This is a genomic window from Flexivirga sp. B27 (genome assembly GCF_052905685.1).
In genome coordinates this window covers 1,074,909-1,131,827 of the sequence record NZ_JBPYUM010000001.1, presented here as the reverse complement: position 1 = coordinate 1,131,827, position 56,919 = coordinate 1,074,909, and the positions used below count along the sequence as shown (strand labels likewise).

Below are 56,919 nucleotides of genomic sequence, written 5' to 3'. Positions count from 1 at the left end.
CGCTGCTCGCGTGAGTTGCCCGCGATCTCAAGGGCTTTCATTGATCCGGCGACAACCGAGGGAGCGACGGCGTTGGAGAAGAGGTAGGGCCGGGAGCGCTGCCGCAGCAGGTCGACGATCTCCTGGTGCGCGGCGACGTAGCCGCCGGACGCGCCGCCCAGTGCCTTGCCCAGCGTGCCGGTGACGATATCGACCCGGTCGACGACGCCGCAGTGCTCCGGTGTGCCGCCGCCGTGCTCGCCGATGAAGCCGACCGCATGCGAGTCATCGACCATCACCAGGGCGCCGAACTCCTCTGCCAGATCACAGATCTCGGCCAGCGGGGCGAAGTAGCCGTCCATCGAGAAGACGCCGTCCGTCACGATCACCGTATGCCGCGCGTCGGCCGCCTTCGCTGCCTCCAGCTGGGCGCGCAGGTCGGTCATGTCGGCGTTCTTGTAGCGGAACCGCTTCGCTTTCGACAGGCGTATGCCGTCGATCAGCGACGCGTGGTTCAGCTCGTCGGAGATGATCGCGTCGTCCGCGCCGAAGAGCACCTCGAAGATGCCGCCGTTGGCGTCGAAGCACGAGGAGTAGAGGATCGCGTCCTGTGTCCCGACGAAGTCCGCGATCGCGTGCTCGAGGTCGCGGTGCTGCGTCTGCGTGCCGCAGATGAAGCGCACGCTCGCCATACCGAATCCCCACTGGTCCAACGCGTCTCGCGCGGCGGAGACGACGTCGGGATGGTCGGCCAGCCCGAGGTAGTTGTTGGCGCAGAAGTTCAGCGCCTCGGCGCCACCGGTCTGCACCCTCGCCGCCTGCGGGCCGGACAGCTCGCGCTCGTGTTTGGTCAGGCCGGCATCGTCGATCTCCTGCAGTGTGGCGACGAGCGCTTCCTTGTTGGCATACATGACGGTCAGCTCCAATCCATGACGACTTTGCCGCACTCACCCGAGCGTGCCGCATTGAACGCGTCCTGCCACTGCTCGGCGGGGAAGCGGTGCGTGATGACCGAGTGCACCGCGTTCGCGAGAGCGGGTGACGACTGCAGCATGGCGCTCATGGCATACCAGGTGTCGTACATCTCCCGGCCGTAGATGCCCTTGATCGTCAGCATGTGGGTGATGACCCGGCCCCAGTCGATCGCGTACGCGTCGCCGGGCAGGCCGAGCATTGCGATGCGCCCGCCGTGGTTCATGTTGTCAATGAGTTCGCTGACCGCAGAAGGGTTTCCGGACATCTCGAGAGCGATGTCGAATCCTTCGCGCATGCCCAGGTCGTGCTGAGCGTCGGCGATGCGTTCCTTCGCGACGTTGACGACGCGGTCGGCACCGGCGGCTTTGGCCAGTTCCAGTCGGTAGTCGCTGACGTCGGTGACCACGACGTAGCGGGCACCGACGTGCTTGGCGATGGCCGCACCCATGACACCGATGGGTCCGGCGCCGGTCACCAGCACGTCCTCGCCGGCGATCGGGAAGGACAACGCGGTGTGGGTGGCGTTGCCGAAAGGGTCGAAGACGGCACCCACATCGGGGTCCATGTCTTCCGGCTGCACCCAGACGTTCGAGGCGGGTATGACGACGTAGTCGGCGAAGGCACCGTTGCGGTTGACGCCGACCGAGCTGGTCCGGATGCACAGGTGCCGTCGGCCGGCGCGGCAGTTGCGGCACTCACCGCACACGACGTGCCCCTCGCCGGAGACGCGTTGACCGACCTCGACACTGGTCACGCCCGGGCCGATGTCGACGACCTCACCGAAGAATTCGTGACCGATGATCAGCGGCGGGCGGACGGTGGCCGCGGCCCAGTCGTCCCAACCCTCCAGGTGCAGGTCGGTGCCGCAGAGCCCCGCCCGCCATACCTTGATCTTGACCTCGCCCGGCCCTGCGGTCGGCTCCGGAGCGTCGATCAGCTCCAGGCCCGGCTGGGCACCTGTCTTCGCCAGTGCACGCACGTCGGACAGTCTGCTACGCGAACGTGTCCAGCATGTGGGCGGGGTCGCAGGCAACTGAAAAGCTCCGAACCGCAGTGCGATCCGGAGCTTCGGAAGTTGACTGTAAACAAAAACAGGAGGTTCGATTCGCGTCTGTGTTGCCAGGAGCTTGCTCCTTGCAACACAGACGCAGATCCAACCTCAGAGTGCGCCATCAGGGACTCGAACCCCGAACCCGCTGATTAAGAGTCAGCTGCTCTGCCAATTGAGCTAATGGCGCGCTGTGCAGGAGGCGTGAGCGCCTCGGTGCGTGGAAAAACATAGCAGGCTGGCGCGGCAGAAATGAAATCGAGGTTCGCGCCCTACGCTGCGGTGCCGTGTCCCGGGGCGTTCCCCGGCGGGCACTGCGCTAGGTTGCGAAGTCGAGCCTGCATGTGACCCCGACCCGAAGGGCCCCCTCCGATGTCGATGCTGCTGTTGGATGAGGAAGAAGTCGAACGTCCGAGAGACACCCCGGACACCTACGCCAAGAACGACTGGAAGGTCGCGCTGAAGCGCGCGGTCGGCAAGTTCGGCGCGGATGGGTGCACGGACCTGGCCGCGGCGCTGACCTACCGGTCGATGCAGTCGCTCTTCCCCGGGCTCATCGCGGTGCTGTCGCTGCTGAACATCTTCGGCAACGGCAAGGAGACCGCCGGGGACGTCGTCGACAAGCTGGCGGCGATCGTCGGGAAGGACCCGGGCGACAAGTCGCTGGACACCATCAAGACGTTCATCGAGAACATCACGACCCAAGGTGGCGGCGCTATCGCGTTCGTCGTCGGCATCCTGCTCGCCCTGAACTCCGCGTCCGGGTATGTCGCGGCGTTCAGCAAGGCCACGAACAGGATGTACGACATCCGCGAGGGCCGCTCCACGATCAGCCTCAAGTTGTCGCTGATCGCGGTGACCGCCGTCGAGGTCGTGCTGATGCTGGTGGTGATCTTCGCGATCGTCACGACCGGCTCCGTCGCCAAGGAGCTCGGCGACTCGGTCGGTCTCGGTCAGACCGCGGTGACCGTGTGGGACTGGGCGAAGTGGCCGTTCGTCATCTTCATCGTCGTGCTGATCATCGGGATGCTCTATTGGGCGGCCCCCAACGTGCAGAAGACGAAGAAGGACATCTTCACCTGGGGCGCGCTGATCGGCTTCGTCGTGTGGCTGCTCGCGTCGATCGCCCTCGGGGTCTACATCACCCTCAGCCACGGAGCGAGCTACCAGAAGACCTACGGTCTGTTCGCGAACGCGATCATCTTCCTGCTGTGGCTGTGGATCACCAACCTTGCCGTGCTCTTCGGCGCGGAGGTCGATGCAGAGCTGCTGCGCACCCGGCAGCTGAAGTCCGGGTTGCCGGCCGAGGAGATGATCCTGCTGCCGCCCAAGAGCGACGCGAAGTTCGCCAAGCTGGACCTCAAGGCGGCCCAGGAGTATGACGCCGCGCACGAGTTGCGCCTGAGCGCGATGAGGGAGGCGGCCGGTGATCCCCACGTCTACGGGCGGGCCGGCCTGGCTGCCGGCCAGGCGGCGCAGATCGTCGGCGAGTCGAGCATGTCGCAGCGATCGGGTAAGACTGGTCTGGTGGGTCCTCGCGACGCGACCGCGCCGCGAGCCGAGACGATGAGTGACGACGAGGTGGGCATGGTGGCCGTGGGTCCCGAGGAGATGGCTGCGATCGAGGAGGCCCGACTGCGGCGACGCGACTCCTTCCTGGTGCAGTCGCAGAAGGCCCGGTTGGTGAGGGACCGCCTGGACCGCCAGCGCGCCAAGGCCGAGAAGAAGGCCAAGGAGCGCCGGGCGAAGGCCGAGAAGGAACTCAAGATCAAGGAGTCCTACGTCACCCGCGAGCAGCGATGGGAGTCGGTGGCGAAGGTGCGCGCGGAGTTCGATCCGCCGCAGACCCCGGACCGGGAGCACGTGCGCGCCGAGCGGGACGCGCGGCGAGCGGCATACGATGTGGAGCAGGCGGAGAAGCAGGCCGAGCGCGCGCAGCAGCCGCCCAAACCGAAGAAGCCCGAGAAGTCGAAGGAGCCGGCGCACGAGGAGCCGGAGCCGCCGTCGGTGCTGCGTTCGGAGATCGAGCAGGAGCAGCAGAGCCGACGCGACGAGTGGTTCGCCGCGCACCCGAAGCGCACCGCCCGCTGATACTCGTCGGTCACTACCCCTTTTTGCCTCGCGCTTCGTGGGGTAGACAGGACGTAGCGATGCTGACGGGCATCGTCGCGAGCTCTGCTCGCCAGCACACGGCCCGCACGGGCCGATGAGATTCGCAGGAGGACGCATGACTGATTCCACGCAGGATCCTTACGGCCAGGAAGGCCCCGCTGACGGTGGTGCCGCGGGTACGCCGGGTGTGCAGGACGGTGGAGCCGATGGCGGTGCGGGCCAGGAGGGCCCGGCTGACGGTGGTGCCGCGGGTACGCCGGGTGGGCAGGACGGTGGCGCCGACGGTGGTGCGGGCCAGGAGGGCCCGGCGGACGGTGGTGCCGCGGGTACGCCGGGTGTGCAGGACGGTGGAGCCGACGGTGGTGCGGGCCAGGAGGGCCCGGCCGACGGTGGTGCCGCGGGTACGCCGGGTGTGCAGGACGGTGGAGCCGACGGTGGGGCGGGCCAGGCGGGCCCGGCCGACGGTGGTGCCGCGGGTCCGCCGGGTGTGCAGGACGGGGGAGCCGATGGCGGTGCGGGCCAGGAGGGCCCGGCTGACGGGGGTGCCGCGGGTCCGCCGGGTGTGCAGGACGGTGGAGCCGACGGTGGGGCGGGCCAGGCGGGCCCGGCCGACGGTGGTGCCGCGGGTACGCCGGGTGGGCAGGACGGTGGCGCCGACGGTGGTGCGGGCCAGGAGGGCCCGGCCGCCGGTGGTGCCGCGGGTACGCCGGGTGTGCAGGACGGTGGAGCCGATGGCGGTGCGGGCCAGGAGGGCCCGGCTGACGGTGGTGCCGCGGGTACGCCGGGTGTGCAGGACGGTGGAGCCGATGGCGGTGCAGGCCAGGAGGGCCCGGCTGACGGGGGTGCCGCGGGTACGCCGGGTGTGCAGGCCGGTGGAGCCGATGGCGGTGCGGGACCGGAGGGCCCGGCTGACGGTGGTGCCGCGGGTTCGCCGGGTGTGCAGGACGGTGGAGCCGAGGGCGGTGCGGGCCAGGAGGGCCCGGCCGCCGGTGGTGCCGCGGGTACGCCGGGTGTGCAGGACGGTGGAGCCGACGGCGGAGCGGGCTACAACAATTGAGTGCATTTCACGCTGAGCCGGGTGGCCCCGACACCGTTCGCGGTGCCGGGGCCGCCTCGGCGCGGCTGCTCGACCGACCGTGGGACGAGTTCGGCGAACGCTTCTGGGCCAAGCGCGCGCTGCTGACCCGCGGTGCCGGCGACTACTCGGACCTCTTCTCGTCCGCAGCCGTCGACGAGTTGCTCTCCCGTCGCGGCCTGCGCACGCCCTTTCTGCGTATGGCGAAGAACGGCGCCACACTCCCGAGCGGCAGTTTCACGGCGCCCGCGGGGGTCGGCGCCGAGATCGGCGACCAGCTGAACGACACCACCGTCTGGCGGCAGTTCGCCGACGGGGCCACGATCGTGCTGCAGGCGTTGCATCGCACCTGGGACCCGATCGGCACCTTCACGTCGGCGCTGGCCGCCGAGCTCGGCCACCCGGTCCAGGCCAACGCCTACATCACGCCGCGCGCCAACCGCGGTTTCGACGACCACTACGACGTCCATGACGTCTTCGTGTTGCAGATCGAGGGCAGCAAGCGCTGGATCATTCACGAGCCGGTGCACCCGGCGCCGTTGCGGTCCCAGCCGTGGACCGACCGTCGTGCCGAGGTCGCCGCAGAGGCGCGCCGCGAGCCGGTGATCGACACGGTGCTGCAGCCGGGCGACTGCCTCTACCTACCGCGCGGCTGGCTGCACGCCGCGCAGGCGCAGGACGAGCTGTCGATCCACCTCACGCTGGGCGTGCACGTGTGGACCCGATACGCCGTCGCCGAACAACTCATGCAGGACGCGCTGGACCGGTTGCGGCAGGACCCGCAGGCCCGGCAGTCCCTCCCACTCGGAGTGGACGGACCCGACGACGTCGTCGAGGAGGTCCGCGAGCAGCTGCTCAAGGCACTCGACCTGGCCGACCCGACGCCCACCTTCCGGCGCCTGCGCAACAGCCAGAGCCGTCCCGCCCCACTCGGGCCGCTGGCGCAACAGGCCGCGCTCGACGGACTGGACGAACGATCAGCACTCGGGCTGCGTGACGGGTTGCAGGCTCGCCTCGACGGCCGTCGGCTGCACTCGCGTGTCGGCTGGCTCGACTTCGCGGCGGACGAGCTTCCCGTCATACAACGGTTCATCGACGAGAAGCACTGTGCCGCAGGAGATCTCGGTGTCGAGATGGCCCGGAGGTTGCTGCGGGCGGGGGTCGCAGTTCCCGCCGAGTCGTGAGCCGCCCGGCAGCGTTCCGGTGCGCCACGGAGGCCAGGAGCCGGGACGATCAACTGGCGGGCACAGCCTCCCGCGCGCACGGCTGGGTGGTCATCGAGCACCCGGGGCCGTGGCCCTTCGCCGGGTTCGCGGAGCTCTACCTCGCCGACGACCTCAAGCATGCCGTTCGGCAGGCCGCGCTCACCGCCGGGATGCGGATCCTGTTGATTCGCAGGCATGGTCGCCAGCCACGGCGGGCGTCGCGATCCTGGGGTGTGCTGCGGTATGACGCCCGGGGCGACCACCGGCAGGAGTGGGGCACCTGGTCGCAGGAGTCGGACCTGGCGGAGATCATCGCCGCCATCGACCGCCCCGGCGAGACCGGGCACCCGCCCCTCTACTTGGCGTGCACGCACGGCATACACGACGCATGCTGCGCCATCCGCGGCCGTCCGATTGCCGGTGCGCTGAGTCAGCATTGGCCCGAAAACACCTGGGAATGCAGCCATGTCGGCGGCGACCGCTACGCCGGGAACCTGCTGGTCGTCCCGGACGGCATCTATTTCGGCGACGTCGCCGCGCCGACCGCGGTGACGGTGGTCCAGCAGTTGCGGGAGGGACTGGTGGCGGCCGATCATCTGCGCGGCTACGCCGATCTGCAGCCGGCGCAGCAGTATGCCGTCGCCGAGGTGTTGCGCCGCTTCGGCCCGGCCGGACGGCACGCGATCCGGGTGGTGGCGACCAAGCGGAGCGGTGACGCGTGGTCGGTCTCCCTGGCGTGCGATGCGCCGCTGCCCTCGCGGGTGCACGTGCAACTGAAGGTGGTTGCGTTGCCGGCGGCGCGGTTGACCTGCTTGGCACCGGCCGAGACACGTGCGATCGAGCACCAGACGCTGGAGTTCGTCGCCGAGACCTGATCATCGCGAATTCTCTTGCTGGCGTTGCAGTTTCGCGATCTCCTTGCGCAACGCACGGATCTCGAGCAGCAGGGTGTCGTCCTCGCCGCGCTTGACTTGCTCGGTGATCCAGGACGCCAGCGTCGCGGTCACCGTGCCGAGCAGCGCGATCCCGGAGACCATCAGTGCGGCACCGATGAAGCGCCCCTCGGTGGTGACCGGATAGTGGTCGCCATACCCGACGGTCGTCATCGTGGCGATCGTCCACCACGCCGCGTCGCCGAAGGTGTGGATGTTGCTGCCCGGTGCGTTGCGTTCGACATCCAGGCAGGTGAGTGCGGCGGTGCAGCCGACCAGGAACGTCGCAGCCACGATGTATGCCGCCACCCGCCCGCGCAGCGACGCCACCGTCATCCGGTTGAGCACGCGCAGCATCGGCACGATCCGCAACAGTCGCAACGGGTGCAGCATCGCGAGGAGCAGCGCCACGAAGTCGACGACGTGCCGGACCAGCCACCTGGGCTTGTTGCTCGACTTGCGGAACTCGACCACGTAGTCGGCGACGAACATGCCCCAGGTGATCCAGTCGATGCCGTTGCACAGGGCCCGCGCCGAAGGCGACAGGCCGGTGTCCAGGATCGGCATCGCGTAGGCGGTCAGGAACGCCGCAGCCGCCACGAGGAGTGCGAGCTCCCATCGAGACATCGATCGCATCCGCTCATCGTGTGGGGGAGCGCTGGGTGTTTGCCCGGGGCTGTCCGACAGCACGCTGGGAGAGGTCTGGGGTGAGCGCGGGGCGTGCATAACCCTCAACGGTCGCGGGTCGCGTGCGGGATGTGGGGTGCGGCGCGTGAATAGGCCTCAACGGTCGCGGGTTGTGCGCGCCGCGCCATACCGCCGGCCGAGGACAAGAGAAACCCCCGGTCAACCGTGACCGGGGGCTCTCATCGAGTGGGGTGAGTGACGGGACTTGAACCCGCGACATTCGCGACCACAACGCGACGCTCTACCAGCTGAGCTACACCCACCATGACTGTCTCCATCGGATCTCTACCGGAGGCAGCGCGGACCATCGTACCTGCTCCGAAGGGGTGCTCCTAACCGGGTTGTTCGACGGCCAACTCGCGCGTCAACGCGCCGGTCAACCCGGGGATCACCAGGAGGTCAACTCTGCTGGCCGAACTGCGCCGCGACCTTCTTGGCGGTGTTGCTGTCCGGGCCGGGCTGCGGCACGAAAACGGCCTCCCGGTAGTAGCGCAGCTCGTTGATCGAGTCGCGTATGTCGGCAAGCGCCCGGTGCCCGCCGTTCTTCGCGGGCGCGTTGAAGTAGACCCGCGGGTACCACCGGCGGGACAACTCCTTGACCGACGACACGTCGATGATCCGGTAGTGCAGGTGCGACTCGAGCGTCGGCATGTCGCGGGCGAGGAAGCCGCGGTCGGTGCTGACGGTGTTGCCACCCAGCGGCCACTTACCCTCTTCGGGAGCGAACTCGCGCACGTAGTCCATGACCTGTTGCTCGGCCTGGTCCATCGTCAGCCCCTCGGCGAGCTCGTCGAGCAGTCCGCTGCGGGTGTGCATGTCCCGGACGAAGTCGTTCATCTGGTCCAGGGCTTCCTGCGACGGCTTGATCAGCACGTCGACGCCGTCACCGAGCTGGTTCAGCTCGAAGTCGGTGACCAGCACGGCCACCTCGATCAGCGCGTCGTCGGTCAGGCTCAAGCCGGTCATCTCGCAGTCGATCCAGACGATGCGGTCAGTGCGTGCCTTGTCTTCGCTCACCCGATCACTGTAGGGATCACAAGCGCGTATCGGTGCGTGAGGTTCGGTTGGTCTGCCGCGCAGCGGCGTCATACTCTGCCCGGGTGCTGCCGCCGCCCCGTCCCGATCGGCGCCCCACGCTCCGCAGGTGGTTGCTGGTCGCGTTGACCACCATCGCGTTCACGCTCGGTGGGCTGAGCATGCTGGTGCTGATCGACAATCAGTCCGGCCTGGTCGCCACCGTGGTGGGATTCGTCCTGTCGCTGGTGGTCATCGGTGTCGTCGTGCCGGTCTTCCTGTGGCTGGACCGTTTCGAGCGCGAGCCGACCTGGATGCTGGTCTTCGCCCTGCTGTGGGGCGCATGCATCGCGACGTTCAGCGCCTCGGTGCTGAACAACCTGGGCACGGTGCTGCTCGATCCGGTGCACGGCGCCAACGACCCGCCCGCGGTGTGGCTCGCCCCGGTCATCGAGGAGACGATGAAGGGCCTCGGCCCGCTGCTGTTGCTGATCTTCCGGCGCCGGGAGATCGACGGTGTGCTGGACGGCATCGTGTATGCCGGTCTCGCCGCCGCAGGCTTCGCCGCGGTCGAGGACATCGTCTATCTGGCGGCCGGATATGCGAACGCTGGTGATCAGGGGCTGTTCTCGACCTTCCTCGTGCGCGTGGTGATGAGCCCCTTCGCGCATCCGATGTTCACGGTCTGCACCGGCATCGGGCTCGGCATCGCCGCGACGAGCCCGCACCGGTGGCAGCGCGTGACCGCACCGCTGACCGGATGGTGTTGCGCGGTGGCACTGCACTGCTTGTGGAATGTCGGCGCCGTGCTGTCCGACGACGGATGGCTGATGTTCTACCTGCTGCTGCAGCTGCCGCTCTTCGTGGCGTTCCTGACGCTGATCGTGCTGGCCCACCGACACGAGGCGAAGCTGATATCCCGCAAGCTCGGCGGTTATGTGAGCGCCGGGACGCTGTCGACCCCCGAGGTCGTGATGCTGTCCTCGATCAAGGAGCGCCGCTATGCGCTGGCGTGGGCCGAGCGGCACGGCGGTGCCGAAGCGGTCGCGGAGATGCGCGAGTTGCAGGACGCCGCGAGCGAGCTGGCGATGGTGCGTGCTCGGCTGGATCGTGGCGACTCCGGACCGCAGACCGTGCACGCCGAGCAGCATCTGCTGGAGATCGTGCGGCAGCTGCGCGTGCGCTTCCTCGACTCCGCGCTCTACCGTTATTACGACGACCGGAAGATGACGATCGGGTAGCTGAGGTGCGGTCATGGGCGGCGTGAGCGGACGATCGCGGTATGCCGACCGTGCCGACGCCGGTGCAGCCCTCGCCGCGGCATTGGAGAGGTATGCCGGGCGGCGCGACGTGATCGCGCTCGGCCTGCCGCGTGGCGGGGTGCCCGTCGCTGCAGTGATCGCCGACCGGCTGCGGGTGCCGCTGGACGCCTTCGTGGTCCGCAAGCTCGGTTTACCCCGTCACCCGGAGGTCGCGATGGGCGCGGTGGCCGGCGCAGCCGGTGGGATCGCCACCGTGCGCAACGAGTCCGTGATCGCCTCCGCACATGTCCGCGGGGCCGATTTCGCACGGGTCCTCGAGCGTGAGACCGCCGAGCTGCGGCGTCGGGAGCGGCTCTATCGGGGCGGCCGGGTTGCTGTCGACGTGCGCGATCGCGTGGTGTTGGTGATCGATGACGGCCTCGCGACGGGCGCGTCGATGCGGGTGGCCCTGAGCGTCATACAGGAGCAGCGGCCGGCACGGATTGTCGTGGCGGCACCGGTCGGGCCGCCGGACGTCTGCGCGGCGCTTGCCGAGCAGGTCGATGAGGTGGTCGTCCCGTGGCAACCGGCGGAGTTCGTCGCCGTCGGTGCGGCATACCGCGACTTCGACCCGACCTCAAGCGACGAGGTGCGCGAGTTGCTCCGTGGGCGCAGGATGTGACCGAGGCGTCCGGTAACCTGCCAACTCTTGCCCCCGTAGCTCAGCTGGATAGAGCAAGAGCCTTCTAATCTCTAGGTCGCAGGTTCGAGTCCTGCCGGGGGTGCAAACAGACGGCTTGCTGGTTGTTTACGGCGGGCCAAGTTGAGTCGCGGCGGTCGACCCTGGATCATGTCGGTGTGTCGGACGACGTCGATGGTGCGCGATTGCTGGCCGCGATGCAGTCTTTGCGGCGAGGCGTCGAGGCGACGACATACCCACTGCAGTTGACCGACGTCGACGAGGCACGGCGCGAGCGCGGCGAGCTGCTCGCGCAACTGGACGACTACATCCTGCCGCGCGTCGAGTCGCTGGATGCTCCGCTGCTCGCGGTCGTCGGCGGGTCGACGGGTGCGGGGAAGTCGACGCTGGTCAATTCGCTGGTCGGCGAGCCGGTCACCAAGAGCGGCGTGCTGCGGCCGACGACACGTGCGTCCACGTTGATCCACCATCCGGCCGACGCCGAGTGGTTCACTGGCGATCGGGTGTTGCCCGGGCTCGCGCGGCTGACCGGCGGCGAGCAGGAGGACAGCGATCCCGGCACGCTGCGACTGGTCGCGGGCAACGTGCCGCAGGGGCTCGCGCTGCTCGACGCACCCGACATCGACTCGGTCGTGTCCGCCAACCGTGACCTGGCGCGGCAGTTGCTGTCCGCGGCGGACCTGTGGATCTTCGTCACCACTGCCATGCGGTATGCCGATGCCGTGCCGTGGAACCTCTTGCAACAGGCGATCGAGCGCGGCACCTCGGTGGCCGTCGTGCTCGACCGGGTGCCGCTGGACGCCATGGAGGAGGTCCGCGCCGACTTCTCGACCATGCTGATGGAGCAGGGCCTGGGCCAGTCGCCGGTCTTCGCGATCGCCGAGTCCGAGTTGGACGCCACCGGTCTGCTGCCCGGCGTCGAGGTCGAGCGGATCAACGGCTGGTTGGCTTCGCTGGCGGCCGATCAGCACGCGCGCAGCATCGTCATCCGGCGCACGCTGCAGGGCGCGATCGACTCGCTGGACGGGCGGGCCCAGATGCTGCAGTCGGCCCTGGAGCAGCAGGACGCAGCGCGCACGGAGCTGACCACGATCGCCGCCGAGGCGTATGCCGCGGCGTTGGACGGAGTCACCGAGGGCATGCGAGACGGCACGTTGCTGCGCGGTGAGGTGCTGGCCCGTTGGCAGGAGTTCGTCGGCACCGGCGAGGTCTTCCGTCAGCTGGAGGCCGGTGTCAGCAAGCTGCGCGACCGGGTCGGTGCCGCGCTGCGCACTCGTGCCCGGCAGCAGCCGGCCGACGACCTCGGTGCGGCGCTGCAGTCCGGGGTGGCCGCGCTCCTGCAGGCGCACGGGGAGACCGCCGCGATCACGGTCGCGCGGCAGTGGCGCCATACAGCCGGGGGAGCGGAGCTCGTCGGGGCGCATCCTGAATTGTCTTCTGTGTCAGACGGATTCGCCGAGAAGTCAGAGAAGCTGGTGCGTGCATGGCAGGACGACGTCCTGGCCATGGTGCGCGAAGAAGCCGGCGGCAAACGCACCACAGCGCGCTTCCTGGCCTTCGGTGTCAACGGCATCGCGGTCCTGCTGATGCTGGTCGTATTCTCCGCGACGGCCGGTCTGACCGGTGCCGAGGTCGGCATCGCCGGCGGCTCGGCGATCCTTGCGCAACGCTTGTTGGAGGCCGTTTTCGGCGACCAGGCCGTGCGCACTCTGGCGGCCAAGGCCCGCACTCAGTTGTTGACCCGCACCGAGGAGTTGTATGACGCCGAACGCACCCGCTTCGACGACGTGGTGACCGCGACGACCTCCGCCGAGGGCACGGCTGCGCAGCTGCGCACGGCGATCGACCAGGTCCGGGCGGCGCGATGAGGAGCGACACCGGGCAGGGCAGGAAGCCGGAGCAGAAGGTCGGTTGGGCGGACGTGACTGCACGTGCCGAGGCACTCGGGGAGGCGCTGCGCGTCGGCGGGGAGCAGTTGCCCACTGACGACGTGACGCACGCGCAGCAGGTGCTGCAGAAGATCCCCGCACGTCAGCAGATCGTCGGCGGACGCACGGTTGTCGTCCTGGCGGGCGCGACCGGCAGTGGCAAGTCGAGCTTGTTCAACGCGCTTGTGGCAGAGCCGGTTTCGCGGATCGGCGCTCGCCGGCCGACGACGTCCGTGCCCACGGCTGCCATGTGGGGCGACGAGCCCAGCGGCGAGCTGCTCGACTGGCTCGGGGTCGGCACGCGGCATCAGGTGCCGCCGACGACCCGACGCGCGGAGAGCCTCGACGGGCTGGTGTTGCTGGACCTGCCGGACTTCGACTCACGGGTCGCGCAGCACCGCGCCGAGGCGGACCGGGTGCTCGAGCTCGCCGACGTCTTCATCTGGGTCACCGACCCGCAGAAGTATGCCGACGCCGTGCTGCACGACGACTACGTCAAGCGCCTGTCCGGTCACTCCGCGGTCTCCCTGGTGGTGCTCAACCAGATCGACCGGCTGGACCGGGCGCAGATCTCCGAGTGTGTGGAGGACCTGCAACGGTTGCTCGCCGCCGACGGGCTGGCCGATGTGCCGGTGCTGCCGACCTCGGCCGTGCGCGGATTCGGCGTCGACGACCTGGCCGGCACCATCGGCTCGGTCGTGCACGAGCGCAATGCCGCCGAGCAGCGGCTGCTCGCCGACGTCCGGGGTGCTGCCACGGCGCTGAGCAGTGGTGTGGCAGCGACGGAGGCCAACCTCAGTGTTCAGGACGACTCCGAGCTGACCGATGCGCTCTGTCGCGCGGCCGGTGTGCCGGCAGTCGTCGACGCGGTGCGCCGCGACTACCAGCGACAGGCCGAGCACCACGGTGGCTGGCCGTTCACCCGGTGGGTCCACCGGTTGCGCCCGGAGCCGTTGCGCCGGCTGCGGCTGGACGAGGCGCACACGATGAACCGCTCGGGCGCCAAACTCGCGCTGGGCCGGTCCTCGTTGCCACCGGCGGGCCCGGCTGCCCGGGCGGCCGTCGATGTCGCGACCCGCAAGCTCGGTCGGCGCGCGGCCGAGGGGTTGCCGGCGCTGTGGGCGGAAGCGGCGCAGGAAGCCGCGACGCCTGCGGACGAACACCTGCACGACACCTTGGACCAAGCGGTCATCGGGACAGACCTGCACGAGCAGCGCCCGGCCTGGTGGTCCGTGGTGTCGGTGCTGCAGTGGGTGTTCGCGGCGATCGCCATCGCCGGACTGGCGTGGCTCGCCCTGCTGATCGCACTCGGCACGCTCCACGTGGACGCGTCCTCGCCGAAGTGGATCGGACTGCCGATCCCGTTGCTGTTGCTCGTTTTCGGGCTTCTCGCGGGTCTGCTGCTGGCGCTGTTGTCCCGCTGGGCCGCCGCGCGTGGGGCGCAACGTCGAGCAGAGCGGGTCCGTGCCCGGCTACGGTCGGCGATCGCGACGGTCGGCATGGAGCAGATCGTCAACCCGGTGGCCCGGGTGCTCGACGCGCACCGGCAGACCCGGGAGTCACTGACTGCCGCGGCCCGCTGAGCGACCGTCCACATCCCCCGAGACCGTCCACAACCTGGCCCGATGGCTCTCGCGCGGAGCCGTTGTCCGGCCCAGCCTGAAGGTCCACGCGGCACACGCGAAGGACGGGTGTCGCTTCGAGAGGGCAAGGGGTTCGACATGAACGAGACACACGTGACCATCCGCGGCAACGTGGTCGCCGACCCGGAGCGGATCGGCAGCGCCAAGGGCGACTTCACGACCTTCCGGGTGGCGGTCAACGAGTTCTACCGCGATCAGGCCGGCGGCGGTTTCGTCGACGGCCGCAGCTCCTTCTACAAGGTCGTGGCCTACCGCGCCGTCGGGTCCAACGTCCAGCAGTCGTTGAAGAAGGGCATGCCGGTGCTGGTCCACGGCGTCCTGCGGATGAGCCAGTGGCAGACCTCCACGGGGGAGAACCGGTCGGCTCCGGAGATCGAGGCGCACAACGTCGGCCCCGACCTGCGGTTCGGCATCGCGACCTACCAGAAGGTCCCGGCACAGGCCCAGCGCGCAGGTGGCTTCGGGTCGGGGTCCGGCGCGCGCCCCAGCTGGCATGCGGACGTGACCGCGCCGGCCCACGACCCGTGGGGCAATGCGGCCGACGGCTCGGCGCCGGCACCCGACTTCGCCGGAGCGGGCGGCGACGCCTCGCAACAGGAGCCCGACTTCGCCGAGGCGAGCAACGCGGACCAGCCTGCATCCACGGGGCCGTTGGTCGACCAGCAAGCGAGCTGATCGGCCCTTCGCAGCGCGTTGCGTCCCGACGGGTCGAGGACCGGATGACCGCGCCGCGCGGGCCCACCACGGACCACGATTTCGGTGGCACGGCATCGCCCCGATAGCCTGATGCGCATGCCCGAGTTCATCTACACCATGACCAAGGCGCGCAAGGCTGTCGGGGACAAACTGATCCTCGATGACGTCAGCATGTCCTTCTACCCAGGCGCCAAGATCGGCGTCGTCGGGCCCAACGGCGCCGGCAAGTCCACGATCCTGAAGATCATGGCCGGCCTAGACCAGCCGTCCAACGGCGAGGCCCGCCTGTCGCCCGGCTACAGCGTGGGGATCCTGCTACAGGAGCCGCCGCTCAACGACGAGAAGGACGTTCGCGGCAACGTCGAGGAAGGCCTCGGGCAGATCAAGGCCGACCTCGACCGCTTCAACGCGATCTCCGAGGAGATGTCCCAGCCGGACGCCGACTTCGACGCGTTGATGGCCGAGATGGGCAAGCTGCAGGAGAAGATCGACGCCGCCGACGCCTGGGACCTCGACTCCCAGCTGGAGCAGGCGATGGACGCGCTGCAGTGCCCGCCCGGAGACGCCGACGTCACCGTGCTGTCCGGTGGTGAGCGCCGCCGTGTCGCGCTGTGCAAGCTGCTGCTGTCCAAGCCCGACCTGCTGCTTCTCGACGAGCCGACCAACCACCTGGACGCCGAGTCGGTCAACTGGCTCGAGCAGCACCTGGCGTCATACCCCGGCGCCGTGCTCGCCGTGACGCACGATCGCTACTTCCTCGACCACGTAGCCGGCTGGATCTGTGAGGTCGACCGCGGTCGGCTCTACCCCTACGAAGGCAACTACTCCACCTACCTGGAGAAGAAGCAGGAGCGCCTGCAGGTCCAGGGCAAGAAGGACGCCAAGCTGGCCAAGCGGCTGAAGTCCGAGCTGGAGTGGGTGCGGTCCAACGCCAAGGCACGCCAGACCAAGAGCAAGTCGCGTCTGGCCCGCTACGAGGAGATGGCTGCCGAGGCGGAGCGCACCAAGAAGCTGGACTTCGAGGAGATCCAGATCCCGCCGGGCCCGCGCCTGGGTGCCCAGGTCATCGAGGTCAAGGACCTCAAGAAGGGCTTCGGCGACCGCGTGCTGATCGACGGGTTGTCGTTCACCCTGCCGCGCAACGGCATCGTCGGCGTCATCGGCCCCAACGGTGTCGGCAAGACCACACTCTTCAAGACCATCGTCGGCCTGGAGGAGCCCGACGAGGGCTCGGTCAAGGTCGGCGAGACCGTCGAGATCTCGTATGTCGACCAGGGTCGCGGCGGCATCGACTCGGAGAAGAACGTCTGGGAGGTCGTCTCCGACGGGCTCGACCACATCCAGGTCGGCCAGGTCGAGATCCCCTCGCGCGCCTACGTTTCACAGTTCGGCTTCAAGGGCCCGGACCAGCAGAAGAAGTCCGGCGTGCTCTCCGGCGGTGAGCGCAACCGGCTCAACCTGGCGCTCACCCTGAAGCAGGGCGGCAACCTGCTGTTGCTCGACGAGCCCACCAACGACCTCGACGTCGAAACCCTCGGCTCGCTGGAGAACGCCCTGCTGGAGTTCCCCGGCTGTGCAGTGGTCATCAGCCACGACCGGTGGTTCCTGGACCGGGTTGCGACACACATCCTGGCCTACGAGGGCACCGACGAGAACCCGGCCAATTGGTATTGGTTCGAGGGCAACTACGCGTCATACGAGGAGAACAAGATCGAGCGGCTCGGCGTCGAAGCCGCCCGCCCGCACCGCGTGACGCACCGTCGCCTGACGCGCGACTGACCGCGCACCACTGCACGTCGAAGGGCCGGGTCCATTCGTGGACCCGGCCCTTCGCGTTGCCTGTCGGCAAACGGCGGTTCGGCCCGAGAGGGGGCGCGGCTCAGGCGTTGGCGGTCTCGCGGGCAGCGAGCTCGGCGTCGGACATCAGCACGCAGAACTCGTTGCCCTCGGGGTCGGCGAGCACGGCCCAGCCGCGGTCCGGCTTGCGGCGGTCGTCAACCATCGTCGCGCCGAGCCCGACAATGCGATCGACCTCCTCGTCGCGGGTCAGGTCGGTGGAGCGCAGGCAGAAGTGCATGCGGTTCTTGACCGTCTTGGGCTCGGGGACCTTCAGGAAGAGCAGGAAGGTGTCGTTCGGGCCGATCAGCCCGGCCTCCTCGTCACCGGGGCGTGGCGGGTCGTCCTCCTCGAGCTGGTAGTCACCCAGGACCTGGCTCCACCACATCGTCTGCGCGTAGGGGTCGGCGGCGTCGAAACAGAAATTCGCGGCTCGTGAAGTCATAGCGCACATCGTTGCGGCTGGTACCGACAGCGGGCAACGTCATTTGCGGTGCGGGAGCTCAACCCACGCGGTGCCGCAGCCGGTGCCGCAGATTGGCCTTCACCATCGGCCAGGTGCGGGCGACGATGCTGTATTGCGCCGTGTCACGCACGACGCCATACGTGTCCATCGAATCGGCGCGCAGGATGCCCTCGAGTTCGGCGCCGAGCCGCTCGATCGCAGTGCGGGACTGCAGGTTCATCTTGTGTGTGCGGAAGCGGACCGCCTCGACTTGCCAGGTCTCGAACGCGTGCGTCATCAGCAGCAGCTTGCTCTCGGGGTTGGTGCCGGTGCCGTGGGTCGATTCGCGATTCCAGGTGGAGCCGATCTCCACGCGGGGGACCGACGGCACGATGTCCATGAACGTGGTCATCCCGAGCACCGCCTCGTCGGCGATCCGGATCGCGGTGAACGGCAGCATCGTGCCGGCCTCCTGCAGGGTGAGCCGCCGGTCGATCTCAGCCCGCATGCCCTCTGGTCGCGGGACCGAGGTGTACCACCGGTCCCACAGTTCCCCGTCCGAGGCTGCCTCGACGAGCCGATCGTGGTGGTCGTGATGCAGCGGCTCAAGACGGACCAGCCGGCCGGTGAGGGTGACCGGTGTCAGGGGGAGGGGGATCGACATACCCCGATCTCAGCACACGAATGGCGTGGCCGCGGCTGCGGGAGCGGGTGGGCGCGAAGTCAGTCCGCGGTCGCTGTCGCCGTCGGCATGGACGACGGTGCGGACGCGCCACCCGACGCAGGACCCGTCGGCGAGCTCGTGTCGCCGGGTTCCGTGTCGCCGGATTTCGTGTCGTCGAAGATCAGCATGCTGCCGCCGTAGCAGGCCACCCAGACCTGGTGAGTGGCGTCGTCATACGTGATGCCGATGGGAGCGGGGTCGGTCGGGACGCGCTGGACGACCTTCATATCGGCCGTGGTGATCTTGCTCGCCGACTTGCCGAAGTAGTTGACGACATACAGCGCAGTGCCGTCCTCGGAGATGGCCATGCTGCGCGGCTCAGGCCCCGAAATCACCTGGGAGACAACCTTGTCCGTGCTCGTGTCGATCTTGTAGACGCGGTTGGTGCCGCTCGCGGCGAGGTAGAGCGTCTTGCTGTCCGGTGACAGCACGAGGTGCCGCGGCCGGTTGACCTCCATGATCACGTGGTGCTCGCCGGTGTCGAGGTTGACGCGGAAGACCTTGTTGCCGTACATCGCCGCGACGTATGCCGTCTTGTTGTCGGGCATGATCACGATGCCGCGCGGTTGTGCGGCCAGCTTGATCGTCTTGACCTCCTTGGCCTTCGCACGGTCGATGATGCTGATCGTGAAGTCACACCAGTTGCTGATCACGACCTTCTTCTGGTCGGGGGTGATCGCCACGAACTTTGGCACTGCGCCGACCTCGATCGCCTGATCCCAGTCCTGCCGCTCAGCGTTGTAGCGATAGACGAACCCGCGGTCGTAGCCGCTCTTGGGCGAGCACTCGTCCTGTGCCGAACCCTTGAAACCCGGACCGGACATCACGTAGTTGGACACGTAGGCGTATTTGGCGTCCTTGGTCCACGCCGCTTCCACCGGGCCGCCCTTGGAGATGCCCTTGTGCTTGGGGAAGCCGAACTTCGACAGGTCGACAGCGTCCGAGAGCCGCTTGACCAGCTTGTGGGTGGTGCTGTCGTAGACGGTGATCGAGTGGCTGTAGATCATGTTGTTGGCCAGCACCAGGCCGTGCCCGCTCGCGTCGACCGACTTGGGCGTGATGCCGCCGGTGAAGCGGTCGATCTGCTGCAGGCGGGTCTGGTCCGATCGCCCCTGCTGCGGGACCTTCTTCGGAGACGGAGTGTTGTGCGGCGCCGTCGCTGTCGGGGCGCCCGGGCTGAATGTCGCCAGGCCCTGCGCCGTCGCACCGTCCGGCTTCACCGTCTGCCACAGCCCGATCGCGGCTGTCACCAGCACGAGACACAGCAACGCCGCAAGCGCAACCGCGATGCGCCTGCGCCGGACGTAGATCTGCCCCTGCTTCCAGTGGGTCCGCTCACCCATGCGGTCGAGCGTATGGTGCGATCGCCCGGATTTCCTACTTATAAGCGGCGTGCCGCGCAGCGCGTCATACAGCTGACTGGCGGGCGTGCAACCAGAATCGCCTGCGGGTCGCGAGCAGCGGGCGCCCCGTGTCCGGACCCGACGCGTGCAGGTCGAGCAGCACGTCGGCATAGCGCTCGACGCTGAAGTCCTCGGGGACGTCCCACGGCACGAGCTGCACGTAGGCGACCAGCGCTGCGACGTCGGGGAAGACATAGTGGCCGGTGCTCTCCGCACCGTCGATGATCTCGAGTCCGGCAGCCTGCAGATCGGTGCGCGATCGCGCGTAGGTGACGTCCGGAGCGTTGATGCCGAGGCCGAAAGCCTCTCGTATCTCACCGAATTCGTCGCCGCCGACCTGCTGCGTCAGGAAGCTTCCGCCGGGCGCCAACACCCGGGCGACCTCGTCTGAGCGGTATCCCTCGTGGCGGTTGAGGACCAGATCGAACGACGCGTCCGCGAAGGGCAGCAGGTCACCGGCGCTGCCCGGGTCGTTGTCGGCACCCACCACACTCACGTTGTATGGCGCGAGCCGCTCACCGGCCACGGCGACGTTGGGCCGCCAGCCCTCCATCGCGACGGTGTGCGCCGGCAGATCGTCGGCGAAGCTGCTGAGGAACTCACCGCCACCGGTGCCCATGTCCAGCACGGCCGAGGCGGAGGCCAGCGCGGCGCGCCATACGGCTGGCAGGTCCCACGGCACGGTGGACTCGCTCATCCGGCCCTGCAGCGAGCTGAAGTCCCACCCCTCGGGCTGGGTGCGCTCCTCGGCCGCCCAGGACGCCAGCAGCTCCCTGTGCCGGACCTGCTGGTCCTCCTGCCGGCCGCTCATGAGTCCTTCACGCGCACCATGCCCTCCTGGGCGACGGAGCAGATGAGCTTGCCGTCGAGGGAGTAGATCTTGCCCAGTCCCAGGCCGCGACCACCGGAGGCGGACGGCGACTCCTGCTCGTAGAGCACCCACTCGTCGATGCGGCCGGGGCGGTGGAACCACATGGCGTGGTCCAGGCTCGCCGGACGCAACCGGGGATCGGCCCAGACCAGGCCGTGCCGGCGCAGCACGGACTCCAGCAGGGAGTAGTCGGAGGAGTAGGCGAGCACGGCGGCGTGCAGCAACGGGTCGTCGGGCAGGTCGTCGACTGCCTTCATCCAGACGTTCTGGTGCGCGGCGTGCTGTCGGCCGGGCACCAGATAGATGGCGCCCTCGACGGTGCGGACATCGAGCGCCCGACGCTTCCAGTGCTCGACGGCCGGGTGGTCGATGCCGGCGAGCTCCTCGGCGGTGGTGCGCACCCGGTCGGGGTCGGGCACCGACGGCATCGCCGACTGGTGGTCCAGGCCCTCGGCAGGCTCCTGGAACGACAGCGTCGCGGACAGCAGGGTCTTGCCGTATTGCATCGCGTAGACCCGACGGACCGAGAACGAGTTGCCGTCCCGCAGGTTTTCGACACCGAACTCGATCGGGTGGGTCGAGTCGCCGGGACGGATGAAGTAGGCGTGCAGCGAGTGGATCGGGCGGGTCGGGAAGCCGGCCGATGCAACGGTGCGTCCGGCCGCGATCACGCTCTGCGCGAGCACCTGGCCACCGAAGGCGCGCCCGTGCGGAGTCTCCTGGCTGCGTCCGCTGAACAACTCCAGCGAACGCTCGCTCAGGTCCATCTCGGGGGCGCCGTCCGGAGCGGTGATGACGGAGTTCGACCGCGCCTCACCCACCGGGCGGAGGTCCAGGACGTCGAGTAGGTCGGCGACGGGCGGAAGCTGCGGGGCGGAGTCGTCGGAGGTCACCCGGTGAGCGTAACGATGCGGCTGGGACGATGTCGGCATGGCTGCCCGTCCTCGCCCCTATTACGTCGACGTCCCGCTGCGCTGGTCCGATATGGACGCGCTCGGTCACGTCAACAACGTGCAATACCTCCGGCTGCTCGAGGAGGCGCGGGTGATCGCCTTCGCCGACTGGTTCGAGGGGGTCGACGTCGGCCCCGAGGGCCGGCCGCCGCTGGTCATCGCCCGCGCCGAGATCGAATACCTGCGCCAGCTGCACTGGCGCAGCGAGCCGGTTGTCGTGGCGATCTGGGTGTCGCACCTGTCGGGAGGGTCCTTCGACACCAGCTACGAGGTGCGCTCCTCGCGCGATGCGGATGCCGAGATCTTCGCCACGGCCGAGACGACGCAGGTGGTCTTCGACATGACGACCCAGCGCCCCGTGCGGATCGCCGACGCGCACCGTCAGCTGCTGGAAGCACGCTCGGGCCCGCCGGTGGCGATGCGTCGGCGGCGGAAGGAGCGGCGATGATCCTGCAGTTCGCGGACACACAGACGCGGGCCGACCTGGTGACGTATGTCGGTCGCGCACGGCAACTCGACTCCGACGGTGCGATCCGCCTGCAGGCCGTCGGCACTGCCCTGGCTGCATGGGTCGGCGTGCTGCCCGGGGAGGGGCTGACCCGGTCGGGGACGACCCTCGGGCTGCGGGTCCTGCCACTGGCCGAGCCGGCCCAGCTGGATGTCGTGGTGCCACTGGCCGGCCTCGCCGACCGGTTCGCACGAGACCCCGCTGGTGCGCAGCTGCCCGTGCCGCCCACGGAGGTTCGTGCCGCCTGGGCGTCGCTGTCGCCGCCGCAGGGTGGCTGGCAACTGGTTGGTGAGATCCCCGTGCAGCCGCTCAATGACGTTGCTGCACAAGGCATCTCCGACATCACTGCAGGTGCGCCGGAAGGCTCGGGTGCGCACGCGGTCGACGGCCTGCGGCGGGCGGTCTGGTCACGACCGATGCCCGTGCTCGGCGACGTCGAGGGACTGCCGACAGGGGTCGCCTTCGCGGCATACACACTGGGTTTCCTGGTCGGCTCCACCGCCAAGGTGTATGCCGCCGGCCGGTGGCACCGCGTCACGACGCCTGCGGGGCATGTGCTGGTGCGCTGATCAGACCTGCAGCCACACCGCGGCGTCGGTCGGGAGCACTCCGGCGATCTCGGGCGCACTGCTGACGAGAACCGTTGCGTCAGAAGGCAGCTCGTAGTCTGCCTCGCCCAGGTTGAGGATCACTCGCACCGTGGCGTCCGCGGCCGCGATGTCATATCCGACGATGTCCGGACCGAGGTCGAGCTGAGTGGTCGAACCCTCGCCGAGTCGCAGGTCGCGACGGGTCTGCAGCAGCGTGCGGTAGAGCTCCAGGGTTGACCCCGGCACATCGTCCTGCTGGTCCACGGCCAGGGCGCCATACGACTCGGGCTGGGGGAGCCAGGTGTGCTCGCCGGGGCCGAAACCGTAAGAGGCAGAGTCCTTTTCCCACGGCATGGGGATGCGGCAACCGTCGCGGCCGGCCTCCTTGTGCTCGGTGCGCTGATAGGTCGGGTCCTGGCGCACCTCGTCCGGGAGTGTGGTGTGCTCGGGCAGGCCGAGCTCCTCGCCGTAGTAGACGTAGGCGCCGCCGGGCAGTGCGAGCATCAGGGTGGTGGCGGCGCGTGCACGGCGCAGGCCGAGCTCTGCGTCGGGTTGCGGGTCGGTCGCGAAGATCCCGTTGGGGCGTGGCTCGCCGACCGGCAACGCCAGGCGGGTCGCATGCCGCACGACGTCGTGGTTGGACAACACCCAGGTCGTCGGTGCACCGACCGCGTCGTTGGCCCGGTAGGACTGCGCGATCGCGGCGCGCAGATCGTCGGCCCGCCACGGGGTCACCAGGAAGTCGAAGTTGAAGGCCTGCTGGAACTCGTCGTCGCGCACGTAGCGCGCCAGCCGCTCCGGCGGCTCGACCCATGCCTCGGCACACATGGCGCGTTCGCCCGGGTAGGAGTCCAGGATCTTGCGCCAGTCGCGGTAGATGTCGTGGACGCCGTCCTGGTCCCACATGGGCGGCCGAGTGTCGGCCTCGGTCAGGTCGATCATGTTCATCGGGCCGGTCCAGTCGGGCAGCCCGGGCGCCTTCACCAGTCCGTGCGCGACGTCGACGCGGAAACCGTCGACCCCGCGATCCAGCCAGAAGCGCAGGATGTCTTCGAATTCGCTTCGTACGACGGGGTTTTCCCAGTTGAGGTCGGGCTGCTTGCGGTCGAAGAGGTGGAGGTACCACTGGCCCGGCGTGCCGTCGGCCTCGGTGATGCGGGTCCAGGCGTCGCCGCCGAAGACGCTCTGCCAGTCGTTCGGCGGCTCGCCGCCGTCGGCGCCGCGCCCGTCGCGGAAGATGTAGCGATCGCGCTCGGGCGATCCCGGTGCCGCGGTCAGCGCGGCTCGGAACCATGCGTGCTCGTCCGAGGTGTGGTTGGGCACGAGATCGACGACGACGCGAAGGTCGTTCGCGTGCGCGGCGCGGATCAGTTCGTCGGCGTCGGCCAGCGTGCCGAAGAGCGGATCGATGTCGCGGTAGTCGGCGACGTCATACCCTGCATCAGCCTGCGGCGAGGTGTAGAAGGGCGACAGCCAGACTGCGTCGACGCCCAGCGCCTTGAGGTAGGGGAGTCGGGCGGTGATGCCCGGCAGGTCGCCGATGCCGTCGCCGTCGGAGTCGGCCCAGGAGCGCGGGTAGATCTGGTAGATCACGGCACTGCGCCACCACTCGCGGTCGCCGCTTGTGGGGTGGACCAGGTGTGCGGTCGCGTCGTTCGAAGCAGTCACCTGATCCAGTGTGCCGAGCCGTATGGCGGGGGCCAAACCGACGCAGCGTGACGCTGCACACACACTCTCCGCTGCTACGTGAGCAGTTCGCGGCCACGGTGATCGGTTGTCACCGAGCTGCGGGTTATTGCTGGGGTTATTCGTCCCAGGCGTTGACCATCGAGTATGCCGCGCGGGTCAGGTAGTCGCGCAGCAAACCGTCGTGCCGGGCGTCCAGGTCCAGGGTGTCGACGGCGTTCATCATGTGCAGCAGCCAGCGGTCGCGCTGGGTGGGTGTGACGGCATACGGGACGTGCCGCATGCGCAGCCGGGGGTGCCCGCGTTGCTCGCTGTATGTCGTGGGCCCGCCCCAATACTGCTCGAGGAACATCCGCAGCCGGTCCTCGGCGGGGCCGAGGTCCTCCTCGGGATACATCGCCTTCAAGGGTTCGTCCTTGGCGACGCCGAGGTAGAACTCGTGCACCAGCTTCCGGAAGGTCTCGTGCCCCCCGACTTCCTCATAGAACGTGCTCACAGCTCCTGATCCTCTCAGGTGCCGATCGACGGGCCGTACGGCGGCAGCTGCGGCCCACGCACACCGGCCTCGTCCAGCGCCATCTTGGCGCGCTCACGGATCTCGCGGGCGACGCCGTACTGCTCGTTCGGCACGCAGGTGGCCACGATCCGCAGGGTGACCGATCCGTTGGACATCTCCTGGACACCGGCCACCACCGGCTCCTCCAACAGCCGCTCCTTCCAAGGGGATTCGTCGTCGACATCGGCCGCGACCGTGCGCAGCACGCGCAGCGCCTTCTCCACCGGCTGGTCGACGGCGATGGGTATGTCGATGTAGGTGGTCGCATAGCCCTGGGACTTGTTGCCGATCCGCAGGATCTCGCCGTTGCGGATATACCAGACCACACCCTCGAAGTCGCGGATCCGGGTGACCCGCAGGGTGACCTCCTCCACCGTGCCGACCGTCTCGCCGGTGTCGACGACATCTCCGACGCCGTACTGGTCCTCCATGATCATGAAGATGCCGGACAGGAAGTCCTTGACCAGGCTCTGCGCGCCGAAACCGAGGGCGACACCGCCGACACCGGCCGAGGCGAGCAGCGGCGCCAGGGGCACGCCGAGCCGGGCCATCACGGTCAGCGCCGCGACGCCGAAGATGATGATGGTCGCCACGGAGCGCAGCACCGAGCCCATGGTGGCCGCACGTTGCTTGCGGCGCTGGGAGTCGAGGCCGGTCGCCTGGCGCAGCACGCGTCCGGCGCGTCCCGAGCGCTCCGGGCGGGAGCGATGCTCCATTGCCTGCACGGCCCGGTCGATGGCGCGGACGACGAGCCAGCGCAGCACGACGGCGCCGATGATGATGCACAGGATCATCAGCGGTGCACCGACGGCCCACTCGAGTGTCGATTGCTGCTGGTCGGTCGCGGCAAGTCGGATCGGCATGTGCTCATCATTACGGCCCGGCCTCGCGACGGTGCAAATCGCCTCTGACACACTGAGCCCTATGCCCGAAGCCCCCTCCGAGAATCTCGCTCGGCTCGCGCGCGCCCACGGTGTCGCGACCGAATATTGGGACTGGCGTGGCAATCACGTCACAGTCGGCACGGACACCATCCGCTCCGTGCTGGCGGCGCTCGACGTCGACGCCGCGGACGAGCCGTCGGCCGAGCGGGCGCTGGCCGACAAAGAGCTCGAGGGATGGCGCCGCGTGCTGCCGCCGGTGATCGTGATGCGCGAGAGCTGGACCCCGTGGGTGCCGGTGCACGTCCCCGAAGGTGACAGCATCGAGGCGCGGATCACGTTGGAGGACAGCGCGATTCGTGACCTGACGGTCATGGACCCGTCGGAGATCAGGGAGGTCGACGGGCTGCCGACGAGCGAGTCCACCATCGAGCTGCCGGGGGATCTGCCGCTCGGCTATCACTCGTTGCAGGTGTCGTATGGCGCCGGCAGCGTCGCCACCGCGACCGTCATCGTGACACCGGAGCGGTTGGTACTGCCCGCCGCGCTGGAGCACGACCGGGCATGGGGGCTGGCCGCCCAGCTCTACTCCGTCCGGTCGGAGCGTTCCTGGGGGCTGGGTGATGCCGCCGACCTGGCCGAGCTGGGCACCTGGGCGGTGCGCCAGGGCGCCGACTTCGTGCTGATCAACCCGGTCCATGCCGCCGAGCCGGTGTCGCCGATGGAGCCCTCGCCATACCTGCCGACCACCCGACGTTTCGTCAACCCGCTCTACATCCGGGTCGAGGAGGTCCCCGAGCTGGGCTATCTGTCCGCCGCGCAGCACCAGCTCGTGGAGTGGCACAGCGACGACGCCCGACGGCTCAACAAGCTGGATCACCTTGACAGGGACGGCAGTTGGCAGTCCAAGCAGGCCGCCCTGCGGATGATCTTCCGCACCGAGAGCACTCATCGCCGGCGGCGTGACCTGGAGAGTTTCGTCGAGCGGGAGGGTCAGCCGCTGATCGATTTCGCGACCTGGTGCGCGATCACCGCCGACCGTGGCGGCGAGTGGCCGGACTGGCCGGAGGAGTTGCGCGATCCGCGCAGCGATGCGGTCGCCGCCGAGCGGGACCGGTTGTCCGACGAGGTCGATTTCTACTGCTGGATGCAGTGGATCGTGCAGTCGCAATTCCTCGACGCCCAGCGCGAATTGCGTTCTGCGGGAATGTCGGTCGGCGTCATACAAGATCTGGCGGTGGGTGTGCACGCGCGCGGCGCGGACACCTGGGCGCTGGGTGACGTGCTGGCACAGGGTATGTCGGTCGGCGCGCCACCGGACGACTACAACCAGCTCGGACAGGACTGGAGCCAGCCGCCGTGGCGGCCGGACCGGCTGGCCGAGACCGGATATCAGGCATACCGCGACCTGCTGCGCACGAGTTTGCGGATGTCCGGCGGCCTGCGGGTCGACCACATCCTCGGCCTCTTCCGGCTGTGGTGGGTGCCGGAGGGCAAGAAGCCGCTCGAGGGCACCTATGTGCGTTACGACCACGAAGCCATGGTCGGCATCCTGGCGCTGGAAGCGCATCGTGCGGGCGCGGTCGTCATCGGCGAAGACCTTGGCACCACTGAAGATTGGGTGCGCGACTACCTGTCGGACCGAGGGGTGTTCGGCACTTCGGTTCTGTGGTTCGAGCGCACCGACGACGGCGGGCCCAAGCCGCCGGAGACCTACCGCACGCTCGCCATGGCGAGCGTGACCACGCACGACCTGCCCCCGACGGCCGGCTACCTGCAGGGCGAGCACATCAAGGTCCGCCACGAGCTCGGCCTGCTGACGCGCCCGCTGGAAGAGGAGATGAAGGTCGACGACGCCCAGCGTGAAGCGGTGCTCGCGGAGCTGCGGTCGCGCGGACTGTTGCGTCCGGGCACGTCGGTCGACGACCAGGTGGACGCGCTGCACAAGTTCCTCACCTGGTCGCCCAGCAAGCTGTTGAGCGTGTCGGTCAACGATCTCGCCGGCGACGTCCGCACCATCAACCAGCCGGGCACCGACGAGGAATATCCCAACTGGCGACTGCCGATGAGCGGCCCCGACCGCACCCCGACGTCGCTGGACGACCTGATGGTCTCCCGGCGTGCGAAGCGGTTGATCCGTGCGGTGACTCGTCGGGGTGATCGCTGACCTGCTCCCGCGGGTCACCGTCAAGCCCAGCCCAGTCTGATCCAGGCGCCAGCCCCGGCAAGTCCGCCGGCCGCCGGTACGAACGTCGCGACTGTCGCGAGTTACTCGCCCAGGACCCGGGCCAGGTAGGCGTCGAGCAGCGCGCCGAGACGACGCGCGTCCGGCCGCCCGCCGCGGGTGACGGCGTCGAAGGTCAGCCCGTCGGTCACAGCCAGCAGCAACTCTGCCTCGCGACGTGCTTCGGCCTTGGACGGTTTCGCGCCGGCACGCGCTGCAGCGACCACGAACGCGTCGGCGAGTTGATTGGTGACGCTCGCGAGCATGCCGCTCTGCACCTCGGCGAGCGCGGGCGCGGTCGACGCACGTGCCGCGAAGGCGACATACACCTTCGCTTCGCGGGTGCGTGTTGCATCCAGTGGCAATAGCTCGCGAAGTATGGCGGACAGGTTCATCCGCACATCATCACTGAATTCGACTGCGGCAACACGTGTTTCGGTCGACTCGACGACCTGCCGGAAGGCTGCGAGCAGCATCTCGTCCTTGGTGCGGAAGTGGTGCTGCACCGCGCCGATGGACACGCCGGCGGTCGTCGCGACCTCACGCACGGTCACGGCGTCCAGGCCGTCGGTCGCGATGATCGCGCAGACGGTCTCGAGCAGATGTGCGGCGGGAGCGGTGCCCGTTGACGGATCGGACATGAGGTCTACCATACAACCGTATGGACCAATACAAGCGTATGGGAAAGCGCGGCGCGGCGATGCTCGTCGCATCGGTGGTGTTGCTCGCGCTGCAGTGCGCGCAGGTGCGGCTCGGCTGGAGCGACGGCACGACGGCCAGCATCTATGCGGTGGTGCTGGTGGTGAATATCGCTGCCACCCTTGCGTTTCCGCGTGGCAAGTCGGGCGTGATCCGCTTCGTGCAGCGCTGGATCGTCAATCCGCCGGTGCGGCTGCTGCTCCACGTGGGGGTGATGCCGCTCGGCTACGCGCTCCTGGAGACACGCGGGCGAACGTCCGGCAAGCCGCGTCGGACCCCGGTCGGCAACGGGCGGCAGGGGGAGGAGTTCTGGATCGTCGCCGAGCACGGAATGCGCGCCGGCTACGTGCGGAACATCGTGCGCGACCCGCACGTGCGGATCCGGATGCGCGTCGGCCTGCGCTTCCGGTGGGTCGACGGCATCGCGTCGCTACACCCCGAACTGGACCCGATCGCCATACAACGCAGGCTGTCGGCGTGGCACCCGCTGCGCGCCTTCAACGCCGTGCAGGTGCAGGTGCTCGGCAGTGACTTGCTGGTGGTGCGGGTGGAGCTACGCCCAGCCGACCGAGGGGCGCACCACATGACCGAGAAGACCAGCAAATCGGCCGATTTGCTGGTCCCCTCGGTGCACAAGCGGTCCTCTCGGTCAGCGGATGACCGAGCGGCGATCACTCATCGCGAGCTTGCGCCGTGAGCGCCACCCGGACGATGTCGCGGTTCTCCGCGACGAGGCGCACCAGACCGGCCGGCGCGTCCTGGTTGTCGGCAAGCCACGCCTCGGTCGCGTCGATCAGCGTCTTGTTGGACAGCGCGATCGGGTAGAGCACCGTGACGAAGTTCGACGCCATCGCGTAGGTCCGCGCGTCCCAGACCCCCCGCAGCGCCGCGTGATAGCGCTCGACATACGGCTCGAGCAGCGCGGTGTCGTGCACACGGCCGAAGCCGAGCGCCATCGAGCGTGCCGTGTCGTTGGGCAGCGAGTCGGTCTCGACCAGGTCGTGCCAGGCCTTCGCCTTAGCCTCTGCCGTCGGGTATGCCGCACGGGCGCCCGCGGCGCGGGCGATGCCGGTCGCGGTGTTGTCCGCCGCGAGCTGCGCGTCGACCTCCGCGTCCGTGGCCGCACCCGCGGCCGCCAGCGAGGTGAGCAGCGTCCACTTCATGTCGGTGTCGAGCGCCAACCCGTCGACGGTCTCGGTGCCCTCGAAGAGGCCGCGGACATACGCGACGTCACTGTCGCTGCGGGCCAGGCGCGCGAAGGCCTGCACCAGCTGCAACTGGGCGTCGCTGCCCGGCTCGGCGGCATTCAGCAACTGCCGGAACGTGGTTGCCGCCTCATCGGCCGCCTCCAGCCGGTGCTCCGGACGCAGCAGCGATGTGGTGTGCCCGAACGCGCCCGACGTCAGGAACGCAGTGGTGGTGCCGATGATCTGACCGATCATCGTCTGTCGCATGGTCGAGTCGGTCTCGGCGCCGACCGCCGCAAGGGCGTAGCGGACGTAGTCGCGGGGCGCCAGCTCGCCGTCCCGTGTCATGTCCCACAGCGCACCGGAGACGACGGCGCGAGCGAGGGAGTCGGTGATCGCCGTGGGGTTGGCGAGCACCGTCTGCAGCGACGCGGGGTCGAGGCGCACCTTCGCATAGGTGAGGTCCTGGTCGTTGACCAGCAGCAACTGCGGCAGCGGCTTGCCGACCAGGTGCGGGACATCGGTGAGCTCGCTGTCGACGTCGATCTCGACCGACTCGCTCGCGGTCAGCGTGCCGTCGGCGAGGTCGTAGGAGCCGATCGCCAGCCGGTGCGGGCGGATGGTCGGGTAGTCGGCGACGGCAGTCTGCTCCAGCTGCGCCTTGGTCACCACGCCGGAGTCGTCGACCTCGATCACCGGGCGCAGCGTGTTGACGCCGGCGGTCTTCAGCCACAGGTCGCGCCAGGTCGACAGGTCCCGGCCGGACGTCGCCTCGAGCTCGCCGAGCAGATCGTCGAACGTCGTATTGCCCCACTTGAATTTGCTGAAGTAGGAACGCAATCCGGCAACGAAGGGGTCGATTCCGACATACGCGACGAGCTGCTTGAGCACCGACGCGCCCTTGGCGTAAGTGATGCCGTCGAAGTTGGCCTCGACGTCCTCCAGGTGCCGCATGTTGGCGTAGACCGGGTGGGTGGAGGACAGCTGGTCCTGCTTGTAGGCCCAGGTCTTCTCACTGCTGCTGAACGTCGTCCACGCGGTGTCCCACTGGGTGACCTCGGCCTGGCACCACGTGGATGCCCACTCGGCGAACGACTCGTTGAGCCACAGGTCGTCCCACCACTGCATGGTGACCAGGTCGCCGAACCACATGTGCGCCAGCTCGTGCAGCACGGTCAGTCCGCGACGCTCGATGAGCGCCTCCGGCACCTGGGTCCGGAAGATGTAGGTCTCGGTGATCGTCACGCAGCCGGCGTTCTCCATCGCACCGGCGTTGTACTCCGGGGTGAAGATCTGGTCGTACTTCGCGAACGGGTAGGGCTCGCCGAACTTCTCCTCGAAGAACGCAAAACCCTGCTTCGTGACGGCGAAGAGGTTGTCGGCGTCGAGGTGCTCACGCAGCGACTTGCGGCAGTAGACGGCGAGGGGGACGGTGCCGCCCGCCGCCTCGACCTCGTCGCGCACGACGTCATAGGGACCGGCCACCAGTGCCGTGACGTATGACGCCAGGCGCGGCGTCGGCTCGAACTGCCAGGTCGCGGCCGGCTCGGCGGTGCCCGTGGGACCGGTGTAGGTCTGCTCGGCGGGCTGCGGCTCGGGGGTCGGCTGGTTGGAGATCAGCTGCCAACGGGCCGGAGCGGTCACGGTGAAGGCGAACGTCGCCTTCAGGTCGGGTTGCTCGAAGACCGCGAAGACCCGACGGCTGTCGGCGACCTCGAACTGCGTGTAGAGGTAGACCTCGTCGTCGGTCGGGTCCACGAAGCGATGCAGGCCCTCACCGGTGTTCATGTAGGCGCCGGTCGCCACGACCGTCAGCTCGTTGGACTCCGCCAACGTCGGCAGCGCGATGCGGGCACCGTCGAAAGACGTTGCCGGGTCGAGGGATTCGCCGTTCAAGGTGATCGACTCCACGGACGGGCCGAGGAAGTCGATGAACGTCGGTGCAGTGTCGGTCGCGGTGAATCGCACTCGGGATGTGGTGCGGAACGTCTCCGGGCCGGTGGTGAGGTCCAGAGCGACGTCATACGACTCGACGGTCAGTGCGGAGGCGCGACGCTGCGCCTCCTCACGGGTGAGATTGGTGTTGGGCACTACAAAAGCTCCATCAACGATGGTCGGGATCGGATGTGCGTCATCCTCGCACGGGGCGGGTGGCAGGATTGAGGGCGTGACGAAAGACGCAGAGCAGCACCAGTCCGCAGAAATGTTCTTCGATCCGCTGTGCCCTTGGGCGTGGATGACGTCCCGCTGGCTGATGGAGGTCGAGAAGGTCCGACCGATCGAGGTCACCTGGAGTGTCATGAGCCTGTCGGTGCTCAACGAAGGACGTGACGACCTGCCCGAGAGCTACCGCAACATGCTCGATCGGGGATGGGGCCCGGTGCGGGTGGTCATCGCCGCGGCGCGCGATCACGGCGACAAATACAAGAAGCAGCTGTATGACGCCATCGGCATCCGGCTGCACCCGGGGGAGATGGGTGGCACGGACGAGGGGCAGCGCAAGGCGGTCACCGAGTCGCTGGACGAGGTCGGGCTGCCGGCCGAGCTGATGGACTTCTACGACAACGTCCCCGGTGACGAGATCGACAAGCTGCTGCGCGCCTCGCACGAGCGTGGCATCGGCATGGTCGGTGAGGATGTCGGAACGCCCGTGGTGGCGTTCGGCGACACCGCTTTCTTCGGCCCGGTCGTGACACCCGCCCCGAAGGGCGAGGCCGCCGGCAAGCTCTGGGACGGCTGCCTGCTGGTCGCCGGGACGCCCGGGTTCTACGAGATCAAGCGCACCCGCACTGCGGGTCCGGACTTCAGCTGAGGAGCGGCACGATGCGAGTGCACATCGGTGGCGACCACGCGGCATACGAGATGCAGCGGGCGCTGGTGACCTGGCTCGCCGAGGAGGGCCACGACGTGGTCGACCACGGCGCCAAGGAGTATGACGACCTCGACGACTACCCGGTCTTCGTGCTGCGCGCTGCAGAGGGCGTCGCAGCGGACCCGGGCTCGCTGGGCGTCGTGCTCGGCGGCTCCGGCAACGGCGAGCAGATGGCGGCCAACAAGGTCAAGGGCATCCGCTCGGCGCTGTGCTACAACCCGGAGCTGGCACAACTCGCCCGGCAGCACAACAACGCGCAGGTCGTATCGATCGGTGGCCGGTTCAACACCGTCGAGGAGGCCAAGGAGATCGTGCGTGCCTTCCTGGCGACGCCGTTCTCCGGCGTGGACCGGCACCAGCGCCGGATCGACATGGTCGAGGACTACGAGAAGACGGGTCAGCTGCCCCCCGAGAAGTGACTCGAGAAGTGACCGCGAACCATATCGCATGGATTTGGTTTGGGGTGGGTAAGAAGTCGGTAAATTCTCTCGGCCTGGTCGCCAGTCGGGCGTCAGGATCACGACATGGCCATCGACCTCTCGCTCGCTCCCAGGCGGCTGGCGCGTCCGTCGGCGACGACGATCCGCCCCGGGTCCGACGCAGTGACCGGTGCGCTGGTCTGCCTGGTCATGCTCGTGGGACTGGCCACTGTCGTCTGGCCGCGTGACGTCACCTATGCGTTGTTCATCCCACTCGCGGTGGTCGCCCGGATGGTGCTGTCCAGCCGCCGAACGGCGCTGGTGTTCGGTGCGATCGGTGTTGTCTACCTGATCAGCGTCCTCGACACCGGTGCGCTCGAGACCTTCGGTCTCGGGCTGGTGCTCGCGGCGACCATGGTGCTGGTCTCGGTCATCGACCGGCGGCACACCCGGGCCGGGGTCACGACCGCGGTCGGCGGATCGATGCTGATGGACCTGCGCGAGCGGTTGCGCGTGCAGGGGCAACTGCCGATCCTGCCGCAAGGCTGGAACGTCGAGTCCAGCGTGCAGCCGGCATACGGCGACTCCTTCTCCGGTGACTTCGTCGTCGGCAACTGCCCGACGCGGGACCGTTTCGACCTGGCGTTGGTCGACGTCTCAGGCAAGGGGTGGACGGCCGGCACCCGGTCGTTGTTGCTGGGCGGTGCTTTTGCCGGCCTGCTCGGCGCGATGGAGCCGGATCGGTTCCTGCCGGCCGCGAACGACTATCTGATGCGGCAGGGCTGGTCCGAGGGCTTCGCGACCGCCATACATGCTTCCGTCGACCTGACCAGCGGCGATTACAGCATCGGCTCGGCGGGGCACCCGCCGGCGATGCACTTCCATGCAGGCTCGGGGCGCTTCGCGCCGGTCGACGGCGCCTCGGGTGTCGCGCTCGGCATTCTCGACCGGCAGTCCGCCGACGACTTCGTGCGGATCAGTGGGCGCCTCGAGCGCGGCGACGCGCTGCTGTTGTTCACCGACGGCGTCATCGAGCAGCCGGGCATGGACCTGATGCAGGGTGTCGACCGGATGCTCGGGCATGCGGACCGTGCGCTCGCGGTCGGCGCACGCGGTGCTGCGACCCGGATCTGCACCATGGGGAGCGGCGGCGTGTCCGACGATCGCGCCGTCGTCGTGATCTGGCGCGAGTAGTCCGTGCAGGTGCCCGGCCCTCGTTGAGGTGGCCGAGCGTGAGGTGGCCGAGCTCGCGGTGAGGTGCCGGGCGTGAGGTGAGGTGGCCGAGCTTGTCGAGGTCACGCTTTCCAGCAGGACCTGGACACACAAGACGCACAAAAGAAGAAGGGCCCGGTCACCCGGGCCCTTCTTCGTGTCGGTGACTCAGAGGTCGCCGAGCTTGTCCTTGGCGGCGTCCTGGCCGCTGTCGATCTGGTCGGAGAACTTGCCACCGGTCTTGTCGTCGACGGCGTCCCCGGCCTTCTCGACTCCCTCGTCGACCTTGTCCTTGTTGTCCCCTGCCAGCTCGGAAGCCTTGTCCTTGGCACTGTCGAACAGACCCATTGGATATCTCCTTCTGGATTGACGTCGGCCCTTCGCCGACGGCGTTTACCTTTGCACCATTGCACATAGCGAGCCGGTGCGTCGATACCTGGGCACCGCTTTTCTACCGGCCGGTAAGTACGTCGCCCAGCTGCGGCTACCAGCCGGGAACCTGGGCCGCGGGGCACTGCGACAGTGGGGAGCCCATGCCGGCAACATGACGGAGGACCGCGGCGCAGCGACCATGCCGGCTGAGCGAGCCCGCGAGCGCAGCCGGCGGCGGCATACCGCGTGCACAACCCTCAACGGTTGCTGGTTGTGTGCGAGATCTGGGTGGTTCTGCGTGCATAACCGGCAACGGTCGCTGGTTGTGTGCCGGATTTGGTCGCTTTGCGCGCATAACCCTCAACGGTCGCCGGTTGTGCACACCGGAACCTGGGACATCGGCGAAGCGACGATGCCGACGGAGCGAGCCTGCGATCCCGGGGTTGGGTTGGAGATCCGGAACCTGGGATATCGGCGAAGCGACGATGCCGGCAGGGCGAGCGCCAGCGAGTCCTGCCGGAGGAGGAGCGGAGCCAGAAAACAAAGACGCGAACGAACAGACGAAGGACCCGTGGCGCCCAGCGCCACGGGTCCTTCGTCGTGAGGGAGCGGGCGACGAGAATCGAACTCGCGTAATCAGTTTGGAAGACTGAGGCTCTACCATTGAGCTACGCCCGCGTGGCTTGGCTGACCGCCGATGTGCGGTCCGACCAACCGAGGCGTTAGCCTACTGCCCGCCCGCATGCGCGCCAAACCGGCTACGCGGCGCGGCGTATGACGGGGTATGGCGCAGCTTGGTAGCGCGTCCGCTTTGGGAGCGGAAGGCCGCCGGTTCGAATCCGGCTACCCCGACAGCTAGCATGACGTGTTAGTGCGGCGCGCACGCTTCGAGCTTCTGCGCTGCTGGCAAGACAAGAATTCGCAAGACAACGGGCTCCGTGCGCCGGAGCCGAAATCCCACCATTTTGGAGTCCCTGCAGTGAAGAGTGCCGTCGAGAAGTTGGGTCCGACCCGCGTCAAGCTTTCCGTGGAGGTTCCCTACGAGGAGCTGAAGCCGAGCGTCGACGAGGCATACAAGGCGATCGGTGCACAGATCCAGGTGCCGGGCTTCCGCAAGGGCAAGGTGCCGGCGCGGATCATCGACCAGCGCATCGGCCGCCCGGCGGTGCTGCAGGAGGCCATCAACGAGGCGCTGCCGACGTTCTACAGCCAGGCGCTGGCCGAGAACGAGTTGCGCCCGATGGGTCAGCCGGAGGTCGAGGTCACCGAGGTGCCCGTCGACGACGAGCAGCCGCTGAAGTTCGACGCCGAGCTGGACACCGCTCCGGAGTTCGAGCTGCCCGACTTCTCCCAGATCACCGTCGAGGTCGACCCGTTCGAGGTCTCGGACGAGGACGTCGACAAGGAGTTCGAGGCGCTGCGTGAGCGCTTCGGCACTCTCGCCAGCGTGGACCGCGCCGCGGCCGACGGTGACTCGGTCACCATCGACCTGAAGGCGACGATCGGCGACGAGGACATCGACGACGTCTCCGGCATCAACTACGTGATCGGCTCGGGCAACATGCTCGAGGGTCTGGACGACGCCCTGACCGGGCTGTCGGCAGGCGACACCAAGACCTTCACGGCCCCGCTTGCCGGTGGTGACCACGAGGGCGAGGACGCCGACGTCACCGTCACCGTGCAGGCGGTCAAGGAGCGTCAGCTGCCCGAGCTCGACGACGACTTCGCGCAGATGGCCTCCGAGCACGACACCATCGAGGAGATGCGTGCCGAGGTCACCGAGCAGGTGGAGAAGGGCAAGCGCTTCGAGCAGGGTGTGCAGGCGCGCGACAAGGCGCTGGACCAGCTGCTGGAGACTCTCGACCTGCCGCTGCCGGACAAGGTCATCGAGGACGAGGTGCACCAGCACCTGGAGAACGAAGACCGTCTCGAGGACGACGAGCACCGCGCGGAGGTCGACGAGTCGACCCGCAAGGCGCTGAAGACCCAGCTCATCCTGGACAAGCTCGTCGAGCGCGACGACGTGCAGGTCGGCCAGGAGGAGCTCATCGAGTACATCGTCATGTCGGCCTCGCAGTACGGCATGGACCCCAACCAGTTCGCCCAGGCGCTGGACCAGCAGGGTCAGGTGCCGGCGATCATGGGTGAGGTCGCCCGCCGCAAGGCACTGGCCTCGATCCTGGACGAGATCAAGGTCGTCGACACCAACGGCGACGAGGTCGACCTGTCCGAGCTCGACGAGGAGGACGAGGACGCCGAGGGCGAGACCGCAGAGGCGTCGGAGGAGACCGAGGACTCGGCCGACGCCGCGGAGGCCAAGGACGACAGCAAGGACGACGCGACCGTCTGAGTAAGCACAGGGCACATCGCCCGTATGACGAACCCCTTCCGCACGCTTGCGCGGGAGGGGTTCCGTCATACCCGCGCAGTGGCCCCTGCGGGAGGGCGACCGGATGCCCGAGCGCACGGACAATTCCGCCGTGGGCGAACATCACCCGGACCGGGGACTTAGTGAGGGGGTGCGGGCGTTAGGGTCCAGTGAGATTCACTGAAGCATCACGACGAACGATGGAGACGCGGTGAGCAACGCACAGGAGGTGTCCATGGCCACCGAAGGACAAGTTGGCTTGGACGATCAGATCTACAACCGGCTGCTCAAGGAACGAATCATCTTCCTCGGCTCCGACGTCCGCGACGACAACGCCAACGCGATCTGCGCGCAGCTGTTGCTGCTGGCGGCCGAGGACCCCGAGAAGGACATCTGGCTCTACATCAACAGCCCCGGCGGGTCGATCTCCGCGGGCATGGCGATCTTCGACACCATGAACTGGGTGCCCAACGACGTGGCCACGGTCGCGATGGGGCTGGCGGCCAGCATGGGCCAGTTCCTGTTGTCCGCGGGCACCAAGGGCAAGCGTTACGCCACGCCGCACGCCCGGGTGATGATGCACCAGCCGTCCGGCGGCATCGGCGGCACGGCCTCGGACATCAAGATCCAGGCCGAGCAGCTGGTCTTCGTCAAGAAGCAGATGGCCGAGCTGATCGCGGAGCACACCGGACAGTCGGTGGAGCAAATCGAGAAGGACTCCGACCGCGACCGTTGGTTCTCCGCACAGGACGCCAAGGACTACGGCTTCGTGGACCACGTCTTCGAGAGCTCGACCGATGCACCGGGCCGGAACAACTCATGACCAACAGCTTTGGAGCACAGATGAATTCGCCGTATGCCGGGGTGAGTGTCCCGCAGCCGAGCAGCCGTTACATCCTGCCGCAGTTCGAGGAGCGCACCTCCTACGGCATGAAGCGCTCGGACCCCTACAACAAGCTCTTCGAGGACCGCATCATCTTCCTCGGGGTGCAGGTCGACGACGCGTCCGCGGACGACATCATCGCCCAGCTGATCGTGCTGGAGAGCCAGGACCCCGACCGGGACATCCTGATGTACATCAACTCTCCGGGTGGCTCGTTCACGGCGCTGACCGCGATCTACGACACCATGCAATACATCCAGCCGGACGTGCAGACGTTCGTCATCGGCCAGGCCGCGTCGGCGGCCGCGGTGCTGCTGGGTGCGGGTGCGCCGGGCAAGCGCTTCGCGTTGCCCAACGCGCGGATCCTGATCCACCAGCCCGCGATGGAGGGCACCGGCGGCACGGCCTCCGACCTGGAGATCACCGCCAACGAGGTCTTCCGGATGCGTGAGTGGCTCGAGGCGACCTGGGCCAAGCACACCGGCCGCACGCCGGAGCAGGTCAAGCAGGACATCGAGCGCGACAAGATCCTGACGGCCGAGGAGGCCAAGGACTACGGCCTGATCGACCAGGTCCTGTCCAGCCGTAAGGCCTCCGCTCAGTAGGACATCTCGCCCAGTGACGGCTTCTTCGCCGAGTGACGGTGCAATTGCACCGTCACTCGGTGGGGGAGCCGTCACTCGCGTTTGTGCCGCGGTGTGATCGAGGCGTATGGCGTGACCTCGACAAGCTCGGCCATCTCCGGGTGGGACTGACGGGACGGCAATTCTGCTGTCAGCGGACAGGCGTGACTTGATGTGCGACACCGGGTTTCAATGGAGGCTGCACGGTCCGGTGCGATGTAGCGTCGGCCGGACGAACCATCGCCACCCGGTCCCGGGTGGCGCCGCACGGCATACGACTGGAGGGCACGTGGCACGCATCGGAGAAGGCGGCGACCTGCTGAAGTGCTCGTTCTGCGGTAAGAGCCAGAAGCAGGTCAAGAAGCTGATCGCCGGGCCAGGTGTCTACATCTGCGACGAGTGCATCGACCTGTGCAACGAGATCATCGAGGAGGAGCTCGCCGAGACCTCCGAGCTGGGCCTGGAGCAGTTGCCCAAGCCCCGCGAGATCTTCGACTTCCTCGAGCAATACGTCATCGGCCAGGACACCGCGAAGAAGGCGCTGTCCGTCGCGGTCTACAACCACTACAAGCGGATCCAGGCCGCCGACCAGCCGGCCGCGGCCAAGAAGGACGGCCCGCCGGTCGAGATCGCCAAGTCCAACATCCTGCTGATCGGCCCGACCGGTTGTGGCAAGACCTACCTCGCGCAGACCCTGGCCCGCATGCTCAACGTGCCCTTCGCGATCGCCGACGCCACTGCGCTCACCGAGGCCGGCTACGTCGGTGAGGACGTCGAGAACATCCTGCTCAAGTTGATCCAGGCCGCCGACTTCGACGTCAAGAAGGCCGAGACCGGCATCATCTACATCGACGAGATCGACAAGGTCGCGCGCAAGAGCGAGAACCCCTCGATCACCCGCGACGTGTCGGGCGAAGGCGTGCAGCAGGCGCTGCTGAAGATCCTGGAGGGCACCACCGCGAGTGTGCCGCCGCAGGGTGGCCGCAAGCACCCGCACCAGGAGTTCATCCAGATCGACACGACCAATGTGCTCTTCATCGTCGGCGGTGCCTTCGCCGGCCTGGAGAAGATCATCGAGGCGCGCACCGGCCGGCAGGGCCTGGGCTTCGGCTCGGACCTGAAGTCGGCCAAGGACCCGATGACCAGCTTCTCCGACGTGCTGCCGGAGGACCTGATGAAGTTCGGGCTGATCCCGGAGTTCATCGGCCGCCTGCCGGTCATCACCACGGTCGAGCCGCTGGACCGCGAGGGTCTGGTGTCGATCCTGACCGAGCCGCGCAACGCGCTGGTCAAGCAATACGAGAAGATGTTCGACATCGACAACGTCGAGCTGGAGTTCACCAAGGACGCCGTCGAGGCAGTCGCCGAGCAGGCGATGCTGCGCGGCACCGGTGCTCGTGGCCTGCGCGCCATCCTGGAGGAGGTGCTGCAGCCGGTGATGTTCGACGTGCCCAGTGACGACGACATCGCCCGGGTCGTGGTCACCCGCGAGGTCGTGCTCGACAACGTCAACCCGACGATCGTGCGCCGCGACGCACAGCCGGCCCGCAAGCGCACCCAGCGCAAGGAGTCCGCCTGAGTCGACGCCGGTGACCGGTTGGTCGCCGGCGCCGGTCGATCGACCGGCTGACTGATCGGCCGGTCGACCGGTCACTTCTCGAGCGGGGGCTCCTTGGTGGGCATCGTCCGCTCGAACATCGACTCATAACGAGGCGGCTCGTTCTTCCCCTGCCTGCCCTCGCTGGTCAGCCAGGCCAGCACCAGCACCGCGACGATGAGCCCGCCGAGAGCCAGCGCGGCGCCATACGGGAGTTGCTGGTCGTTGCTGGGCTGGATGAGCAGCATCACAACGGCGACGAGTGTCGTTGCCCCGCCGACCAGGATCGTGCGCGGTGCCCAGAGGGCGAGCACGGAGCGGGGGATCGGTGCTTGGTCGGGCCCGCTGGCCGCCAGGCCGATCGCCACGTGCGCGACGAGCAGCAACCACGCACCCGGGATCACCCACCAGGAGCCTTCGTCCATCCCGCTGCTGAGCCACTGCAGCACCATGGCGCTGAGGAGCAGCAGCCCGGCGAAACTGTCGCTGTTGCCGAGCAGGATCAGCCCGGTGACGACGATGGCGGCCAGGCCGTACCACGACATCCCGCCGACGATGTCGGTCATCACCAGGAGCACCATCGCGGCCAGCAGCGCGGTTGCCAGTGCCGCGGCGTGGTGCCGGTGCAACTGGACGATGCGCTCCATCCGGGGCAGATAGTTCATCGCTGCACCACCCGCGGTAGCGGCCGGGCGGACAGCCGACTCAGCACCGGGTCCAGGCTGCCCGGCCCGCGCCATTGGGTCACCGGCACGCCGAGGCGTTCGATGGCTCGGATCTCGCGGTCCCGCTCCAGCAGCCGGAGCCGGGTGGCGACGGCCAGCCCGGGGTCCTCGGTGGGCACCTCGCCCGGGAAACAATCGATGACCACGACGGTCATGCCGCGCTGCGCCAGCTTGGCGGCCAGCGCGAGCGGCATCGGACTGAGCAGCGGGCTGATCAGCAGCAGCACGCCGCCGGGGCGGAAGCGGGTCCGCACCGCAGCGGTCTGGAAGCCGGTGCCCACGCCGCGTTCGATGCCGGCGAGGCAGTCGATGATCCGGCGCCGGTGCAACGAGCCCATGCCGACCGGGACGCGGACCGGGCGCATGCCACCGACCGCTTCGATGCCGACGCGGTCACCGCGGCGGAGGAAGTATGCCGCGAGCCCTGCCGAGGCACGCACACCCAGGTCGAGCGAGCTGGCTGTGCTGTCGTCCTCACCGCTGCTGAAGTCGGCGGACGCGTCGAGCACGATGAGCACCTCGGTGTCCTGCTCGGCGAACGACGTCCGCACGTGCAGCGTGCCGGTGCGTGCGGAGACCGGCCAGTGGATGTTCCGTAGCCGGTCGCCGACCTGGAACTGCCGGATGTCGGCGAACTCGGTGCCCTCGGCCTTGGTGTTGCTGCGGTTGACACCGACCAGGCCCTGCGGGTGCGGGAGCGCACGCTTGGCGTCGAACGCGGCGGTGTCGGGCAGCGTGGCCACGACCGGGCCGGGGATGTGCACCGTGCCGTAGCGATGTCCGCCCCACGGTCCGAAGACGGCCAGTCGCGTGCTGAGGATCTGGTGGGTGCCCCAGCGGTCCGGTCGCCAGCGCATCGTCTCCAGCGCGTGGCCCTGCTCCAGGGGCTCGGCCACGGCACCCGACGACGGCGTCATCGTCAGGCCGCGTCGGTCGGCGACATACGCAGCGAACTGCTCGGCGTTCTCGTCGGCATCGACGCGCAGCGTCCATGCCTGCGTGCTGCCCTCGGCGGGGGAGGTCGTGGACACCGTCCCGCTCACCCGCGGTATGACGCGAGGACGTGCCGCCAGCGTCCAGACCGTGATGATCAGCAGGGGCGTGCCCAGCACCAGCAGGTCCGGGCGGCCGAAGCCGACTGCGGCACCGATCAGCACGACTGCGAGCAACGCAGCCCGCAGGAAGGACGGCGTGAGGCGCCACCCCGTGTCGGTGTGCGGTCGAAGGGTCCGTGCCGGCATGGCGGCGCTCAGGCCTTCGCGGTTGCGGGAGTCGGGACGTTGTCGAGCAGCCCACGCACCACCGAGGACGCGGTGACACCGCTCATCCACAGCTCGGGCTTGATCGTCACGCGGTGCGAAAGCACAGCCAACGCAACGGTTTTCACGTCCTCAGGGGTGACGAAGTCTCGGCCCCGCACGACCGCCAGTGCGCGACTCACGAGCAGCAACGCCAGCGAGCCGCGCGGGGAGGCACCGATCAGGACCTGCGCGTGCTCGCGCGTCGCCGCCGCCAGTCGCACGCAGTAGTCGACCACGGTGTTCTCCACCTGCAACTGCTCGATGGCGGCCTGCATGCCGAGCAGGCCCGCGGCGTCGGTGACCGGTTTCAGGGTGATGTCCTCCTGCTGCCGTTGCATGCGTCGCTGCAGCACGTCCACCTCTTCCGCCTCGGTGGGATAGCCGAAGCTGACCCGGGAGAGGAATCGGTCCAGTTGCGCCTCCGGCAACGGGTAAGTGCCTTCGTATTCCACGGGATTCGCGGTCGCGATGACGTGGAACGGGTGCGGCAGCCGGAAGGTGCGGCCCTCGACGGTGACCTGTCGCTCCTGCATCGCCTCCAGCAGCGCCGCCTGGGTCTTGGGCGGGGTTCGGTTGATCTCGTCGGCCAGCAGCAGTCCGGTGAACAGCGGGCCACTCCGGAAGTCGAACGTCGCGTCGCGCTGGTCGAAGATGAACGAACCGGTGAGATCCGCCGGCAGCAGGTCCGGGGTGAATTGAGCGCGAGCGAAGTCCAGACCCAGGGTCTGCGCGAGGGATCGCGCGGCCAACGTCTTGCCGAGCCCGGGGTTGTCCTCCAACAGCACGTGCCCGCCGGCGAGCACCGTCGCCAGCACCAGCTCCAGCGCGTGCCGCTTGCCGACGACGGCGCGGTCGACGCTGTCGAGGATCTGCTGGGCGCGCTGAGTCGTCTCCGGGATTGTCGTCGTGCTGACGGACGTCTCGGTGACGGGTGTCTCGCCAGGGGTTCCGGTCTGGTTTTGCTCGGTCACAGTGCCTCGATGCGGTTGATGATGTCGTTCACGGTCTGTTGGTTCACCAGCGGCGCCGGCTGGGTGGTGAGGTAGTGGGACAGCTTCGGGTCGGTGCCGGCCAGCAACTCGGCGTCGTCGGGCACGTGCGCCGCGCCGCTCTCGGCAGCGCGCAGCCGCAGTCGATCGAGCGTCAGGTCACGCAGGATGCCCTGGAGGCTGCCGGCGCTCGCGTTGAGCTCGCCGCCGTTCTTGGTGGACGAGGCGTTCTCGATCTGTCGTCGGAGGTAGCTGATGCGGGAGTCGGCGCTGGTGCGTAGCCGACGACCTGCAGGGTCGCCCTCCCACTCGGCGGGGTCCCAGTCGAGCCGGCGGTCCGACGCCCACCAGATGATCACGAACAACACCCCGATGGCGCCCAGCAGCCCCACCGGGTCGGGGCGCATCACCAGCCAGTGCGTGAACAGCCACGCACAACCCCAGCACACCAGCAGGGTGGCGAAGCGCTTGGCCCACTTGCGGGTCGTGTCGTCGTCGGCAGGAGACGCGGTCGTGCGTGTTGTCGTCATACCCGCTCCTGAGGTGCAGGCAGTGAGAGGCGCAACGCGCGCAGGGCGTCGCGCGCAGCGGTCCGGTCGCGCTCGGTGAGCTGTTGGTGAGGGGAGTAGCGCGCTTCGCGGTAGAGAGCGCTGAGCGTGCGCAGCGACCGGCGGTCAACGTCGAGGGTGTCCAGCACCCGGAGGGTCAGCTCGGCGGAGGTCTCGCTCGGCCGGCGTTCCACACCCGCAGCGGCGACCGACTGCTCGAGATCCACCCAACAGGCGACGATCGCGTTGGACGGGGTGCCTTCGTGCACCAGGCTCTCCTGGCGGCGGACCGCTTCGGCGACCGCGTCCGCCACTGCGTCGTCCACCTCGGGCAACGTGCCGTGCTCTGCGACGCGTCGCCGCTGGCGGACCCGACGGATCACCGACGCGACGACGGCGGTGAGGATCCACAACAGCCCGAGCACCAGCAGGGCGAGCAGGATGTAGAGCATCACGGTGCCCACGACATTCCCGGTGTGGGTGTTCGTGGCGGCCCGGCTGGTCGGGGTGCCGCTCGCCCCGCCGGGCAGGGTCGGTGGGCGGTAGGTGCCGTAGCTGATGTGCAGATTGGGGTCGCGGTCGGGAGCGTGCAGGATCGGCGTGTCGCGTGCCGTCGTGACCACGATCAGCGCCATCAGCGCCAGTGCCGTCCCCGCGCCGGCGAGCAGCATGCGACGACGCGGGCCTTCCGGCGGTTGGTCGCCCTCCCCAGAACTCACCGGTCCAACGTAGGACTCGGCGGTCCGTCGTGTGGGTGAATGCAACCCTTTCGTTACGTCGGGCATCCCGAGGAAGTCCCGACCCCGACGACTACATCGCGTCGAGGCGAGCCGCCCCGCGCGTCACCGTCACTTCTTGCGCGGGGGCGGCGGCACCAGCTGCGCGTCCCGAACCTCCAAGGAGTCACCCTCGGCGTAGGCGAGCGATCCGGAGACCTTCCCGGCCGCACGCAGGTCACCCTCGGACGCACGGACCAGCTCCTGCAGGTCCGCCGGGGCCGCCAGCGTCAGCGCGGTCACCTCGGCGCGCATGCCGAGCTTGGCGTCGGACTTCGCCTTGCGTATGCCGGCCAGCGCCTCACCCACGACGTGCAATGCCTGCGGGTTGCCGCTGGTCGGCCCGCACTCCTCGGGCGTCGGCCACGACGCGCGGTGCACGGTGTCCTCGTGCCACCACGACCAGACCTCCTCGGTCGAGTAGGGCAGGAACGGTGCGAACAAACGCAATTGGACGTCGAGCGCGATCCGCAACGCCGCGTGGGCGCTCGCGGCCGGAGCGTCGCCCTGGCCGCCATACGCGCGATCCTTGATCAGCTCGATGTAGTCGTCGCAGAAGGTCCAGAAGAACGCCTCGGTCAGCTCCAGGCTGCGGGTGTAGTCCCACGACTCGAAGTGCTTGGTCGCCTGCTCGACGAGGTCGCGCAGGCCGGCGAGCATCGCCAGGTCGAGCGGGTCGGTGACCGCTGCGGCGAGGTCACCCTTGCCGTGCTCGCTGTCGGCCATGCTCAGCGCGAACTTGCTCGCGTTGAGCAGCTTCATCGCCAGGCGCCGGCCGACCTTCATCTGGCTCTCTTCGTATGCCGCGTCCATGCCGAGGCGTCCCGAGGCCGCCCAGTAGCGCACCGCGTCGGCACTGTGCTGGGTCAGCACGTCCTCCGGCGTGACGGCGTTGCCCTTGGACTTGGACATCTTCTTGCGGTCGGGGTCGAGGATCCAGCCGTTGATCGCCGCGTCGGTCCACGGCACGTTGTCGTGCTCGAAGTGGCTGCGCACCACGGTCGCGAAGAGCCAGGTGCGGATGATGTCGTGGCCCTGCGGACGCATGTCCATCGGGAAGATCTTGGCGAAGAGCTCGTCGTCGTTGCGGTCGCCGGCGTTGCTCGCGACCGGCCAACCGGAGACGATCTGCGGCGACAGCGAGGACGTCGCCCACGTGTCCATGATGTCCGGGTCGCCGATGAATCCGCCTGGCACGCCACGTTGTTCGGCCGTGTAGCCCGGCGGCACGTCGGTCGCCGGGTCGATCGGCAGCGTGTCGGCAGCAGCGGGGATCGGGTGCTCGTGGTCGGGCTCGCCGTCGGCGTCGAGGGGATACCAGACCGGGAAGGGCACACCGAAGAACCGCTGCCGGCTGATCAGCCAGTCGCCGTTGAGTCCGTCGACCCAGTTGGTGTAGCGGCTACGCATGAACGCCGGGTGGAAATCGATCTGCTCGCCGCGCGCGACCAGTGCCTTGCGCAGGTCTGCGTCGCGGCCGCCGTTGGTGAGGTACCACTGCCGGCTGGTCACGATCTCCAGCGGTTTGTCGCCCTTCTCGAAGAAGTTCGCCTTGCGCTGGGTCGGCTTGGGCTCACCGTCCAGGTCGCCGGACCCGATCAGCGCCTCCACGACCGCCTTGCGGGCCGAGAAGACGGTCTTCGTGGCGAGCTCGTCGGCATACAGCTGCTCACCGGGGCCGCCGGCGATCCACGCCGGGGTCTCGCCCTGCAACCGGCCGTTGCGCGTGATGATCGAGCGCATCGGCAGCTGCAGCTCGCGCCACCAGGTGACGTCGGTGAGGTCACCGAAGGTGCAGCACATCGCGATGCCGGCCCCCTTGTCGGGCTCGGCCAGGTGGTGTGCGACCACGGGGATCTCGACACCGAAAAGCGGTGAGGTCACAGTGGATCCGAAGAGCGACTGGTAGCGCTCGTCGTCCGGGTGGGCGATCAGCGCGACACACGCGGGGATCAACTCGGGGCGGGTGGTCTCGATGTAGACCTTGTCGTCGCCGTGGTGGAACGCCACCCGATGGAAGGCGCCTGGGTAGTCGCGAGCCTCGAGCTCCGCCTGGGCGACCGCGGACTGGAAGGTCACGTCCCACAGGCCGGGCGCCTCCGCCTGGTAGGCCTCGCCGCGCTCCAGGTTGTGCAGGAACGCCTCCTGCGCCACGGCGCGGGAGCGGTCGTCGATGGTGCGGTAGGTCTGCGCCCAGTCCACGGACACCCCGAGCCGACGGAAGAGCGACTCGAAGGCCACCTCGTCCTCGGTCGTCAGCTCCTCACACAGCGGGATGAAGTTGGCGCGACTGATCGGCACCTGGTCGGCCGCCTTGACCGACTTGCCCTCGGCACCGCGCAGCGGCGGGGTGAAGTCCGGGTCGTATGCCGCGGAGTGGTCGCCGCGCACGCCGTAGTAGTTCTGCACGCGGCGCTCGGTCGGCAGGCCGTTGTCGTCCCAGCCGAGGGGGTAGAAAACTTCCTTGCCCTGCATCCGCTGGTAGCGTGCCACGACGTCGGTGTGGGTGTAGCCGAACACGTGGCCCACGTGCAGGCTGCCGCTGGCGGTCGGCGGGGGAGTGTCGATCGAGAACACCTGGTCGCGCGGCAGCGACAGTGCGCGCTCGCGGTCGAACTTGTAGGTGTCGTTCTCCCGCCATACAGCGCCCCACTTGTCCTCCAAGCCGTCCACGGTCGGCTTGTCGGGGATCTGTGGGGTGTTGCTCTGGGCGGAATCAGTCATGCCGCACATGATCCCATCCGCGCGCGCGGAGTGACGAATCGGTTTCGGGTATGGCGTCGGTAGGTCGTCGATACGTCGTCGGTGTGCCGTCGATATGTCGTCGGTGTGCCGCCCGCGGCCCCCAATTCCGCGGGAGTCAGGCCGGGGCGACGGTCTCGTCGAGGCCCTCCTGCAGGCACCGCTGCAACACGTCGAGGTCCTGCACCGCACGCCCGTCGACGTTGACCGCGATGCACGCAGTGTCGACATAGCTGAGCAGTGACGCGGAGATCGCCACGCCCGGCAACGGGCCGAACGCGAACATGCCGGTCACCTGCGCGCCTGCCATGTATGACGTGCGGGTCGGCCCCGAATTCACCGCGACGGACGCATCCGCGACGGCCCCAGAGCGTTGCAGCGCGACGAGCAGCTGCGAGGGCAGGAGACCGGTCACCGGCGCGGTCGCGCGCAACGCGTCCAGCGCCTCCTCGGTGTGCAACGACAGCAGCTCACCGCGAACGGCAGCAACGCGATCGGTGGCGTCGACGATGCCGATCGGCGCGGCGATCATCGCACCGGCGAAACGGTTGCCGCTGCTCGGGTCCTCCATGCGGTTCAACGACACGCGGACGCTCACCGACAGGTCCTCGATTTCGGTGCCGTGCTCCTCGTGGTAGCGCCGCAGGCCGCCCAGGACTGCCGCGATGAACACGTCTTGGAGCGACCCACCCACACCGCGTGCGGCCTCGGTCAGACCCGCGAGTGGCGTTGTCAGCGTGAGGAATTGCCAATCCGTGCCCTGCCGGTTGACGAAGAGCGGCGACGGCAGCGCCGGTGCTGCTGCAGTCAGGCGACGGACGGATGCGGCATACCGCATGCTCTCGGCCACCGCACCCAGCGGATCACGCACGGCGGCGATCCCGCGCTCCGCGATCGACATTGCACGGCGAGGCGCGCCGGCCAGACGGCCGATGCCGCCGAGGGCGCTCAGCCGGATCGGATCGGCCGGTGCGCTCTGTTGCGACGCATCGGCCGGCGCGGTCAGCTTGTCGGGAGTGTGCTCGCGGGTGCGCGACAGCAGCATCGACAGCAACTGCACGGTGCCAGGGGTGTCCGCCATCGTGTGATGGATCCGCAGCACACACGCGGCGGCCCCGTCGACCAGCCCGACGAAGAGCGTGGCGTCCCACAGCGGGTGCCGGCGATCGATCGGGGTCAGCGCGATCGCCTCGGCGGCCTGTATGACGTCGGCCGGCCGGCCGTTGCCGCCGAGGTCGCGTCGGTGCACGTGGCGGTCGAGATCGAAATCGTCGTCATCGACCCACGCCGGCTGGGTCGTCGGCACTGCGGGGTCCATCACCCGCTGCCGGAGCCGCCGAACCAGCGCCGTGCCCCAGTCGTAGGCGGCGTGGAACCGGTCCCAGTCGGGCTCCTCGTCGAGCAGGATCACCACGGTGTTGGTGGCCGACATCGCCGGGTGGCGCTCGGAACGCCACAGGATGGTCTCCACCGGATCCAGCGTCGGGCGGTGTGACCAGGCGGCCGCGGCAGCCCAGCGTTCGCGGTCCGTCCGGTCTTCGAATTGGGCGGTCGTCATTCGTCCTCCTGCCCCTGGTCGCTGGTCGAGTCGCCCGGAGCGCCGGCGGAGGCCGTATCGAGACCAGGCCAGTCCGTGAGGGTGTCCTCAAAAGCCTTGTGCAGCTTGGTGATCCGACGATCCAGCGTCTTCAGCGTCCAGTCGGTCTCCGGCGGCAGCACGGCGACGTCGACGGTCCCCGGCTTCAACACGAGGGAGTGCTTGCCGAGGAGTTCACCGGTGTTGCGCAGCACGATGGGCACGATGGGCACGCCCGCCCGGATCGCCATGTGGAAGGCGCCCTTCTTGAACCGACCGAGCGCGCCGGTCGGTGACCGGGTGCCCTCGGGGAAGATCATCAGCGACGTGCCGGAGCGGATCCGGTCGACCACCGGGTCCAGCGCGGCGCGCGCCTCCGCCGAGTTGGACCGGTCGATGTAGACCGGGTTCAGCAGCAGGCTGCCGGCGAGCGCGCGCGGGTCGAAGCGGGCCTCTTTCTTCGCGACCACGGTGAAGTCCCGCTTGAGCAATGCGCCGACGACGACCGGGTCCAGCGAGCTCTGGTGGTTGGCGACGAACACCGCCGGCCGGTGCGACCACAGGCGTTCCTCGCCGATGACGTTCAAGGACACGCCGGCCAGTGCCAGCGGCAGGCCGCCGATCATCCCGGCCGCCGCGTTGAGGCCACGGCTGCGGTCCCCGCTGAGCAGACTGATCGTCATACCAGTCGACGCGGCGGCGTTGAGCCCGCCGAGCGCGGCCGCCGTGCGCGCGACCGCGGTGAGCGAACCCTTGGCCGGATCGCGCAGGTTGAGGATCGGCCAGCCGAGACGCTCCGCAGCCGCCTGCAGGCCGCGGTGCGGGTTGAGCGCGACGGGGAAGCCGACCGACGAGAGGAAGGCGACGTCCTCGTAGCCGTTGCCGTAGGCGTAGGACTCCGCCAGGCCGAGCCCGTGTTGTTTGGCGAACGCACGCACCGCCGACGCCTTGTGCCGGCCCCACAGCATCGGGCCCTCGGTCTCGCCGGTGAAGACGCCGTCCTCGACGGCCAGGCGCGTGCAGACGAGGTTCTCTATGCCGAGTTCCCTTGCGATCGGGGCGATTTGGTATGGCGTCGCCGCCGACGCGACCGCCACCGTGTGGCCCGCGGCCAGGTGCGCTCGCACCAAGGCGCGGGACTCCGCCCGGATCGTCCCGGCGATCTTCCGGACGAACAAGCGCTCGCCCGCGGTGACGTAGGCATCCTCGGACTGACCGCGCAGCGATGCGAAGAACCGCTGCGAGATCTTCGTCGGGTCGCCACCGAGGACCTCGCCGTCGACGACGTCGACGAGGCTGCGCAGCAGGTCGATCGGCGTGATCTCACGCTTGCGCAGCTGCTCACCGAAGAACGTCGTGCCGGTGTAACCGGCGACCAGCGTGCCGTCCAGGTCGAAGAACGCTCCGACCTGCGGGCCCTGCGGGCCGGCCTCGATCCGCGCGATCGCTTCACGGACCGGCTGGGACAGCGGACTGGGCGGGGTGCTCATCGACGAAGCTCACTCGGGTCGGCGTGCGTGGGCAGGTTGACGGCGGAGCGATGCCCGGCCAGCTCGCCGATCAACGCGACGCGGCGCACGGAGTCGGCGATCTCGGCGGCGAACGCCTCGCGCCGGGCCGATACGTCATCGCCGCCGTCCAGCAACTGTCGGTGTCGGGCGAGCGCCAGCGCGGTCTTGTAGAGCTCGAGCGACACCGACTCGGCCGACGCGATCCGTCGCTGCAGCGCCCACTGCTTGCCGACGGCAAGCGTCTCCTGCAGCAGGTTGTCCTCGTCAACGGCTTCGTCGCCCTGCTCGGCGAGCCGGTCGGCCAGCACCAGATAGGCGTCCAGGAAGGGCCGCAGGACCAAGTGCGCCACATGAGGTTCGGAGGTCGCCAGCAGGTGAGAGGCCATCTCCGGGTCGATCGTGTCGAGCTCGCCACCGGCGGTGATCCGCAGCTCGGAGCGAAGGTCCTGCTCGAACTGGTCGCGGCCGGGGAAGAAGAACTCGAACTTCAACAGGTCACGCAGCCGCTTGGCCTCCTCCCAGCCGACCTGCAGCTGACCGCCTTCGGGCAGCTCGGTGTCGGGGTCGAGTTCGGCGACGGTGAGCATCGCGAGCTCGAGGATGGCGCGGTCGACCAGGATGTGGATGACGGTGTTGCGGTAGAACGCGGCGACCAGGTGCTGGTCGGGGCCGATGCGCCATACCGGCTCGGTGCCGCGGTCGTAGGCGGTGAGAACACCGCTGCGGACAAGGTCCTGCAGAGCCCGCCGAACCGTCGAGCGGTCCCGCAGGTTGGCCGCGCCGGCAACCGGCCACTGCCGGGCGTCGATGTATGACGCGAGCGGTTGCACCGTGTCCAGCACTTCGTCCAGGTTGAGCGCCCGGTCCTCGCCGAGCAGCGCCAGGCAGACGATCGCGGTCACGGTGACCGGCGTCGCGCGGTTGAGCCGATGGCTGATGTCGAGCGCGATCCGCTCGACCGCCTGGTGGGTGGTCAGGCCGTCCGCGTGCAGTGACTCCAGGCGGGCGCGCAACGGGAACGGCTCACCGATGGTCAGGTAGGCACGGCCCATGCGCGCTCGCTGCAGCGCGGCGAACCGGACCACGAAGCCGAGGCTCTCGGGCTTCTTGCGATCGCCGGTCGCCTCGGCCGTCATACCGGCGACTTCGTGCAACTGGTCGTAGACGATCGAGACCGGCACGACCTGCGCGTCGATCTCGCCGTTGCCGTCGGCCGCTCCCTCCACGGCATCGACGATGTATTTCAGGATGCCGTGCACCGGCGGCCGCAGTTTGCCGGTGCGGGTCCGGCCGCCTTCGATGGACCACGCGAGGTTGCGGTGGTTCTTGACCAGCTGGCGGACGTAGGACTTCAGCGTCAGGCGGTAGACCGGGAGGTCACCGGTGGATCGCCGGATGAAGATGAGGCCGCTGCGGGCCACGATCTGGCCCAGGACCGGCAGGTCGAGGTTCGCGCCGCCGAAGGTGAAGGTGGGGCTGAAGCGGCGGGCACGCAGCACGTTGGGCACGGCCATGCCATCAAGGTAGGAACGGTGGCTGAAGGCGAGCGCGAGGCTGTTGTTGCGGTCCAGCTTCTTCAGTTTCGCGATCTGGTCCTCGTCGACCAGCACGTCATACGCGCGCAGGAACCAATCGCCGGCACGGCTCCAGTTCTTGGTGGTGAACGCGCCGTGACTGGCTGCCATCTCGCGCAGGTATTCCGACGCTTCGGCGCGGACCTGCTCGATCGGCCGCCCCTCGTGCTCGGCGGCCTCGACGAGTCGCTCGTCGAACCACGCGTCGTGGCGGAGTTCCTCTGCCTCTTGCGGCGGTGCAGCAATGGGCAGCGCTCGACCGACAAGATCGCGTGCGCGCCAGCCGAGACTCATTCCGCGACTCATCGATGTGGCCTCCTTCTACGATCGCCCCACCTTGTCAGATGTGCGCCGGTTCGCGCGCGGGTCGGGGTGCCGGGCTGTCCCTTCCAGATGTTACCCGCAGGTAGTCGATTGGTCGCTGGTCCGTGACGTCGTCATCGAGTGGGGCGGGGCAGTCGTCATCGCGTGGGTCGGAGCAGGGAGTACATCAGCAGATCGACGCGTCGGCCGCCGATCTCCTCGTGGCTGCGCAGCAGGCCCTCGCGCTCGAAGCCCGCAGCCTCGGCGGTGCGGATCGATGCGGTGTTCCACGGCTCGATCCGTGCTTCGAGACGGTGCAGCCCGTCGATCGTCCACCCGAAGCCGACCAGCGCCCGGAGCGCATCGGCAGCGACACCTCGGCCCCGGACGCGCGGCGCCACCGAATAGCCGACACCGGCCCGGCCGGCTGGCAGGTCCCGGATCCACAGTCCGGCGTTGCCGAAAGCGGTGTCCGTGGCGCGGTCGGCGATGCAGAAGGCGAAGCCGGTGCCCTCCGCGAGGCGGCCACGCTGCCGGCCCAGGTATGCCCGTGCCTCGTCTTCGGTCGCGTCGGCGGGCAGGCTGCCGATCGTCGGGACGTACGGATCGGTCGACAGGTCCTGGATCATCGGCAGGTCTCGCTCCTCGAACTGCCGCAGCCGGACGGCGCCATACACCGGCGCGTGCGTGGGCCACCTCAGGTTGTTCGGTGCCGCAGTCATGCCCTGAACGTATGACGACGCGGCGTCTCGCCGCACCGTGAATTCGCCGGGGCGAGCGTGGCGACCGGGACCGACGACGTGGGAGGGTGAGCGACGGCACGTGGACGCAATACCGCATGTTCGCGCCGTTGGGCGCTAACGTCAGGTCACGAATCAGGAACACCGGATCACTGGGGAGTGAGTAATGCCCGACACCTTGACGGTGCAGCCGTTCATCGACACCTTCCCGTCGGACGCCGGCGCCCGTGTCCCGGACGCCGACTTCATCACGTATGGCGAGGGGCAGCTTCCCGCGGCGTTGATCGAACTCTGGCGCGCCCACGGCCTCGGTTGGTATGGCGGAGGACGTGTCGCACTCGTCGACCCGGGCACCTGGATGCCGGTGTTGCAGACGTGGTTCGGCTCGGGCGTGACCAGCGTGCCCTTCGCCGTGACGAGCTTCGGGCACGTCTACCACTTCGACCGGGTCGGCGGCCAGGACCGCATCCAGTGCCTCGACCCGCACTTCCAGCACAACGCGGTCGTCGCCGAGGACGGCACGGCGTTCTTCACCGAGCACCTCACCGGGTCGACCTCACACCTGGCCGACCTGCGCGAGCTGCACAAGGCGGCCCGCGAGGCCAAGGGTGAGCTTGCCCAGGACGAGATCTACTACTTCGAGCCGATCCTCGCGCTGGGCGGTCAGGTCAACCTGGAGAACCTGCAGCGCGGGAACGGCCCGGAGCACGTCACCGAGATCCATCGGAAGATCGCCGCGCAGCACCAGCAGTAGGGGCCGCCGCGCCCTGCGGCGCACCCGCTATGACGTGTGGTGGACCTCCTGCAGCCCGTACACCGGTGTCGGGATGCCCTCGTAGCGTGCCTTCAGCTGCAACGCGAGGTAGAGCGAGTAGTGCCGTGACTGGTGCAGGTTGCCGCCGTGGAACCACAGCGCCTCCTGCTGGGTCGGCTTCCACATGTTGCGCTGCTCGCCCTCCCACGGTCCCGGGTCCTTGGTCGTGTCGGAGCCAAGGCCCCAGACCTTGCCGACCTTGTCCGCGGTCTCCTGGTCGATGATGTCGGCGACCCAGCCGTTCATCGAGCCGTAACCGGTCGCGTAGACGACCAGATCGGCCGGCAGCTCGGTGCCGTCCTCCAGCACCACGGAGTTCGCGGTGAGGTGGTCGACGTTGCCGTGCGCGAGCTTCACCTTGCCGTCGCACACCAACTCGGCGGCGCCCACGTCGATGTAGTAGCCCGAGCCGCGGCGGAGATACTTCATGAACAACCCGGACCCGTCATCTCCCCAATCGTGTTGGAAGCCAACCTTTTCCAGCCGGTCGTAGAAGTCCTTGTCGCGCTCTGCCATTTGCTCGTAGAGCGGGATCTGGAATTCGTGCATGATCCGGTAGGGGAGCGAGGCGAAGATCATGTCCGCCTTGTCGGTGGTCACTCCGGCTGCCAGCGCGCGCTCGGAGTAGAGGTCGCCGAGGCCGATGTCCATCAGCGTCGCCGACTTCACGATGTGCGTGGAAGACCGTTGCACCATCGTCACGTCGGCGTCGTGCTCCCACAGCGCTCCGCAGATGTCGTGTGCGGAGTTGTTCGAGCCGATGACCACGACCTTCTTGCCGGTGTAGGCCTCCGGGCCGGGGTGCTGACTGGAGTGCTGCTGCTCGCCCTGGAAGACATCCATCCCGTCGAAGTGCGGGAGGTTGGGCTTGCCCGACATACCCGTCGCAAAGACCAGCTGCTCCGGGTGCAGCACCAGCTCCTCGCCGTCGCGGTCCACCGTGACCGACCACGTCTTGCTGTCCTCGTCGTATGTCGCAGCGGTCACTCGTGATTTCGGCCAGTAGGGCACCTCCATCACCCGCGTATACATCTCCAGCCAGTCGCCGATCTTGTCCTTCGGCGCGAAAACCGGCCAGTTCGGCGGGAATTGGAGGTAGGGCAGGTGGTCGTACCAGACCGGGTCGTGCAGGCACAGGGACTTGTAGCGGCCACGCCACTGGTCGCCCGGGCGGTCGTGGTTGTCGAGCACAACGGCCGGCACGCGCAGCTGACGCAGCCGCGCACCGAGCGCGATCCCGCCCTGGCCGCCGCCGATCACCACGACATACGGCTGCTCGGTGCGCCCGAGTGTCGACTCCTCGTCCTGCTTCTTCTCCAGCCAGGACTTCCGGCCGCGGGACAGCTCGTGCTCGACGCCCTGCGGGCGACTGGTGCCTTGGTTCTCCTCGTGGCCCTTGAGCTCGCGCAGGCTGGTCAGCAGCGTCCAAGCCCGCAGGTCGCCGTCCTCGTCTTTGAGCCGAAGGTGCCCCTTGCCGCGGCCGACCGCGGTCTCGAAGGTGATCCAGCACTCGATCACCCCGTCGGCCTCGGTCGGTTCCTCGCTGAACTCCCAGTCCGTCGGGTCGGTGCGGTCGAGCGTGTGCTGCAGCAGATCGCGTATGCCGTCCCGGCCCTCCACCGTGCGGATGTTCCAGGTGAACGACACGAGATCACGCCAGAAGCATTGCGTCGCAAAGAGGTCGACGGCAGCCTCGATCTCGCGGGTCCGCAGGGCGTCGTCGAATTCGGTGAGCCACTGCTCGGCGCGTTGCCGTGGCGTGGGTGCGGCGGTCCCCGTAGTCCGGCTCGGCGGGTCCATGGTGTCGGTCATCGCGCGTCCTTTCAGTGAGCGACTGTGACTCACAGCACACTCCCCGGACTACCCTGGACGGAAGCGTTGCAACACGTTGCAACTTCAGGTTTGACGCAGGAGTGCGGATGGCCGACTACAACGCAATCTCACCTGGCACCGACTTGGCCCGCTACGCCCGTGAGCTGATGCGGATGCACGACACGGTGATCGGCGGAGGCCGAGCCGCCCTGCAGCCGCGGCCCGTCGTGTCCCGCTCCTGGCAGCGGGTGCTCGGCTTCGGTCTCGTGCCCGACCGACTCGGCGCACGCGACCCGCTCTCCGCGGAGCAGCTTGAGCAACTGCGGCGGACGTCTCCGCTCCGGCTTGTCATCGACGACCTTGCTCGAGCGATTTCCAGTGTCGCCGACGCCTCGCACTTCCTGATGGTCGTGACCAACGGTGACGGCATCATCCTGTGGCGCCGCGGCGACACGAAGGTGCGTCGCACAGCCGACCGGCTCGGCTTCAGCGAGGGCGCGCGGTGGACCGAGGATGAGGTGGGCACCAACGCCATCGGCACAGCGCTGCAGGAGGCGAGCCCGGTCCAGCTCTTCTCCGGTGAGCATTTTGAGCAGGCTCAACACCCTTGGTATTGCACGGCTTTCCCGATCCACGACCCGCGATCCGGTGAGTTGCTCGGCATCGTCGACATCAGCGGACCGGCGCTCACCCTGCACCCGGCGATCGGTGCGCTGGTCGAGACTGCAGTGCTGCTCGCGGAGTCGTTGCTGCGTCGGCACCATGATGAGGCGTTGGAGCGGTTGCGTCTGGCTGCCGAGCCGATCGTCTCAGCGGTCGGGGGTCCCGCGCTGGTGGTCGATGACGCCGGCTGGGTCGCGCACAGTGCAGGCGTGGCAGTCCGTGATCGGATCTCGGTGCCCGAGCTCGACCGGCCGATCGCCGTGCCCGGACTCGGATTGTGTATGCCGGAGCGGCTCGACCTCGGCTGGCTGGTCCGGCCGGCCGCGGACGACCGGCAGATCACCGCGCACCTGCAGCTCGGCCGCAAGCCGGTCATCGAAGTCCGTGCCGACGCCGAGCCGTGGCGAGTTGCGTTGTCGCAGCGGCATGCCCAGATCTTGGATCAGCTCGCGACGGCCGGTCGGGAGGGCATGACGCCATACGACCTGAGCGTGGCGCTATTCGGCGACGGCGAGCACAGTGTCGCCGCGCGGGCAGAGGTGTCGCGCCTGCGCAAGACGCTCGGCGCGATCGTCGACAGTAGCCCGTACCGCATCGCCGACGGTGTCGAACTGACGGTGACCGACTGAACCCCACCCCTTCGCCGAGAGGCCCCCGGATTACCCAGAGGCCCGGCGATTCGGGCCGAATTCGGCCCGAAT

General features: G+C 68.4%; 49 protein-coding genes and 5 tRNA genes (1 of these 54 cut by a window edge). 24 read left to right on the top strand and 30 right to left on the bottom strand.

Annotation, left to right across the window (positions count from 1 at the left end):
* The 3 genes from ACSZL9_RS05185 to ACSZL9_RS05175 all read right to left on the bottom strand — a co-directional run.
* Positions 1 to 890, bottom strand: partial view of a glycine C-acetyltransferase gene (locus tag ACSZL9_RS05185; protein WP_446665106.1) — the 5' portion only. The gene continues 304 nt to the left of window position 1, outside the view; only the first 890 of its 1,194 coding nucleotides appear in the window; the start codon lies at positions 888 to 890; its stop codon lies off the left edge, out of view.
* A 5-nt stretch (positions 891 to 895) separates the two neighbouring features.
* Complete coding sequence (gene tdh, locus ACSZL9_RS05180) at positions 896 to 1,933, bottom strand: L-threonine 3-dehydrogenase (protein WP_446664401.1); 1,038 nt, start codon at positions 1,931 to 1,933, stop codon at positions 896 to 898.
* 186 nt (positions 1,934 to 2,119) lie between these two features.
* A tRNA-Lys gene (locus tag ACSZL9_RS05175) sits at positions 2,120 to 2,192 on the bottom strand.
* A gap of 182 nt (positions 2,193 to 2,374) precedes the next feature.
* Here ACSZL9_RS05175 and ACSZL9_RS05170 point away from each other — a divergent pair.
* Positions 2,375 to 4,093 carry a YhjD/YihY/BrkB family envelope integrity protein gene (locus ACSZL9_RS05170; RefSeq protein WP_446664400.1) on the top strand — a complete coding sequence of 573 codons (1,719 nt, stop codon included), beginning with the start codon at positions 2,375 to 2,377 and terminating at the stop codon, positions 4,091 to 4,093.
* Between the two features lie 13 nt (positions 4,094 to 4,106).
* Here ACSZL9_RS05170 and ACSZL9_RS05165 read toward each other — a convergent pair whose 3' ends face one another.
* On the bottom strand, positions 4,107 to 5,177 hold the full coding sequence (locus tag ACSZL9_RS05165; RefSeq protein ID WP_446664399.1) for a hypothetical protein: 1,071 nt from the start codon (positions 5,175 to 5,177) through the stop codon (positions 4,107 to 4,109).
* Here ACSZL9_RS05165 and ACSZL9_RS05160 point away from each other — a divergent pair.
* Complete coding sequence (locus tag ACSZL9_RS05160; RefSeq protein WP_446664398.1) at positions 5,168 to 6,373, top strand: cupin domain-containing protein; 1,206 nt, start codon at positions 5,168 to 5,170, stop codon at positions 6,371 to 6,373. The two genes, ACSZL9_RS05165 and ACSZL9_RS05160, sit on opposite strands and share 10 nt — an antisense overlap.
* Entirely contained in the window at positions 6,370 to 7,269 is a 900-nt protein-coding gene (locus ACSZL9_RS05155; RefSeq protein WP_446664397.1) for a sucrase ferredoxin, read from the top strand. The genes ACSZL9_RS05160 and ACSZL9_RS05155 overlap by 4 nt, the downstream gene beginning before the upstream one ends.
* On the opposite strand, the gene ACSZL9_RS05150 is transcribed toward ACSZL9_RS05155, so the two are convergent.
* The 3 genes from ACSZL9_RS05150 to orn all read right to left on the bottom strand — a co-directional run bounded on the left by ACSZL9_RS05150 (position 7,270) and on the right by orn (position 9,030).
* A complete protein-coding gene (locus ACSZL9_RS05150; protein ID WP_446664396.1) occupies positions 7,270 to 7,962 on the bottom strand; it encodes an ion channel in 693 nt (230 codons plus the stop codon).
* 238 nt (positions 7,963 to 8,200) lie between these two features.
* Positions 8,201 to 8,276, bottom strand: a tRNA-His gene (locus ACSZL9_RS05145).
* 136 nt (positions 8,277 to 8,412) lie between these two features.
* Complete coding sequence (gene orn, locus ACSZL9_RS05140) at positions 8,413 to 9,030, bottom strand: oligoribonuclease (protein ID WP_446664395.1); 618 nt, start codon at positions 9,028 to 9,030, stop codon at positions 8,413 to 8,415.
* Positions 9,031 to 9,113: 83 nt separating this feature from the next.
* On the opposite strand from orn, the gene ACSZL9_RS05135 reads away from it, so the two are divergent.
* From ACSZL9_RS05135 to ettA, 7 genes are all read left to right on the top strand, one after another.
* On the top strand, positions 9,114 to 10,268 hold the full coding sequence (locus ACSZL9_RS05135) for a PrsW family intramembrane metalloprotease (protein WP_446664394.1): 1,155 nt from the start codon (positions 9,114 to 9,116) through the stop codon (positions 10,266 to 10,268).
* A gap of 13 nt (positions 10,269 to 10,281) precedes the next feature.
* Positions 10,282 to 10,950 (top strand): phosphoribosyltransferase, encoded by a 669-nt coding sequence (locus ACSZL9_RS05130; protein ID WP_446664393.1) that lies wholly within the window; start codon positions 10,282 to 10,284, stop codon positions 10,948 to 10,950.
* Between the two features lie 29 nt (positions 10,951 to 10,979).
* Positions 10,980 to 11,053, top strand: a tRNA-Arg gene (locus tag ACSZL9_RS05125).
* A gap of 73 nt (positions 11,054 to 11,126) precedes the next feature.
* Positions 11,127 to 12,836 (top strand): dynamin family protein, encoded by a 1,710-nt coding sequence (locus ACSZL9_RS05120; protein ID WP_446664392.1) that lies wholly within the window; start codon positions 11,127 to 11,129, stop codon positions 12,834 to 12,836.
* Positions 12,833 to 14,479: a GTPase gene (locus ACSZL9_RS05115; protein ID WP_446664391.1), complete on the top strand. Its 1,647-nt coding sequence runs from the start codon at positions 12,833 to 12,835 to the stop codon at positions 14,477 to 14,479. Before ACSZL9_RS05120 ends, ACSZL9_RS05115 begins: the two co-directional genes overlap by 4 nt.
* 138 nt (positions 14,480 to 14,617) lie before the next feature.
* The gene (locus ACSZL9_RS05110) at positions 14,618 to 15,214 is read left to right on the top strand and encodes a single-stranded DNA-binding protein (protein WP_446664390.1); all 597 of its coding nucleotides are present in this window, start codon (positions 14,618 to 14,620) and stop codon (positions 15,212 to 15,214) included.
* A 117-nt stretch (positions 15,215 to 15,331) separates the two neighbouring features.
* Positions 15,332 to 17,014, top strand: a complete 1,683-nt coding sequence (ettA, locus tag ACSZL9_RS05105; protein WP_446664389.1) for an energy-dependent translational throttle protein EttA — start codon at positions 15,332 to 15,334, stop codon at positions 17,012 to 17,014.
* Between the two features lie 100 nt (positions 17,015 to 17,114).
* Here the strand turns inward: ettA and ACSZL9_RS05100 are convergent, their stop codons facing one another.
* From ACSZL9_RS05100 to ACSZL9_RS05080, 5 genes are all read right to left on the bottom strand, one after another.
* Positions 17,115 to 17,516: a VOC family protein gene (locus tag ACSZL9_RS05100; RefSeq protein WP_446664388.1), complete on the bottom strand. Its 402-nt coding sequence runs from the start codon at positions 17,514 to 17,516 to the stop codon at positions 17,115 to 17,117.
* A 58-nt stretch (positions 17,517 to 17,574) separates the two neighbouring features.
* Positions 17,575 to 18,180: a GNAT family N-acetyltransferase gene (locus ACSZL9_RS05095; protein ID WP_446664387.1), complete on the bottom strand. Its 606-nt coding sequence runs from the start codon at positions 18,178 to 18,180 to the stop codon at positions 17,575 to 17,577.
* 59 nt (positions 18,181 to 18,239) lie between these two features.
* Positions 18,240 to 19,583 carry a YncE family protein gene (locus ACSZL9_RS05090; RefSeq protein ID WP_446664386.1) on the bottom strand — a complete coding sequence of 448 codons (1,344 nt, stop codon included), beginning with the start codon at positions 19,581 to 19,583 and terminating at the stop codon, positions 18,240 to 18,242.
* Between the two features lie 64 nt (positions 19,584 to 19,647).
* Positions 19,648 to 20,454 carry a methyltransferase domain-containing protein gene (locus ACSZL9_RS05085; RefSeq protein ID WP_446664385.1) on the bottom strand — a complete coding sequence of 269 codons (807 nt, stop codon included), beginning with the start codon at positions 20,452 to 20,454 and terminating at the stop codon, positions 19,648 to 19,650.
* A complete protein-coding gene (locus ACSZL9_RS05080; RefSeq protein WP_446664384.1) occupies positions 20,451 to 21,407 on the bottom strand; it encodes an acyl-CoA thioesterase in 957 nt (318 codons plus the stop codon). Before ACSZL9_RS05080 ends, ACSZL9_RS05085 begins: the two co-directional genes overlap by 4 nt.
* 37 nt (positions 21,408 to 21,444) lie before the next feature.
* Here ACSZL9_RS05080 and ACSZL9_RS05075 point away from each other — a divergent pair, with 37 nt between their 5' ends.
* Positions 21,445 to 21,915 (top strand): acyl-CoA thioesterase, encoded by a 471-nt coding sequence (locus ACSZL9_RS05075; RefSeq protein WP_446664383.1) that lies wholly within the window; start codon positions 21,445 to 21,447, stop codon positions 21,913 to 21,915.
* Positions 21,912 to 22,544 (top strand): hypothetical protein, encoded by a 633-nt coding sequence (locus tag ACSZL9_RS05070; RefSeq protein WP_446664382.1) that lies wholly within the window; start codon positions 21,912 to 21,914, stop codon positions 22,542 to 22,544. Before ACSZL9_RS05075 ends, ACSZL9_RS05070 begins: the two co-directional genes overlap by 4 nt.
* On the opposite strand, the gene ACSZL9_RS05065 is transcribed toward ACSZL9_RS05070, so the two are convergent.
* The 3 genes from ACSZL9_RS05065 to ACSZL9_RS05055 form a co-directional block, all read right to left on the bottom strand.
* Positions 22,545 to 24,233, bottom strand: a complete 1,689-nt coding sequence (locus ACSZL9_RS05065; RefSeq protein WP_446664381.1) for a glycoside hydrolase family 13 protein — start codon at positions 24,231 to 24,233, stop codon at positions 22,545 to 22,547.
* Positions 24,234 to 24,369: 136 nt separating this feature from the next.
* Complete coding sequence (locus ACSZL9_RS05060) at positions 24,370 to 24,747, bottom strand: globin (protein WP_446664380.1); 378 nt, start codon at positions 24,745 to 24,747, stop codon at positions 24,370 to 24,372.
* 14 nt (positions 24,748 to 24,761) lie between these two features.
* Positions 24,762 to 25,670, bottom strand: a complete 909-nt coding sequence (locus ACSZL9_RS05055; protein ID WP_446664379.1) for a mechanosensitive ion channel family protein — start codon at positions 25,668 to 25,670, stop codon at positions 24,762 to 24,764.
* 61 nt (positions 25,671 to 25,731) lie between these two features.
* Here ACSZL9_RS05055 and malQ point away from each other — a divergent pair, with 61 nt between their 5' ends.
* Entirely contained in the window at positions 25,732 to 27,855 is a 2,124-nt protein-coding gene (gene malQ / locus ACSZL9_RS05050; RefSeq protein WP_446664378.1) for a 4-alpha-glucanotransferase, read from the top strand.
* Between the two features lie 101 nt (positions 27,856 to 27,956).
* Here the strand turns inward: malQ and ACSZL9_RS05045 are convergent, their stop codons facing one another.
* A complete protein-coding gene (locus ACSZL9_RS05045; RefSeq protein WP_446664377.1) occupies positions 27,957 to 28,553 on the bottom strand; it encodes a TetR/AcrR family transcriptional regulator in 597 nt (198 codons plus the stop codon).
* A 20-nt stretch (positions 28,554 to 28,573) separates the two neighbouring features.
* On the opposite strand from ACSZL9_RS05045, the gene ACSZL9_RS05040 reads away from it, so the two are divergent.
* On the top strand, positions 28,574 to 29,308 hold the full coding sequence (locus ACSZL9_RS05040; protein ID WP_446664376.1) for a nitroreductase/quinone reductase family protein: 735 nt from the start codon (positions 28,574 to 28,576) through the stop codon (positions 29,306 to 29,308).
* On the opposite strand, the gene pepN is transcribed toward ACSZL9_RS05040, so the two are convergent.
* Positions 29,283 to 31,889, bottom strand: a complete 2,607-nt coding sequence (pepN, locus tag ACSZL9_RS05035) for an aminopeptidase N (RefSeq protein ID WP_446664375.1) — start codon at positions 31,887 to 31,889, stop codon at positions 29,283 to 29,285. The two genes, ACSZL9_RS05040 and pepN, sit on opposite strands and share 26 nt — an antisense overlap.
* Before the next feature lie 112 nt (positions 31,890 to 32,001).
* On the opposite strand from pepN, the gene ACSZL9_RS05030 reads away from it, so the two are divergent.
* The 3 genes from ACSZL9_RS05030 to ACSZL9_RS05020 all read left to right on the top strand — a co-directional run bounded on the left by ACSZL9_RS05030 (position 32,002) and on the right by ACSZL9_RS05020 (position 34,283).
* Complete coding sequence (locus ACSZL9_RS05030; protein ID WP_446665105.1) at positions 32,002 to 32,610, top strand: mycothiol-dependent nitroreductase Rv2466c family protein; 609 nt, start codon at positions 32,002 to 32,004, stop codon at positions 32,608 to 32,610.
* Between the two features lie 11 nt (positions 32,611 to 32,621).
* Positions 32,622 to 33,089, top strand: coding sequence for a ribose-5-phosphate isomerase (locus ACSZL9_RS05025; protein WP_446664374.1), 468 nt, complete (start codon positions 32,622 to 32,624; stop codon positions 33,087 to 33,089).
* Positions 33,090 to 33,194: 105 nt separating this feature from the next.
* A complete protein-coding gene (locus ACSZL9_RS05020) occupies positions 33,195 to 34,283 on the top strand; it encodes a PP2C family protein-serine/threonine phosphatase (RefSeq protein ID WP_446664373.1) in 1,089 nt (362 codons plus the stop codon).
* Between the two features lie 186 nt (positions 34,284 to 34,469).
* On the opposite strand, the gene ACSZL9_RS05015 is transcribed toward ACSZL9_RS05020, so the two are convergent.
* The gene (locus ACSZL9_RS05015; RefSeq protein WP_446664372.1) at positions 34,470 to 34,649 is read right to left on the bottom strand and encodes an antitoxin; all 180 of its coding nucleotides are present in this window, start codon (positions 34,647 to 34,649) and stop codon (positions 34,470 to 34,472) included.
* 631 nt (positions 34,650 to 35,280) lie between these two features.
* Positions 35,281 to 35,351 (bottom strand) — tRNA-Gly (locus tag ACSZL9_RS05010).
* A gap of 100 nt (positions 35,352 to 35,451) precedes the next feature.
* On the opposite strand from ACSZL9_RS05010, the gene ACSZL9_RS05005 reads away from it, so the two are divergent.
* From ACSZL9_RS05005 to clpX, 5 genes are all read left to right on the top strand, one after another.
* Positions 35,452 to 35,525 (top strand) — tRNA-Pro (locus ACSZL9_RS05005).
* A gap of 127 nt (positions 35,526 to 35,652) precedes the next feature.
* Entirely contained in the window at positions 35,653 to 37,023 is a 1,371-nt protein-coding gene (tig, locus tag ACSZL9_RS05000) for a trigger factor (protein ID WP_446664371.1), read from the top strand.
* A 253-nt stretch (positions 37,024 to 37,276) separates the two neighbouring features.
* Positions 37,277 to 37,864, top strand: a complete 588-nt coding sequence (locus ACSZL9_RS04995; RefSeq protein ID WP_446665104.1) for an ATP-dependent Clp protease proteolytic subunit — start codon at positions 37,277 to 37,279, stop codon at positions 37,862 to 37,864.
* Complete coding sequence (locus ACSZL9_RS04990) at positions 37,861 to 38,529, top strand: ATP-dependent Clp protease proteolytic subunit (protein ID WP_446664370.1); 669 nt, start codon at positions 37,861 to 37,863, stop codon at positions 38,527 to 38,529. The genes ACSZL9_RS04995 and ACSZL9_RS04990 overlap by 4 nt, the downstream gene beginning before the upstream one ends.
* A 307-nt stretch (positions 38,530 to 38,836) precedes the next feature.
* A complete protein-coding gene (gene clpX, locus ACSZL9_RS04985) occupies positions 38,837 to 40,126 on the top strand; it encodes an ATP-dependent Clp protease ATP-binding subunit ClpX (protein WP_446664369.1) in 1,290 nt (429 codons plus the stop codon).
* 71 nt (positions 40,127 to 40,197) lie between these two features.
* Here the strand turns inward: clpX and ACSZL9_RS04980 are convergent, their stop codons facing one another.
* The 10 genes from ACSZL9_RS04980 to ACSZL9_RS04935 all read right to left on the bottom strand — a co-directional run bounded on the left by ACSZL9_RS04980 (position 40,198) and on the right by ACSZL9_RS04935 (position 52,911).
* Positions 40,198 to 40,809, bottom strand: a complete 612-nt coding sequence (locus ACSZL9_RS04980) for a hypothetical protein (protein ID WP_446664368.1) — start codon at positions 40,807 to 40,809, stop codon at positions 40,198 to 40,200.
* On the bottom strand, positions 40,806 to 42,110 hold the full coding sequence (locus ACSZL9_RS04975; protein ID WP_446664367.1) for a DUF58 domain-containing protein: 1,305 nt from the start codon (positions 42,108 to 42,110) through the stop codon (positions 40,806 to 40,808). Before ACSZL9_RS04975 ends, ACSZL9_RS04980 begins: the two co-directional genes overlap by 4 nt.
* A gap of 8 nt (positions 42,111 to 42,118) precedes the next feature.
* Positions 42,119 to 43,141: an AAA family ATPase gene (locus ACSZL9_RS04970; RefSeq protein ID WP_446664366.1), complete on the bottom strand. Its 1,023-nt coding sequence runs from the start codon at positions 43,139 to 43,141 to the stop codon at positions 42,119 to 42,121.
* A complete protein-coding gene (locus ACSZL9_RS04965; RefSeq protein WP_446664365.1) occupies positions 43,138 to 43,689 on the bottom strand; it encodes a hypothetical protein in 552 nt (183 codons plus the stop codon). The genes ACSZL9_RS04970 and ACSZL9_RS04965 overlap by 4 nt, the downstream gene beginning before the upstream one ends.
* Positions 43,686 to 44,426 carry a DUF4129 domain-containing protein gene (locus ACSZL9_RS04960; protein WP_446664364.1) on the bottom strand — a complete coding sequence of 247 codons (741 nt, stop codon included), beginning with the start codon at positions 44,424 to 44,426 and terminating at the stop codon, positions 43,686 to 43,688. Before ACSZL9_RS04960 ends, ACSZL9_RS04965 begins: the two co-directional genes overlap by 4 nt.
* 129 nt (positions 44,427 to 44,555) lie before the next feature.
* On the bottom strand, positions 44,556 to 47,207 hold the full coding sequence (gene valS / locus ACSZL9_RS04955; protein WP_446664363.1) for a valine--tRNA ligase: 2,652 nt from the start codon (positions 47,205 to 47,207) through the stop codon (positions 44,556 to 44,558).
* Positions 47,208 to 47,343: 136 nt separating this feature from the next.
* Positions 47,344 to 48,783 (bottom strand): wax ester/triacylglycerol synthase domain-containing protein, encoded by a 1,440-nt coding sequence (locus ACSZL9_RS04950; protein WP_446664362.1) that lies wholly within the window; start codon positions 48,781 to 48,783, stop codon positions 47,344 to 47,346.
* Entirely contained in the window at positions 48,780 to 50,291 is a 1,512-nt protein-coding gene (locus tag ACSZL9_RS04945; RefSeq protein ID WP_446664361.1) for an HAD-IB family hydrolase, read from the bottom strand. Before ACSZL9_RS04945 ends, ACSZL9_RS04950 begins: the two co-directional genes overlap by 4 nt.
* Positions 50,288 to 52,192 (bottom strand): lysophospholipid acyltransferase, encoded by a 1,905-nt coding sequence (locus ACSZL9_RS04940; RefSeq protein WP_446664360.1) that lies wholly within the window; start codon positions 52,190 to 52,192, stop codon positions 50,288 to 50,290. Before ACSZL9_RS04940 ends, ACSZL9_RS04945 begins: the two co-directional genes overlap by 4 nt.
* Positions 52,193 to 52,347: 155 nt before the next feature.
* On the bottom strand, positions 52,348 to 52,911 hold the full coding sequence (locus ACSZL9_RS04935) for a GNAT family N-acetyltransferase (RefSeq protein ID WP_446664359.1): 564 nt from the start codon (positions 52,909 to 52,911) through the stop codon (positions 52,348 to 52,350).
* A 184-nt stretch (positions 52,912 to 53,095) separates the two neighbouring features.
* Between ACSZL9_RS04935 and ACSZL9_RS04930 the strand changes: the two genes are divergently transcribed.
* A complete protein-coding gene (locus ACSZL9_RS04930; RefSeq protein WP_446664358.1) occupies positions 53,096 to 53,683 on the top strand; it encodes a T6SS immunity protein Tdi1 domain-containing protein in 588 nt (195 codons plus the stop codon).
* A gap of 27 nt (positions 53,684 to 53,710) precedes the next feature.
* On the opposite strand, the gene ACSZL9_RS04925 is transcribed toward ACSZL9_RS04930, so the two are convergent.
* On the bottom strand, positions 53,711 to 55,555 hold the full coding sequence (locus ACSZL9_RS04925; RefSeq protein WP_446664357.1) for an NAD(P)-binding domain-containing protein: 1,845 nt from the start codon (positions 55,553 to 55,555) through the stop codon (positions 53,711 to 53,713).
* 107 nt (positions 55,556 to 55,662) lie between these two features.
* On the opposite strand from ACSZL9_RS04925, the gene ACSZL9_RS04920 reads away from it, so the two are divergent.
* Entirely contained in the window at positions 55,663 to 56,847 is a 1,185-nt protein-coding gene (locus tag ACSZL9_RS04920) for a transcriptional regulator (protein ID WP_446664356.1), read from the top strand.
* The last annotated feature ends 72 nt before the right edge of the window (positions 56,848 to 56,919 follow it).

Excerpts from the sequence above, each read along its gene's own strand:
- ACSZL9_RS05130 (WP_446664393.1), top strand. The coding sequence starts at position 10,282 with ATGGGCGGCGTGAGCGGACGATCGCGGTATGCCGACCGTGCCGACGCC.
- ACSZL9_RS05165 (WP_446664399.1), bottom strand. The coding sequence starts at position 5,177 with ATGCACTCAATTGTTGTAGCCCGCTCCGCCGTCGGCTCCACCGTCCTG.
- ACSZL9_RS04965 (WP_446664365.1), bottom strand. The coding sequence starts at position 43,689 with ATGACGACAACACGCACGACCGCGTCTCCTGCCGACGACGACACGACC.
- ACSZL9_RS04950 (WP_446664362.1), bottom strand. The coding sequence starts at position 48,783 with ATGACGACCGCCCAATTCGAAGACCGGACGGACCGCGAACGCTGGGCT.
- ettA (WP_446664389.1), top strand. The coding sequence starts at position 15,332 with ATGCCCGAGTTCATCTACACCATGACCAAGGCGCGCAAGGCTGTCGGG.
- ACSZL9_RS04920 (WP_446664356.1), top strand. The coding sequence starts at position 55,663 with ATGGCCGACTACAACGCAATCTCACCTGGCACCGACTTGGCCCGCTAC.
- malQ (WP_446664378.1), top strand. The coding sequence starts at position 25,732 with ATGCCCGAAGCCCCCTCCGAGAATCTCGCTCGGCTCGCGCGCGCCCAC.
- ACSZL9_RS04945 (WP_446664361.1), bottom strand. The coding sequence starts at position 50,291 with ATGAGCACCCCGCCCAGTCCGCTGTCCCAGCCGGTCCGTGAAGCGATC.
- ACSZL9_RS04925 (WP_446664357.1), bottom strand. The coding sequence starts at position 55,555 with ATGACCGACACCATGGACCCGCCGAGCCGGACTACGGGGACCGCCGCA.
- ACSZL9_RS04980 (WP_446664368.1), bottom strand. The coding sequence starts at position 40,809 with ATGAACTATCTGCCCCGGATGGAGCGCATCGTCCAGTTGCACCGGCAC.
- ACSZL9_RS05110 (WP_446664390.1), top strand. The coding sequence starts at position 14,618 with ATGAACGAGACACACGTGACCATCCGCGGCAACGTGGTCGCCGACCCG.
- ACSZL9_RS04930 (WP_446664358.1), top strand. The coding sequence starts at position 53,096 with ATGCCCGACACCTTGACGGTGCAGCCGTTCATCGACACCTTCCCGTCG.
- ACSZL9_RS04935 (WP_446664359.1), bottom strand. The coding sequence starts at position 52,911 with ATGACTGCGGCACCGAACAACCTGAGGTGGCCCACGCACGCGCCGGTG.
- ACSZL9_RS05020 (WP_446664373.1), top strand. The coding sequence starts at position 33,195 with ATGGCCATCGACCTCTCGCTCGCTCCCAGGCGGCTGGCGCGTCCGTCG.
- ACSZL9_RS05085 (WP_446664385.1), bottom strand. The coding sequence starts at position 20,454 with ATGAGCGGCCGGCAGGAGGACCAGCAGGTCCGGCACAGGGAGCTGCTG.
- ACSZL9_RS04990 (WP_446664370.1), top strand. The coding sequence starts at position 37,861 with ATGACCAACAGCTTTGGAGCACAGATGAATTCGCCGTATGCCGGGGTG.
- ACSZL9_RS05075 (WP_446664383.1), top strand. The coding sequence starts at position 21,445 with ATGGCTGCCCGTCCTCGCCCCTATTACGTCGACGTCCCGCTGCGCTGG.
- ACSZL9_RS05015 (WP_446664372.1), bottom strand. The coding sequence starts at position 34,649 with ATGGGTCTGTTCGACAGTGCCAAGGACAAGGCTTCCGAGCTGGCAGGG.
- ACSZL9_RS05115 (WP_446664391.1), top strand. The coding sequence starts at position 12,833 with ATGAGGAGCGACACCGGGCAGGGCAGGAAGCCGGAGCAGAAGGTCGGT.
- ACSZL9_RS05070 (WP_446664382.1), top strand. The coding sequence starts at position 21,912 with ATGATCCTGCAGTTCGCGGACACACAGACGCGGGCCGACCTGGTGACG.
- ACSZL9_RS04975 (WP_446664367.1), bottom strand. The coding sequence starts at position 42,110 with ATGCCGGCACGGACCCTTCGACCGCACACCGACACGGGGTGGCGCCTC.
- ACSZL9_RS05170 (WP_446664400.1), top strand. The coding sequence starts at position 2,375 with ATGTCGATGCTGCTGTTGGATGAGGAAGAAGTCGAACGTCCGAGAGAC.
- ACSZL9_RS05055 (WP_446664379.1), bottom strand. The coding sequence starts at position 25,670 with ATGCCGATCCGACTTGCCGCGACCGACCAGCAGCAATCGACACTCGAG.
- ACSZL9_RS05100 (WP_446664388.1), bottom strand. The coding sequence starts at position 17,516 with ATGACTTCACGAGCCGCGAATTTCTGTTTCGACGCCGCCGACCCCTAC.
- ACSZL9_RS05095 (WP_446664387.1), bottom strand. The coding sequence starts at position 18,180 with ATGTCGATCCCCCTCCCCCTGACACCGGTCACCCTCACCGGCCGGCTG.
- ACSZL9_RS05045 (WP_446664377.1), bottom strand. The coding sequence starts at position 28,553 with ATGTCCGATCCGTCAACGGGCACCGCTCCCGCCGCACATCTGCTCGAG.
- ACSZL9_RS05090 (WP_446664386.1), bottom strand. The coding sequence starts at position 19,583 with ATGGGTGAGCGGACCCACTGGAAGCAGGGGCAGATCTACGTCCGGCGC.
- ACSZL9_RS05025 (WP_446664374.1), top strand. The coding sequence starts at position 32,622 with ATGCGAGTGCACATCGGTGGCGACCACGCGGCATACGAGATGCAGCGG.
- ACSZL9_RS04995 (WP_446665104.1), top strand. The coding sequence starts at position 37,277 with ATGGCCACCGAAGGACAAGTTGGCTTGGACGATCAGATCTACAACCGG.
- valS (WP_446664363.1), bottom strand. The coding sequence starts at position 47,207 with ATGACTGATTCCGCCCAGAGCAACACCCCACAGATCCCCGACAAGCCG.
- ACSZL9_RS04940 (WP_446664360.1), bottom strand. The coding sequence starts at position 52,192 with ATGAGTCGCGGAATGAGTCTCGGCTGGCGCGCACGCGATCTTGTCGGT.
- ACSZL9_RS05150 (WP_446664396.1), bottom strand. The coding sequence starts at position 7,962 with ATGCGATCGATGTCTCGATGGGAGCTCGCACTCCTCGTGGCGGCTGCG.
- ACSZL9_RS05040 (WP_446664376.1), top strand. The coding sequence starts at position 28,574 with ATGGACCAATACAAGCGTATGGGAAAGCGCGGCGCGGCGATGCTCGTC.
- ACSZL9_RS05030 (WP_446665105.1), top strand. The coding sequence starts at position 32,002 with ATGTTCTTCGATCCGCTGTGCCCTTGGGCGTGGATGACGTCCCGCTGG.